Annotated in this window: 51 protein-coding genes (1 of these 51 only partly in view); 20 read left to right on the top strand and 31 right to left on the bottom strand. The window is 61.0% G+C overall.

Annotated elements, in window-relative coordinates:
* The 4 genes from HY30_RS14655 to groES all read right to left on the bottom strand — a co-directional run.
* Window positions 1-1,072: the 5' portion of a TonB-dependent receptor family protein gene (locus HY30_RS14655; protein ID WP_034742541.1), read on the bottom strand. It extends 935 nt beyond the left edge of the window; only the first 1,072 of its 2,007 coding nucleotides appear in the window; the start codon lies at window positions 1,070-1,072; the stop codon falls past the left edge of the window.
* A 68-nt stretch (window positions 1,073-1,140) separates the two neighbouring features.
* Window positions 1,141-1,587 carry a hypothetical protein gene (locus HY30_RS14650; RefSeq protein WP_034742235.1) on the bottom strand — a complete coding sequence of 149 codons (447 nt, stop codon included), beginning with the start codon at window positions 1,585-1,587 and terminating at the stop codon, window positions 1,141-1,143.
* Window positions 1,588-1,703: 116 nt separating this feature from the next.
* Entirely contained in the window at window positions 1,704-3,347 is a 1,644-nt protein-coding gene (groL, locus tag HY30_RS14645; protein WP_034742232.1) for a chaperonin GroEL, read from the bottom strand.
* A gap of 58 nt (window positions 3,348-3,405) precedes the next feature.
* On the bottom strand, window positions 3,406-3,699 hold the full coding sequence (groES, locus tag HY30_RS14640; protein ID WP_034742229.1) for a co-chaperone GroES: 294 nt from the start codon (window positions 3,697-3,699) through the stop codon (window positions 3,406-3,408).
* 212 nt (window positions 3,700-3,911) lie between these two features.
* On the opposite strand from groES, the gene HY30_RS19425 reads away from it, so the two are divergent.
* Window positions 3,912-5,093 carry a DUF3137 domain-containing protein gene (locus tag HY30_RS19425; RefSeq protein WP_051615528.1) on the top strand — a complete coding sequence of 394 codons (1,182 nt, stop codon included), beginning with the start codon at window positions 3,912-3,914 and terminating at the stop codon, window positions 5,091-5,093.
* A 484-nt stretch (window positions 5,094-5,577) separates the two neighbouring features.
* On the top strand, window positions 5,578-5,796 hold the full coding sequence (locus HY30_RS14630) for a hypothetical protein (protein WP_034742226.1): 219 nt from the start codon (window positions 5,578-5,580) through the stop codon (window positions 5,794-5,796).
* Window positions 5,797-5,880: 84 nt separating this feature from the next.
* Here HY30_RS14630 and HY30_RS14625 read toward each other — a convergent pair whose 3' ends face one another.
* From HY30_RS14625 to HY30_RS14600, 6 genes are read right to left on the bottom strand one after another with little or no spacing between them, the layout of a single operon-like run.
* Entirely contained in the window at window positions 5,881-6,831 is a 951-nt protein-coding gene (locus tag HY30_RS14625) for an RDD family protein (protein ID WP_241765740.1), read from the bottom strand.
* Entirely contained in the window at window positions 6,828-7,832 is a 1,005-nt protein-coding gene (locus HY30_RS14620; RefSeq protein WP_034742223.1) for a stage II sporulation protein M, read from the bottom strand. Before HY30_RS14620 ends, HY30_RS14625 begins: the two co-directional genes overlap by 4 nt.
* The gene (locus HY30_RS14615; RefSeq protein WP_034742220.1) at window positions 7,829-9,142 is read right to left on the bottom strand and encodes a DUF58 domain-containing protein; all 1,314 of its coding nucleotides are present in this window, start codon (window positions 9,140-9,142) and stop codon (window positions 7,829-7,831) included. Before HY30_RS14615 ends, HY30_RS14620 begins: the two co-directional genes overlap by 4 nt.
* The gene (locus HY30_RS14610) at window positions 9,139-10,095 is read right to left on the bottom strand and encodes an AAA family ATPase (protein WP_034742217.1); all 957 of its coding nucleotides are present in this window, start codon (window positions 10,093-10,095) and stop codon (window positions 9,139-9,141) included. The genes HY30_RS14615 and HY30_RS14610 overlap by 4 nt, the downstream gene beginning before the upstream one ends.
* Window positions 10,082-11,302, bottom strand: a complete 1,221-nt coding sequence (locus HY30_RS14605; protein WP_034742214.1) for a hypothetical protein — start codon at window positions 11,300-11,302, stop codon at window positions 10,082-10,084. Before HY30_RS14605 ends, HY30_RS14610 begins: the two co-directional genes overlap by 14 nt.
* Window positions 11,299-12,126 carry a hypothetical protein gene (locus HY30_RS14600; protein WP_155839352.1) on the bottom strand — a complete coding sequence of 276 codons (828 nt, stop codon included), beginning with the start codon at window positions 12,124-12,126 and terminating at the stop codon, window positions 11,299-11,301. Before HY30_RS14600 ends, HY30_RS14605 begins: the two co-directional genes overlap by 4 nt.
* Before the next feature lie 142 nt (window positions 12,127-12,268).
* Here HY30_RS14600 and HY30_RS14595 point away from each other — a divergent pair, with 142 nt between their 5' ends.
* A complete protein-coding gene (locus HY30_RS14595) occupies window positions 12,269-12,736 on the top strand; it encodes a GAF domain-containing protein (RefSeq protein ID WP_081812266.1) in 468 nt (155 codons plus the stop codon).
* Here the strand turns inward: HY30_RS14595 and HY30_RS14590 are convergent.
* The 6 genes from HY30_RS14590 to HY30_RS14565 all read right to left on the bottom strand — a co-directional run bounded on the left by HY30_RS14590 (window position 12,701) and on the right by HY30_RS14565 (window position 19,896).
* Window positions 12,701-14,485, bottom strand: a complete 1,785-nt coding sequence (locus HY30_RS14590; RefSeq protein ID WP_051615526.1) for a carboxylesterase/lipase family protein — start codon at window positions 14,483-14,485, stop codon at window positions 12,701-12,703. The two genes, HY30_RS14595 and HY30_RS14590, sit on opposite strands and share 36 nt — an antisense overlap.
* 71 nt (window positions 14,486-14,556) lie before the next feature.
* Window positions 14,557-15,666: a cystathionine gamma-lyase gene (locus HY30_RS14585; protein ID WP_034742209.1), complete on the bottom strand. Its 1,110-nt coding sequence runs from the start codon at window positions 15,664-15,666 to the stop codon at window positions 14,557-14,559.
* Window positions 15,659-16,642, bottom strand: a complete 984-nt coding sequence (locus HY30_RS14580) for a glutathione S-transferase family protein (protein ID WP_034742206.1) — start codon at window positions 16,640-16,642, stop codon at window positions 15,659-15,661. The genes HY30_RS14585 and HY30_RS14580 overlap by 8 nt, the downstream gene beginning before the upstream one ends.
* Window positions 16,639-17,061, bottom strand: coding sequence for a DUF1330 domain-containing protein (locus HY30_RS14575; RefSeq protein WP_034742203.1), 423 nt, complete (start codon window positions 17,059-17,061; stop codon window positions 16,639-16,641). The genes HY30_RS14580 and HY30_RS14575 overlap by 4 nt, the downstream gene beginning before the upstream one ends.
* Window positions 17,062-17,083: 22 nt before the next feature.
* Window positions 17,084-17,644: an NUDIX hydrolase gene (locus HY30_RS14570; RefSeq protein WP_051615525.1), complete on the bottom strand. Its 561-nt coding sequence runs from the start codon at window positions 17,642-17,644 to the stop codon at window positions 17,084-17,086.
* Window positions 17,641-19,896: a S9 family peptidase gene (locus tag HY30_RS14565; RefSeq protein ID WP_034742200.1), complete on the bottom strand. Its 2,256-nt coding sequence runs from the start codon at window positions 19,894-19,896 to the stop codon at window positions 17,641-17,643. Before HY30_RS14565 ends, HY30_RS14570 begins: the two co-directional genes overlap by 4 nt.
* A gap of 148 nt (window positions 19,897-20,044) precedes the next feature.
* Between HY30_RS14565 and HY30_RS14560 the strand changes: the two genes are divergently transcribed.
* Entirely contained in the window at window positions 20,045-20,680 is a 636-nt protein-coding gene (locus HY30_RS14560) for a tetratricopeptide repeat protein (RefSeq protein ID WP_051615524.1), read from the top strand.
* Here HY30_RS14560 and HY30_RS14555 read toward each other — a convergent pair.
* A complete protein-coding gene (locus tag HY30_RS14555; protein ID WP_034742197.1) occupies window positions 20,677-21,426 on the bottom strand; it encodes a hypothetical protein in 750 nt (249 codons plus the stop codon). The genes HY30_RS14560 and HY30_RS14555 overlap by 4 nt on opposite strands.
* Before the next feature lie 131 nt (window positions 21,427-21,557).
* On the opposite strand from HY30_RS14555, the gene HY30_RS14550 reads away from it, so the two are divergent.
* Together HY30_RS14550 and ettA are read left to right on the top strand one after the other, a co-directional pair.
* A complete protein-coding gene (locus tag HY30_RS14550) occupies window positions 21,558-22,490 on the top strand; it encodes an MBL fold metallo-hydrolase (protein ID WP_034742195.1) in 933 nt (310 codons plus the stop codon).
* A gap of 83 nt (window positions 22,491-22,573) precedes the next feature.
* Window positions 22,574-24,238, top strand: coding sequence for an energy-dependent translational throttle protein EttA (ettA, locus tag HY30_RS14545; RefSeq protein WP_034742192.1), 1,665 nt, complete (start codon window positions 22,574-22,576; stop codon window positions 24,236-24,238).
* 36 nt (window positions 24,239-24,274) lie between these two features.
* On the opposite strand, the gene HY30_RS14540 is transcribed toward ettA, so the two are convergent.
* From HY30_RS14540 to HY30_RS14520, 5 genes are all read right to left on the bottom strand, one after another.
* Entirely contained in the window at window positions 24,275-25,699 is a 1,425-nt protein-coding gene (locus tag HY30_RS14540) for a Dyp-type peroxidase (protein ID WP_034742188.1), read from the bottom strand.
* A gap of 189 nt (window positions 25,700-25,888) precedes the next feature.
* Window positions 25,889-27,256, bottom strand: coding sequence for a mechanosensitive ion channel domain-containing protein (locus HY30_RS14535; protein ID WP_081812285.1), 1,368 nt, complete (start codon window positions 27,254-27,256; stop codon window positions 25,889-25,891).
* Between the two features lie 81 nt (window positions 27,257-27,337).
* Window positions 27,338-28,549 carry a glycosyltransferase family 4 protein gene (locus tag HY30_RS14530; RefSeq protein WP_081812264.1) on the bottom strand — a complete coding sequence of 404 codons (1,212 nt, stop codon included), beginning with the start codon at window positions 28,547-28,549 and terminating at the stop codon, window positions 27,338-27,340.
* Window positions 28,550-28,736: 187 nt separating this feature from the next.
* Window positions 28,737-29,354 (bottom strand): MlaC/ttg2D family ABC transporter substrate-binding protein, encoded by a 618-nt coding sequence (locus HY30_RS14525; RefSeq protein ID WP_034742182.1) that lies wholly within the window; start codon window positions 29,352-29,354, stop codon window positions 28,737-28,739.
* 52 nt (window positions 29,355-29,406) lie between these two features.
* Window positions 29,407-30,153: an MlaA family lipoprotein gene (locus HY30_RS14520; protein ID WP_034742178.1), complete on the bottom strand. Its 747-nt coding sequence runs from the start codon at window positions 30,151-30,153 to the stop codon at window positions 29,407-29,409.
* Window positions 30,154-30,298: 145 nt separating this feature from the next.
* Between HY30_RS14520 and HY30_RS14515 the strand changes: the two genes are divergently transcribed.
* The 6 genes from HY30_RS14515 (at window position 30,299) to pyk (ending at window position 37,835) form a co-directional block, all read left to right on the top strand.
* Window positions 30,299-31,276, top strand: coding sequence for an ArsR/SmtB family transcription factor (locus HY30_RS14515; protein WP_034742175.1), 978 nt, complete (start codon window positions 30,299-30,301; stop codon window positions 31,274-31,276).
* Window positions 31,273-32,172 carry a methylenetetrahydrofolate reductase [NAD(P)H] gene (metF, locus tag HY30_RS14510; RefSeq protein ID WP_034742172.1) on the top strand — a complete coding sequence of 300 codons (900 nt, stop codon included), beginning with the start codon at window positions 31,273-31,275 and terminating at the stop codon, window positions 32,170-32,172. The genes HY30_RS14515 and metF overlap by 4 nt, the downstream gene beginning before the upstream one ends.
* A 9-nt stretch (window positions 32,173-32,181) precedes the next feature.
* Window positions 32,182-33,249, top strand: a complete 1,068-nt coding sequence (locus HY30_RS14505) for a homocysteine S-methyltransferase family protein (protein WP_034742169.1) — start codon at window positions 32,182-32,184, stop codon at window positions 33,247-33,249.
* Window positions 33,246-33,674, top strand: coding sequence for a gamma-glutamylcyclotransferase family protein (locus tag HY30_RS14500; protein WP_034742166.1), 429 nt, complete (start codon window positions 33,246-33,248; stop codon window positions 33,672-33,674). Before HY30_RS14505 ends, HY30_RS14500 begins: the two co-directional genes overlap by 4 nt.
* Complete coding sequence (gene metH / locus HY30_RS14495; RefSeq protein ID WP_051615523.1) at window positions 33,671-36,319, top strand: methionine synthase; 2,649 nt, start codon at window positions 33,671-33,673, stop codon at window positions 36,317-36,319. The genes HY30_RS14500 and metH overlap by 4 nt, the downstream gene beginning before the upstream one ends.
* A gap of 91 nt (window positions 36,320-36,410) precedes the next feature.
* The gene (gene pyk / locus HY30_RS14490; RefSeq protein ID WP_034742163.1) at window positions 36,411-37,835 is read left to right on the top strand and encodes a pyruvate kinase; all 1,425 of its coding nucleotides are present in this window, start codon (window positions 36,411-36,413) and stop codon (window positions 37,833-37,835) included.
* On the opposite strand, the gene HY30_RS14485 is transcribed toward pyk, so the two are convergent.
* Window positions 37,822-38,352: a retropepsin-like aspartic protease family protein gene (locus HY30_RS14485; RefSeq protein WP_051615522.1), complete on the bottom strand. Its 531-nt coding sequence runs from the start codon at window positions 38,350-38,352 to the stop codon at window positions 37,822-37,824. The genes pyk and HY30_RS14485 overlap by 14 nt on opposite strands.
* Window positions 38,353-38,354: 2 nt before the next feature.
* A complete protein-coding gene (locus tag HY30_RS19785) occupies window positions 38,355-38,549 on the bottom strand; it encodes a DUF1289 domain-containing protein (RefSeq protein WP_034742512.1) in 195 nt (64 codons plus the stop codon).
* Between the two features lie 138 nt (window positions 38,550-38,687).
* Here HY30_RS19785 and HY30_RS14475 point away from each other — a divergent pair, with 138 nt between their 5' ends.
* From HY30_RS14475 to HY30_RS14465, 3 genes are all read left to right on the top strand, one after another.
* Window positions 38,688-39,689 (top strand): nicotinate-nucleotide--dimethylbenzimidazole phosphoribosyltransferase, encoded by a 1,002-nt coding sequence (locus HY30_RS14475; RefSeq protein ID WP_034742160.1) that lies wholly within the window; start codon window positions 38,688-38,690, stop codon window positions 39,687-39,689.
* Between the two features lie 148 nt (window positions 39,690-39,837).
* The gene (locus tag HY30_RS14470; RefSeq protein ID WP_034742157.1) at window positions 39,838-41,034 is read left to right on the top strand and encodes an acyl-CoA dehydrogenase family protein; all 1,197 of its coding nucleotides are present in this window, start codon (window positions 39,838-39,840) and stop codon (window positions 41,032-41,034) included.
* A gap of 26 nt (window positions 41,035-41,060) precedes the next feature.
* Window positions 41,061-42,215 carry an acyl-CoA dehydrogenase family protein gene (locus HY30_RS14465; RefSeq protein ID WP_034742154.1) on the top strand — a complete coding sequence of 385 codons (1,155 nt, stop codon included), beginning with the start codon at window positions 41,061-41,063 and terminating at the stop codon, window positions 42,213-42,215.
* A gap of 25 nt (window positions 42,216-42,240) precedes the next feature.
* Here HY30_RS14465 and HY30_RS14460 read toward each other — a convergent pair whose 3' ends face one another.
* Together HY30_RS14460 and HY30_RS14455 are read right to left on the bottom strand one after the other, a co-directional pair.
* Window positions 42,241-43,134, bottom strand: a complete 894-nt coding sequence (locus HY30_RS14460) for a glycosyltransferase family 2 protein (protein ID WP_034742151.1) — start codon at window positions 43,132-43,134, stop codon at window positions 42,241-42,243.
* Window positions 43,135-43,167: 33 nt separating this feature from the next.
* Entirely contained in the window at window positions 43,168-44,289 is a 1,122-nt protein-coding gene (locus HY30_RS14455) for an NAD(P)/FAD-dependent oxidoreductase (protein ID WP_034742509.1), read from the bottom strand.
* 761 nt (window positions 44,290-45,050) lie between these two features.
* Here HY30_RS14455 and HY30_RS19420 point away from each other — a divergent pair.
* The 5 genes from HY30_RS19420 to HY30_RS14430 all read left to right on the top strand — a co-directional run bounded on the left by HY30_RS19420 (window position 45,051) and on the right by HY30_RS14430 (window position 52,846).
* A complete protein-coding gene (locus HY30_RS19420; RefSeq protein WP_051615520.1) occupies window positions 45,051-46,337 on the top strand; it encodes an outer membrane beta-barrel protein in 1,287 nt (428 codons plus the stop codon).
* Between the two features lie 53 nt (window positions 46,338-46,390).
* Window positions 46,391-48,787: a GumC family protein gene (locus tag HY30_RS14445; RefSeq protein ID WP_155839351.1), complete on the top strand. Its 2,397-nt coding sequence runs from the start codon at window positions 46,391-46,393 to the stop codon at window positions 48,785-48,787.
* Window positions 48,788-48,867: 80 nt separating this feature from the next.
* Window positions 48,868-50,016: a glycosyltransferase family protein gene (locus HY30_RS14440; protein WP_162176956.1), complete on the top strand. Its 1,149-nt coding sequence runs from the start codon at window positions 48,868-48,870 to the stop codon at window positions 50,014-50,016.
* A complete protein-coding gene (locus HY30_RS14435; protein WP_034742145.1) occupies window positions 50,013-51,299 on the top strand; it encodes an O-antigen ligase family protein in 1,287 nt (428 codons plus the stop codon). Before HY30_RS14440 ends, HY30_RS14435 begins: the two co-directional genes overlap by 4 nt.
* Window positions 51,300-51,760: 461 nt before the next feature.
* Entirely contained in the window at window positions 51,761-52,846 is a 1,086-nt protein-coding gene (locus HY30_RS14430) for a glycosyltransferase family 2 protein (RefSeq protein ID WP_051615517.1), read from the top strand.
* A gap of 6 nt (window positions 52,847-52,852) precedes the next feature.
* On the opposite strand, the gene HY30_RS14425 is transcribed toward HY30_RS14430, so the two are convergent.
* The 5 genes from HY30_RS14425 to HY30_RS14405 form a co-directional block, all read right to left on the bottom strand.
* The gene (locus HY30_RS14425) at window positions 52,853-53,617 is read right to left on the bottom strand and encodes a family 16 glycosylhydrolase (RefSeq protein WP_241765745.1); all 765 of its coding nucleotides are present in this window, start codon (window positions 53,615-53,617) and stop codon (window positions 52,853-52,855) included.
* Window positions 53,618-53,721: 104 nt separating this feature from the next.
* Entirely contained in the window at window positions 53,722-54,417 is a 696-nt protein-coding gene (locus HY30_RS14420; protein ID WP_081812261.1) for a sugar transferase, read from the bottom strand.
* Window positions 54,418-54,775: 358 nt separating this feature from the next.
* Entirely contained in the window at window positions 54,776-55,366 is a 591-nt protein-coding gene (locus HY30_RS14415) for a polysaccharide biosynthesis/export family protein (protein WP_034742142.1), read from the bottom strand.
* Window positions 55,367-55,424: 58 nt separating this feature from the next.
* A complete protein-coding gene (locus tag HY30_RS14410; RefSeq protein ID WP_034742139.1) occupies window positions 55,425-56,174 on the bottom strand; it encodes a metallophosphoesterase family protein in 750 nt (249 codons plus the stop codon).
* 237 nt (window positions 56,175-56,411) lie between these two features.
* Window positions 56,412-57,431 carry a glycosyltransferase family 2 protein gene (locus HY30_RS14405; protein WP_051615515.1) on the bottom strand — a complete coding sequence of 340 codons (1,020 nt, stop codon included), beginning with the start codon at window positions 57,429-57,431 and terminating at the stop codon, window positions 56,412-56,414.
* Window positions 57,432-57,671 lie beyond the last annotated feature (240 nt).

The raw sequence follows: 57,671 nt of genomic DNA, 5'->3' as shown, positions 1-57,671 counted from the left end.
CATCATTGTTGATATAGCGCTGGTAATCGACATCGCCGAAGCGGGCCTCGCCGCCAATCGTGGCTTCCCAGCGGTCGCCCGCCCAGTCCCAGCGCGCAAAGGCGCCCCTGTCCTGCGTGTCCTGCTCGATCACTTGGAAGATAGGGTGATGCAGCGACTTGTCGTTCAGGAACACGCCGAGCTTAAGCTCGCTATTGTCGAACGCAATGGTCGTCTGGTTCTGCAGGCGCACGGACTCGATATCGCGGCCCTGATCACCCGTGAAGTTGCCGGTCTTCGGTTCATTCAGCGCCACCGTTTCGGTCAGCGCGCCCGGCAATTCCTGGTTCAGCTGGTTCACACTGGCATAGAAGCGCGTCGTGATCCGGTCGGTCACCGCGTAGCCCACATTTCCGTTGAAGCGCACGGACTCGCGCTTGGCATGGTCGCGGTCACCATCGGATGTATCCGCGCTCACAGCCCCCCAGGCGTCCAGCCGGCCCCCCGCCATGCCGCCCGAGACAAGCAGGCGCGCCGTGTCATTGCTGCCCACATCGGCCCGCACATAGACGCCCGGTGCCGTCCGGCCCGTCGGCGTCACGCCATTGATCGCGCCGCCCAGCGTGCCCGATCCATAGCGCAGGGCGTTCGATCCCCGGAACACTTCCAGATGGTCGAAGAAGATCGGCTCCAGCTCCTGGAAGTCGCCATTGTCGTCGGCCAGGTTGATCGGCACGCCGTCCTGCAACAGCGTCAGGCCGCGCATGTGATATCCGCGGCTGAGGCCCGATCCCCGAATTGAAATCCGCACTTCCTGCCCGAAGCGCGGCTGCGTGTAGACGCCCGGCGAGAAGGCCAGCGTATCGCGCAGGGAGACCAGAAAGCGGTCGGCATAGTCCTCGTGCGGCACCACGTCCGCGCCGCCCGGCGTCTTCGCCACCAGCGCTTCGGCTTCCAGCGTGCTGGCATTGTCGGTCACGATGATCGTGTCCTGATAGAGCGTCGCATCATCCGCAGCAGCGAATGGCGCACAGCCGAGCACGGCGCCCAGCGCGAAAAGGCTCACGCGGGAGCCCGATTTGAGATGTTTCATTGAAAGGTATTTCTCTTCTGGCGCGGCCATGGGCGCGCGCTTGGTCTGACAGGGTTAGCGGTTCAGTGTCAGCTGAAGAGAGGCGGCCCGCGTGCCGGCAGGGGAGCGGTAATGACGCGTGCGGCAGGTGGTGCCCGCAGCGGCGGCAGTGTGCGGTCATTGTGGCGCAGAATCGCAGGCACATCGAACGCATGGCCCGCATCCGCCTGCACCATGATTGACGCGGTCGCAAACGGACACGGCGCCATATGGCCCGGATCGCCATGGTCGCCATCAGGGGCGCTGTCGGAAGGCTGATCCGGCTCTTCGTCGCCATGCAGGCCGGTCACCTTGCGGCTCACCGGGTCGACCACAACGGTCCGCCCGGAGCACAGCTCGATCGTGAATCCGCCGCCCGTCCCGGCCGGCGCAATCATCCAGCCGGTCGGCACAGCAGCGCGCACCAGCAGGGCCACCAGCATCAGCGTGGCGACCGCCCGGAACATGGCAATACGAGAGAGCAGGCCCTTGCGCATGCCGCTCACTTAGCCAGCCGCCAAGAGGCGGGCAATTGCGCTAGTGTCGCACATGGCAAAACGGCCCTCCGTTTCCGGAGGGCCGTCTGTTCGTTTCGGTAGGCTTGGGGCCTGGACTAGAAGCCCATACCGCCCATGCCGCCCATGTCAGGCATGCCGCCACCGCCGCCAGCCGATTCTTTCTTCGGCGCTTCGGAGATCGAGCATTCCGTCGTGATCAGCAGGGCTGCGACCGAAGCTGCGTTCTGCAGGGCAGAGCGGACAACTTTAACCGGGTCGATGACGCCCATGGCAACCAGGTCGCCATATTCTTCGGTCTGTGCGTTGAAGCCGTAGGAGCGCGACTTGTTCAGCAGGATCGCATTGACCACGACCGAACCTTCGACGCCTGCGTTTTCGACGATCTGACGAAGCGGAGCTTCCAGTGCCTTGCGGACGATGTCGATGCCGGCTTTCTCGTCATCATTCAGGCCAACGACCTGGATGTTCTTCGAGGCGCGCAGCAGGGCCACGCCACCGCCGGGAACAATGCCTTCTTCAACAGCTGCGCGCGTAGCGTTCAGCGCGTCGTCGACACGGTCTTTCTTCTCTTTCACTTCGACTTCGGTCGCACCGCCAACCTTGATCACGGCAACACCGCCAGCCAGTTTGGCCAGGCGCTCTTGCAGTTTCTCACGGTCATAGTCGGAAGACGTGTCTTCGATTTGCGCGCGGATCTGCGAAACGCGTGCTTCGATGTCTTTCTTCTTGCCGGCGCCATCAACGATGGTCGTGTCGTCTTTCGTGATCGACACGCGCTTGGCTTTGCCGAGCATTTCCATGCCGACGTTCTCAAGCTTGATGCCGAGGTCTTCGGAGATGACCTGGCCGCCTGTGAGGACAGCGATGTCCTGCAGCATGGCCTTACGGCGATCGCCGAAGCCCGGTGCTTTGACGGCAGCGATTTTCAGGCCGCCGCGCAGCTTGTTCACGACCAGCGTGGCAAGCGCTTCGCCGTCGACGTCTTCAGCGATGATCAGCAGCGGCTTCTGCGACTGAACAACAGCTTCGAGGATCGGCAGCATTGGCTGGAGCGAGGAAAGCTTCGACTCGTGAAGCAGGATGAGGACGTCTTCGAGTTCGACGTTCATCTTGTCAGCATTGGTCACGAAGTAAGGCGACAGGTAGCCGCGGTCGAACTGCATGCCTTCAACGACATCAAGTTCGGTTTCGAGCGACTTGGCTTCTTCAACCGTGATGACGCCTTCATTGCCGACTTTCGCCATGGCTTCAGCGATCATCGCGCCGACTTCAGTGTCACCGTTTGCGGAGATCGTGCCGACCTGGGCGATCTCTTCGTTGGTTTTCACTTTCTTGGAGCTATGTGCGAGGTCGCGAACGACTTCCGCAGCGGCTTTCTCGATACCGCGCTTCAGGTCCATTGGGTTCATGCCAGCGGCAACGCGCTTCATGCCTTCGCGAACGATGGCCTGTGCGAGAACCGTGGCAGTCGTCGTGCCGTCGCCGGCAACGTCGTTGGCCTTGGAAGCGACTTCGCGCAGCATTTGTGCGCCCATGTTTTCCAGCTTGTCTTCAAGCTCGATTTCTTTGGCGACGGTGACGCCGTCCTTCGTGGTGCGCGGTGCGCCGAAGGATTTTTCGATGACGACGTTACGGCCTTTAGGGCCGAGCGTGACTTTCACGGCGTTGGCCAGCGTGTCGACGCCTTTGAGCATCTTTTCGCGGGCGTCGGAGCCGAAAACTACATTTTTGGCAGCCATAGTGAGTTACCTCTTTGAATGGTTTGGAATTTCAGGAGATCGCGGCAGGGGTGGGAGCCTATTTGGACTCCAGCACGCCCATGATGTCGCTCTCTTTCATGATGAGCAGCTCTTCGCCTTCGACGGTGACTTCGGTACCGGACCATTTGCCGAACAGGACACGGTCTTTCGCTTTCACGTCGAGCGGGATGCGCTTGCCGTTATCATCAAGAAGGCCAGCGCCAACGGCGACAACGACGCCTTCCTGTGGTTTTTCCTTGGCGGTGTCGGGAATGATGATCCCGCCTTTGGATTTCTCTTCTTCCTTGACGCGGCGCACGACAACGCGGTCGTGGAGGGGACGAAGTTTCATATTGAGCCTCTCGCTTTTCTACGTAGGTTCGGGGTTGAATCTGGGGCGTTGGCTCTGGAACGGAGAGGAGTGCTAGCACTCACCCGGCCCGACTGCTAACGCTGCAGCGGAGTTAGGAGGGCTTAAGGCGCGCGTCAACGGGCCAGCCGTGAATATTTTGTTCGCCAAAGGGCCAGGGATGCTATGAAATCAGGCATCTGGAGGGGCAGGGCATGGTTAAACTGGCATATGACGCTTCGGGCCAGCCCGTTAAAGTGCCCGCACTGGAAGCGATTGCGCTCACACGGCCCGAATTCTTCTCCGGCCCGCGCATCTGGGGCGAAACTCTCGCGCCGGCCCTTCAGGCCCGCGAAGCAGACCGGCGCACCACTGTCAAAAAGGCCTGGCGCAAGACGATCATCGCCGCGGTGCTGCCCATGCTCCTGCTGCTGGTCCTGTCGGTGCCATTCCCGTTCCTGCTCGGCGGCTGGCCCATCGTCCTCTTCTTCGGTTCGGGCATTTCCGTCGTCCTCGTCTCAGGGCTCGACTGGCTCAAGGTCTACCACATGAAGGCCACCACGAAGGAACTCGTCCTCGGCGCGGCCTGCCAATGCTTCGACTTCACCTACGAAACACTCTCGCCGGACGTCTCCCGCGTCACCGACCTGAAAAGCTTCGTCGCCGTCGGCCGCGCCTACCAGAAGACATACGGCACGCCTGGCGCCAGGACGGGCAGGAAACGCAAGCGCGGCGGCCAGACGCGCATCACCACGCCCTTCGGCAGCGCCAGTTTCGGCAGCTCCAATGCCACCGGCCCGGATTGCCCGACCCCCGCTTACGACATCCTCGAAAGCGCCAGCCTCCTGCCGGGCCACGATTCCCGCGCCTTTGAAGACCTGATCAAGGGCACCCGCGCCGGTGCCAACTTCGCTTTGGTCGAATGCCGCCTCGAAACGAGCGGCGACAATGGCGGCACCGTCTTTCAGGGCCTCCTCTTCCACGTCGAATATCCCCAGCGCTTCCTCGGCCGCACACTCCTCGCCCGGTCGCGCTGGTGGAAGCGCGGGAAGGCCTCGAAAGACCTCAGCAAGGTCCGCCTCATCTCCGCCGAACTCGACAAGGCCTTCACCGTCTATTCCAATGACCAGGTCGAAGCCCGGCTCCTGCTGACGCCCGACCGTCTCGAACGCCTCCTCGCGCTGGAGCGCCACTTCTCCGGGGGAAAGCTGCGCGGCGTGTTCGAGGACGGCCACATGACAATCGCGCTCGAAGCCCCCAACCAGTTCGAGGCCGGCTCCATCTTCAAACCCCTTGTCGACCCGGCCCGCTTCACCACCGCCCTCATCGAACTCGGCTTGGTCTGCGACGTCATCGACGGCTTCCTCACCCGCGACTGGGCGGCGGACAAACTGTAGGAAAACCGCGCCTCTCTCCGCCCCCTGCAAAATCATGCCTACAATGCTTGCATGTTTCCGCTCGATGATCAGGACATGGAGATTGTGGCGCCCGAGAGCTGGCTGCGCCTCGGCTCGATTGTGGGCATGGCGCTCGCCTTCTTCGGTGAAGCCCTCGACGTCCTGCCACGCGGCCTTGCCGCGAAAGTGTTGGCGGTCCTCAAACCCGGCGAAGCCATGGCCCGGCGTCTCCTCTACCTGATTGCGCCTGAAGTGTCCGTGCCTCCTGCGAAAGCCGGACCCTCCGGCCACGCGGTTCACGCTCCGACTCACCCATCTCCCGTATCCCCTGCGCAGGCAGGGGCGGCGTCCCGGAAGGCTGCATTCCGCTTCACCGAACCCCAAAGGCCCCCGCATCCGCTTCCTCGACGGCCCGCCGCTTCCGCCCAGGCCGCAACGCCCCCCGCGGGCGCCGCAGTCTGGTGCAAGGCTTCTGGCCCGCATCATGGCCCTGCAGGATGTCATCAATTACCCCGACGCCCACGCCAAACGTCTTGCCCGCTGGCTCGCCCGGCGCCGCGCTGCCGGCGCCAAGCGCCCCGTGCCCTTCAATTTCGACAATGTTCCGGGCCTCAACCGCCAGCGCCTCGACCCTGACCTGCGCGCCGACGCCGAATTTCTCAACGCCGCCGCCCACTACAAGGCCACCGCCCCACCGGGTTAGGTCCTGCGCCACTTGAACCCATCTCCCGTTCGCGGGAGAGGAGGGGCCCATTGCGCAGCAATGGGAGGTGAGGGCCCTTAAACCCTACCGCCCCGTATCAAACTTGTCGGTCTTTCGCTCGCCCAGCAACATGCGCTGTTCGAGCCGCTTGCGCAGGGCCGCATAATAGGCCTCCAGGAAAGCAAGGTCGGTCTCGCCAGCCGTCCGTGCCCAGCCGATCTTGCCCCGGATCCGCTCGGCCACCTGCAGTTTGATGTCGGGCGTGGACTGCCGCAGCACATCCTCGAGGACATGCAGCTCGTGAATGCCATAGGCATCCGCCTGCGCCGGCGTGAAGGCAAAGCGCGCGCCCTGTTCCGGCGTCATGATCGCCGACGTGATGTCGCTCATCAGCTGCGCCTTGGGCGTCTTGATCACCCAGGTCCCGGCCAGCAGGTCGCCGACCCGCATCTTGTCCCTGTTGAACACCGGGAAGAACAGGAACACGCCCGACCAGGCCAGCCCGAACAGCGCCATCCAGCCGCTGATCTGGTCGCTGCCGAGCCCCATGGCCACGAATTGCAGCGGCAGGCCCAGCTCCACCTCGCGCATGAAATTGCGCGCCAGAACGGCGTCCGCCGTCAGCCGCCCGCCATCGCGCGTCGCCACCCTCAGGCCAAGCGCCCGCTTGCCCGGCGTCGCCGCCTTCCGGCCGATCTCGAAGAAGATGTAATAGAAGTTCCGCACGAAGAAGTAGAACACCATCCAGAAGGCAAAGGCGAAATTCGCCTGGTCCATGCCCATCGCGCCCAGGGTGTAAATCATGCCCAGCAGCACGCCGATCACGATGGCCCACTGGATCGCCACGTCGATGGCAAAGGCCCCGGCGCGCTCCGCCACGGTGGCCAGCTTCAGGCGGATCTCCGCGCCCTCCGGCGTTACCAGTGTGCGCGTCAGCTTGCCCACGCGCATCTGCTCGGCCAGGCGCGCCCGGCGGCGCTGGGCGGCCTCCATGCTGATGCCGGGGCGGCCCGGCGGAACGGCGGTATTCGTCATGTGTCACGCCCCGCACGCGGCAGGTAGAAATAGGCGCACCAGAGGAAGAGGGAGACCGCCGCAATCGTGTAGCGCGCCACGTCGGAATTGATCAGCTGCCGCCCGAAACCTTCCAGCAGCGCCGCGATCACCAGCATGATGACGCAGCCCATCGCCATGGTCGCCGCCTTCTGTCCCGCCGCCCGCGCCGAAGCGAGCCGCGTCATCCGCCCCGGAAACGCCACGGCCCCGCCGATCACGAAACCGGCCGCCCCCGCCAGCGTGATCGCGAACAGTTCCGTCACGCCATGGATCATCAGCCAGCCGGTGAACTCAAAGCCGAGCCCCTTCTGCCAGAACACGGCATAGAGCGATCCGATGGTCACGCCATTGTAAAGCAGCAGCCACGCCGTCGGCAGGCCGAACGCAAAACCGAGCGCAAAGGCGAACAGCGAAATCTGCGCATTATTGTTGAACAGGAATCCCGAGAACGCGGCCAGGTCGCTCTGCCCATGATCATTCGGATCAGTGTAAATCGTCGAGCGCAGATACTCGACCGTCGCATCCGGATTGCGCCCGTCGAACAGGCTTTCATTATGGAAGGTCCAGAACCAGTCCATGTCCTGCATGCAGAGGAAAAAGGCGAGTCCGATGCCGCCGAAGAAGAACAGGAAGGCCAGCAAGGTGGTCCCCACTGCGCCACTCACGGCCTCCGGCCAGCCGCGCCGCAGGAAGTCCATGATCCGCTCGCCCAGTGTCGTGCGCGCGCCGTAGACGAAGAAATAGGCCCGCGTGCACAGGCTCTCCAGATAGATGATCACGTTCTGGTCCAGCGAGATTGACTTCGCCACCGACAGCGAACTCACCGCCTGCCGGTAGAGCCGGGGCAGGGCGGTCATCTCGTCATCGGAAAGCGCATTGACGCCGCTATTCTCCGCCCGCGTCAGGATCAGGTCCAGCTTGCGCCAGTCGCTCTCGCGCTCCTCACGGAAGCGGTAGGATTTCAGCGTGTCGCCTCTCACAGCATGTCCCTCTGCTTGATCTGCAGGTAGCGCGAAATCAGCGCGCCGCCAAAGGCCTCCGGCGTGGTCTCGATGATCTGCACGCCCATCCGCTGCAGGCGCCGGAACACGACGTCCCGCTCGGCCAGCAGCCCGTCGGCAATCACGGCGCGCGTTACATCCAGTGTCTCTTCCGGCGGCGCATCCACCATGCCGGAAAGCGCCGCGTCCTCGAACGTCGCGAACAGCACGAGATGCCGGTCGGTCAGCCGTTTCACGTTCTCCAGCATCAGCTCTGCCGAGATCGTGTCGACGAAATCGGAAAAGATGATGACCAGGCTGCGCCGCTCCAGCCGGCTCGCCAGCGTGGAAAGGGCCAGCGTGTAATTGGTTTCCTGCGTCGAATAGTCGAGGCTCGCCGCCATGCCCTGCGCCTTGGGAAAACCGCGCGGCCCGCTCAGGAATCCGGTCGTCAGGCCGGGCCGGGAATCGAACCCATAGAACATGGTCCGGTCGCCCTGGCGCAGCGAGACATAGGAGAGCAAGAGCCCCGCATTGATCGCCCGGTCGATCTTCGGCACGCCGCCCAGCGGTTCGCTCATCAGCCGCCCGGTATCGAAGGCGAACACGATATTATGGTTGCGCTCGGTCCGGAATTCCTTGGCCAGCAGGTTGCGGTGCCGCGCCGAATGTTTCCAGTCGATGGCCCGCCGGTCCATGCCGCTGGAAAACTCGCGCAGCGCATCGAACTCGCTCCCGTCGCCCCGCTCGATCTGCGTCTTGATGCCGAAGGCCGCGTCGCGCGAGAACAGGCGGATCGCCTCGTCCTTCACCCAGCGAATGTTCGGCGTCACCGGAATGTCCCGGTCCAGCTCCAATATGTGCCGCTTCTGAATGAGGCCCAGCGGCCCCTGCCACCGGCTCCACAGGCGCACCAGTTTCGCCATGCCCCGCCGCTTCGGCGTCAGCTCAAATTCATAGGGCCGCTCATTGCCCTCCCAGCCGCGCAGGCCCTTGGCGGGGATATCTTCCAGAAGCGCATTCATCTCCAGCTGCACCTGCACCCGGCGCGGCAGCGGTCCTTCCCTGAAACGCAGCACCAGCGGCAGCGGATCGCTCCCGCCGACATAGAGCAGCGGCGGCACGTCAAGTTCGGCCTCATAGGCCCTGAGCGACGCGCCAATCATCGCGTCCAGCAGGATCAGCGCACCCACACCGACAATCCAGCCTGCGGAGAGGATCCACAGCGCAGGCGCCATCAGCGCCACGGCCAGCATCAGCGGCACGCCGAGCAGCATCAGGAAAATTGCGCGGGGGGTTGGCGAAATCACCTTGGCGCCGCCGTCTGATCGATAATGCCTGCCAGTGTCTCGTCGGTCGTCTTGCCTTCGATCTCGGCACCGGGCGAGAGAAGAATGCGGTGGCGCAGCGCCGGCAGGGCCAGCATCTTCACGTCATCCGGGATCACGAAGTCGCGCCCGTCAATTGCCGCCCGCGCCCGCGCCGCCGTGGCCAGCGCCGCCGCTGCTCGCGGGCTCGCGCCGGTCTCCAGCGCCGGGGTCTCCCGCGTCGCCCGGATCAGGTCGACGATATAGGTGATGATGTCATCCTTCAGCTTGATGCCCGCGACCGTATCCACCGCCGTGTCCAGATCCGCCGCACTGATTGCCGACTCGATGCCGAACGAAGCGGGCGTGTTCATCCCGGTCCGCATGCCGTGCTGGGCAACGATGGCGAACTCTTCCTCGCGGCTCGGATAGTCCAGCGTATGCTTGAACAGGAAACGGTCCAGCTGCGCCTCGGGCAGGGGATAGGTGCCCTGCTGCTCGATCGGGTTCTGCGTCGCGATCACGGTGAAGCGCGGGTTCAGCGGATAGGTGTCGCCGTCAATCGTCACCTTGCGTTCCTGCATCGCTTCCAGCAGCGCGGCCTGCGTCTTCGGCGGCGTCCGGTTGATCTCGTCGGCGAGCAGGAGGTCGGTGAAGATCGGCCCCTTGGTCAGGCTGAACTCGTTTGTCTGGAAGTTGAATAGGTTCGTGCCCAGAACATCCCCCGGCATCAGGTCGGGGGTGAACTGGATGCGCCCGAAGTCCAGCGAGATCGCCTTGGCAAAGCATTGCGCCAGCAGCGTCTTTGCCGTTCCCGGCGGCCCTTCCAGCAGCACATGCCCGGACGAGAACAGCGCCGTCAGCAATATGTCGACCGTCGTGTCCTGGCCGACCACGGCCTTGCGCACCTCGCCGCGTATCTTCGCCGCCAGGTCCTTGATGTCACTTACGTTCATGTGTGCCTCTCCTGAGAATGTCGCGTCGCCAGCGATAGAGTTCGCGGGCTTTTGTCATGAGCTCCTCGCGGTTCGCGGAGGGGCCTCTGAGGCCCGCCTCCATCTGCGAGAACCGCTTGCCGGATTGTTCCTCGGGGCCCAGCCGGTCGAACAGGTCCGACAGCTGTGCCTCGGTCATTGTCTTTGGCGCCGCGATCTCGCGCGCCACCCGCCGCCGCATCATGGCGAGATAGCCCGGCGCCATCCGCGTCTCCCGCCGCGACATCGTGAACAGGCCGGCCGAATTGTCCACCAGCGCCTGCTTGCCCAGCGCGATCACGCGGCCATCGCGCACCGTCGGCCCGAAGCGCACCAGCGCAGCCCAGCCGAGCAGGAAGGCCGCAGCCAGCGCCGCCAGTGTCGCGCCGACATAGGGAATGTCGAACATCATCTGCATCAGGTTTTCAGAGCGGACGAAGCCGTGCAGCGTCGCGTCAAAGATGATCGGCTCGGCCGCGTCATAGCGCACCCAGTCCATCAGCTGCACCGCGAAGCGCGCATTCTCCCGGTCCGCCAGGCCGAACGTGTTCAGCATGTCGGGGTCGGCGAGGATATAGATGTCCCGGTCAGGCATCTTGCCCAGCAGGATGCCGTCCTCGGTTCCGGCCAGCTCGATCAGCGTGTCCGACTTGATCACCTGCATCTTCACATCGGGCTTCAGCTTCATGTCGCCAAACGGTGTCTCGGTCAGGCGCGGCACGTCGATACGGCCGATCTCGCCGGTCACGTTCAGCTTGCCCAGCAGGTCGTTCACGGTGCTCGCATCGGTGAACCGGGTGTCGCGCTGGCGCTTGGCGTTGAACGGGTCGACCGTGCCGACCCATTTGGGCAGCACGATCAGTGTGGTGGGTTGCAGGTCTGTCTTTTCAATGTCGCCGGCGCCCCAGGCCGGCAGCGTCACCACCATCACGCCCCAGTCCCGGTCGGTCAGCCGGTGTTCCAGCCGCGAGATCTCGACCGGATAGCCCTGATCCTCCAGCAGCTGGACGATGCCATTATAGCCGATGGCAGAGGTCGAGAAGGGATGGTCGCCGGCATGGTTGCGGTCGCGCAGCTCCGGTGACCAGCCGGCCAGCACCATCACGGCGCCGAACGAGACAATCGCGATGGTCAGCATGATCGCCACGGTCCGCGCCGCGAAGGGAGAGCCTGTATTCGTCTCGCTCATGCCCAGCCCTCACCGAAGGCAAAATGCTCATAGGATTCGCGCGCCGTCTTCCAGCCCGCCGCGTCGACCTCGCGTCCGCCGAAGAAGCTGTGCTCCACGATCTGGATGATCGGGCCGAGCCCGCGCTTCGCCCGCTCCGGCAGATGTCGCAGGCTGCCGATCTCCCGCGCCGTCAGCGAGCGCGGCACGCCGCCTTCGAGGCGCTGCTGGATATCATTGATCGAGCGGAAGAGGAGCAGGTGCACGGCCTCGGCAAACTTGCCCGCCCTGGCCAGCGCATCGGCCTCTTCCAGCAGGGTCAGTGCCTCCTGCGCATCGGGGCGCAGGTCCGGCAGCACGTCATCGGGATTGTCCACCTTTCCCTTGCCGTCACGGCCAAAGCGCACGCGGAGTGCCTCGCCAAACAGGAAATAGAGCACGCCCGCCACCACCAGGCCCACGGCAATAAAGAAGACGACCTGCAGGAGCGGCCCGAGGCTCCCGAGAAATTCAAAGATCGCCTGCAACCAGCGCGGCGGTGGCTTGGGTGGCTTGAAGTCCTCGGGCGGCGCATCATATTCCGGCCGCTTCAGCTGCAGGTCCGTTTTCTTCAGGTAGGCCGCATGGGCCCGGTCCAGCGCCTCGAGATCGGTCTGCGGACCGTAATCATCGTCTTCATCATAGACATAGGTGTCGTCATCATAGGTGTCGGCGCCATCATCGTGCAGGCCGCCCGTCTCCGGGGCGGCGGTCATGTCCGGCAGCGTGTTCTGGGCCAGCCCTACAGGCGTTGCCAGCGCGGCGCAAAGCGCGAGCAAGGCTGCCATCCGGACCGGAATGCTCACGTATCGACCCTCCTGCCTCAGGCACCCTGTTGCCTGTGCGTGTGACAGACTATTCCAGAGGTTGCCCGCTGCTTCAACGACCTATTGCCCTATTGGCCTGGCCATCCGATATAGCCGCTCCACGGCAAGGATGAGGCGGAATATGGACAAGGCTGAACACTATCGCGATCTTAAGGCGGAAATCGACAGCGTCGTCGCCGGTGAAACCTCTGTAACGGCCCGCTATGCCACGGCGGCCTGCATCCTGGCGCAGGCCATGGCGCCGCGCTTCTTCTGGACCGGATTCTACGTTGTTGACCCGCTGAAGGACCGCGAACTCGTCGTCGGGCCCTATCAGGGCACGCTGGGCTGCCTGCGCATTCCCTTTGGCAGGGGCGTCTGCGGCCATGTCGCGGCCACCGGCGAGCCGATCATCGTGCCGGATGTGCACGCCTTCCCGGGCCACATTGCCTGCGATTCCGCCTCGAATTCCGAGATCGTCGTGCCGGTCTTCGATGGTGACGGAAAACTCGCGGCGGTTCTGGATGTGGATTCAACGTCGCTCGACGCGTTCGACGAGGTGGATCAGGCGGGCCTAGTTGCTATCTGCAACAGCCTCCTCGTCGCCTGACACGGCGGCCAGCGGGTCCACGTTCAGGGCCATGTCGCGCGGGGCGAGCACTTCGGTCACCATGTCGATCCGCTCGTTGAGCTTCTCTTCAAGGATATCGAGCTTGCGGGCGCGCAATTCGCGGTGCGGCTCCAGCGGATAGTGCAGCTCCATCCACGTGTCCGTTTCGGACGTGTAGGGCGGCCATACCGGCACGCCATCGCTGTTCGGATTGCCCGTCTTCGCGAAATTGGTCCAATAGGTCATCATCGTCTCGGCCAGTTTCTCGTCGCTGTGCGTGACCGGCAGCAGCGGGAAGGGCTTGCCGAACACGAACGGCACTTCGGCCGCATGATAGGCGCCGAGCGTCTGGTGTTTGGAGGGCGGCACGCGCGAGAAAATGTACATCCAGGTCGGCTGACCGGTATCGGCATTATGCTTGCCGAGGAAGCGCATGTGGACGCCGAACACGTCGTCGCCCAGCATGTCGACCGCGCCGCGGTCCCAGGTCTCAAGGCTTTCCATGCCATAGAGCGACTGCAGCGCCTTGGCCGGGTTGGCGCCGAACACATCGGCCAGCGCCTCTTCGCGTTCCTCCAGCGTGCCGACCATCGGTCCCGCCATCAGGGTCGGCGAGCGGATATCGTCGTAGAACAGCGTGCCTTCATCGGCATTGTATCCGGCCAGCATTGGCAGGTGGGGCACATTGCCGTCACGGATGGCCTTGCCGATCATTTCAGGCAGCACCTTGCCGTCAACGACCGGCAGGAAATAGTCGCCGAGGTCGCTGCGCACCTTGGCCCGCGAGATGATCGCGGCGGCCGGGATGGCGCGCAGGTCAGCCGCTGTCGCGGCGGGCGGTGCGAGGGTCGAGAGGAATTCGGTGCCGACGTCCTCGGCGCTGCGCACGCTGGCGAGCGGGGATTTCGACAGGTGGATGGCATTGCCGCTGCTCGATCCGCTTTCGAGGATCACCTTGTCGAACAGGCCGGCCGACATGGGCGAGGCCATGAGTTCGCTGACCGATCCTGCGCCGGCGCTCTCGCCGAACACGGTGACGTTATTCGGGTCGCCGCCAAAGCTCGCAATGTTCTGGCGCACCCATTTGAGCGCGGCCATCTGGTCCAGCAGGCCGTAATTGCCGGACGTTCCGTCGACTTCCGTCAGCGCCGGATGCGCGAGATAGCCAAGGGCGCCGAGGCGATAATTGATCGTGACCAGAACGACGCCTTTTTCGACAAGGCCGTTCGCCTGGTAGAAGCTGGACGAGCCGGAGCCGGCCTTGTGTGCGCCGCCATGGATCCACACCATAACGGGCGCGGGCTCTGCGCCGCCCATGTTGCCGGTGCGGACATTCAGGAAGAGACAGCTTTCGGATTCCTGCGGGGCGGGCTGGGCGGCGAGGTATTTCTCGGCCACGAACCGTTTCCACCAGGGCAGGCCATTGCCTTTCAGGATGTTGTCGACAAAGCCGGCGAGGCTGTCACGGCCCTGCAGGCATTCGGGGCCAAAAGTGCGGGAATCCCGGGGAATGGCGCCCCATTGCGGCGGTATGTCCGGCGCGCTCCAGCGCTGCGCGGTGGCATAGGGCAGGCCGTTGTAGACCTGGATGTCCGGGTTGTCGTGGTCCACGCCGCCGATGATCACGCCCTGCGCAATGCGCAGCGGTTCTGTCCGCTCCAACGGCGCGGCCGGCTGGTTCAATTTGAACCAGCCCCAGGCCACTCCGGCGACCAGAACAAAAAAAAGTACTATACTAAGACGTTTCATTGCGTGGTTCCCACCTGCAATTCGCAAGAACTATACCAGATTTAGAGCCGTGTCACGACAACCGGTCCGTCTCAGGACAGTGTATCGAGGGCCTGTGTCACGGCGGCCACAAGATCTGGGGTCGGCTCAATGCCGGCGGCAAACCGTATGAAGCCCTCCGGCACCTCGTCGCCCCACCGGGCCCGGCGCTCCGCACTCGAATGGACGCCGCCGAAACTGGTGGCGGGGGAGAGCAGGTGGCAGTCTGCGATGAAGCGCTCCGCATTCGCCTTATCGGCGAGTACAAAACTCACAATCGGCCCGAAACCGTTCATTTGCTTCAGTGCCACCTGGTGAAACGGGTCATTCCCCAATCCGGGGTAATGAACGGCCTGCACCGCCTTGTGGCCCTGAACGGCTTCCGCCACGGCCAGCGCATTGGCGTTCATCCGGGCGAGGCGCACCTCCACGGTCGCGAGCCCACGATGCAGCAGGAACGCGTCAAAAGGGCTGACAATCGCCCCCGCCAGCCGCCGCCATGTCTTCACGCCCTCGAACAGTTTCGCGTCGCGCGTCGCCACATGGCCGCACAGAACGTCCGAATGACCCGCCATGGCCTTGGTGTCCGACATGACGCTGAAATCGGCGCCAAGATCGAGCGGCTGCTGGATCAGCGGCGACGCGGTCGTATTGTCGACCATCACCAGCGCGCCCGCCTCTTTCGCGCGCCCGGCGGTTTTGGCAATGTCGCATACGGCGAGGCCCGGATTGGACGGCGACTCGATCAGGACCAGCTTGCAGTCCTTGAAATCCGCCTCGGCCATCTCCGCCGTCGGACAGGTGCGCATCGTCACGCCCATGGGTTCGAACTGGGCGCTGAGCAGGTTGCGGACATTGTAATAGCCATCGGACGGCACGAGCACCGTGTCGCCGGGCCGCAGAACCGAATAGAAAACCGAGGCAATCGCCGCCATGCCGGACGGGAAGCAGACCACGTCTGCCGCCTCCAGAATACCGATTTCGGCCTCCACCGTCTCCACGGTCGGGTTGCCATTGCGGCCATAGAAATGGCTGCCGTCCGGGTCGCCGGGCAGGTGGAACGTGGATGAGGCATGGATCGGCAGCGCCACCGCCTCGCCCTTTGCGAGGCGTTCGGTGCGGTAATGCAGCAGCCGGCTGATCGGCGATGGGGTGTCAGTCAAGCAGGGAGGCTCCTTTGCCAATGGCGGCAGAAAGGGCTGCCTTGGCAGCGCTGTCCAGTGCGGCCCATTCGCGCTTCAGCGCCTCAAGGCATTTTGCCTGATACTTGAACACGCCCTGTTCATAGCGCCCGCCTTCGACTGTCAGGCTGAACGTTTCCGCCCCGGCCGCCAGTGCCTCTACATTGGCCTGCAGGAAGGGCAGGTAGGTATCGCCGCAAATCGTCAGCAGGTCATTGACCGGGTCGCTGAGCCCCTCCGCCCAGCCGCCTTCAATGCCGCCCGCATCATCGGCATGGTCCAGCCAGCGATAGAGGTAAGGCGTCTGGGCGCGCAGCCAGGCCATCGGCGTCGGATCATAGGACATGACTTTCAGCTGCCCGTAGAAGCCGAGGTCCGCCAGCGACACCGCATCGCCGAACAGGAAGCGCGTCGGCCCCAGCGCCATGGCCTCCAGCGCCCGGTTCGCCCGCTTCCAGCTCGCCTCGATCAGCGGTGCGGTCTCCGGCGTGCAGCCGACAAGGGCCATGCGCGAAATCTGCCGCGCACGAATGCCCGCAGCGGTGTCCTCCACGTCCTTGCGACCGGCATTGGGCAGCGTGTCGAAGATCAGCCAGTTAGCGCACCATTCGGCATCTTCCTCATAGAACCAGCGATAATGGAACATGGCCTTCATGAACCATTCGTCCGCCATGTCCTCCAGCAGGAGGCAGGCAAAGCGCTGCGCGGGGTCCGGCGGCAGCAGGGGGCGCCCCTCGTCTTCGATTGACAGGAGGAAGGGCGTGGAATCATTCGTCCACGTCCCATCGGGGCGCTTGATGACCGGGATGACCGGCGCCTTCACGTTCGGCATGATCTGTCCGCGCTCCTCGCCCGTCATGCCGGTCCATGTATGCGGCAGGCGCTTCGCCCGCATCGCCGCGCGCACCTTCATCGAATAGGGCGAGCCGAGCGCGCCATAGACCTCGTACCCGCTCATACCTTGTCTCCACTCACCCAGCTCGGCCGCGTCACGATCAGTTCCTGGCAGAGCAGACCCGCCTCGCGGTGGCGCGACATGGATTTGTAATCCTTGTGGTTCAGCGTCGCGATGAAGGCCTGCCGCGTCGGGAAGTGGTTCACCAGCACGCCGTCCCAGTCGCCCTGTCCGATGAAGTAGCGTTCGGTCGAGGCCAGCAGCAGGGTCGAGCCGCCGACTTCTTTCGCGGCTTCCGTAAAGGCCTCGGAATAGCGCATATAGGCCGCTTCGCCGCTGATCGCCTCGCCATGCTCCGGGTCGTCCGGGGCGTACTCCGCCTTCACGCGGAACTTGAGCAGGTTCACCTGCGCGACGGGCCCGTCATACGGGTCGTCACGGAAGGCGCGGAACTGGTCGGCAGTGGGCTGGAAGGCTGGCATGGGGTTTCCTCTTCTGGCGCGTCTAAGGGCGTTTATCTGGATGCTTGCCGAAATAGCGCTCGGTGTAAAACAATGCCGCCGCGTGAAGGCCGTGCTGGGCGTCGAGGTTTTCGTAGGCAAGAAATTCCTCATACGGCATTTCCAGCACTTCGATCTCCTCGTTCGGGTCGAGCGATTGATCGTGGGTCTTCGTGCAGCCGGTGGCGAGGAAATAGTGGATCTGGTTGTTCTGGATGGCCGGGTTCGGGTAGCAGCTGCCAACCGGGATCATCTCGCGCGCCGTATAGCCCGTCTCCTCCTGCAGCTCGCGCCGCCCCGCTGCTTCCTTGTCGGTTTCGCCCGGATCCATCACGCCGCCCGGCACACCCAGCAGTACGACACCGCCCGCATGGCGATACTCGCGGATCAGCACCACATTGCCTTCATCCGTGACGGGTATCATAGTTACCCATTCGGTGAATTCCAGAACATGATAGGTCGGCACGACATGGCCATCCTCGCGCTCGCACTTGTCGGTGCGGAGGGAGAGGAACTTGTCCTTGAAGGTCTGGTGGCTCTCAAGGGTCTTCCAGGGTTTGATCATGTGGATTTGTCTTTCAAATGCCGCTCCAGAAACGCTATGCGGGTCTTCATCAGGTGTACCTGGAGTTTCTCGCCGCGAATGCCGTGGCGCTGGCCGGGATAGGTCATCAGCTCGAAAGGCTTGCCCTTCTCCTGCAGCGCGGCCATCAGCCGGGTCGTGTTGTCGAAGGTGACATTGTCGTCGGCCATGCCGTGCATCAGCAGCAGGGGCGTCGTCAGATTGTCGACATAGGGGAAGACGCTGGAGGCTTCGTAGCCGTCCGGATTGTCCTCCGGCGTGTCCATGTAGCGCTCGGTATAGAACGTGTCATAGAGCCGCCAGTCGGTGACGGGCGCGCCGGCGGCGGCAGCGGCGAACGTGCCCTCGGGGGCCTGCAGCACCGTCATCAGCGTCATGTAGCCACCGTATGACCAGCCCTGGATGGCGATGCGGCTCGCGTCCACGAAGGGCTGGGCTTTCAGCCAGTCGACGCCGGCCAGCTGGTCGCGCACTTCCGGCCCGCCCGTGCGGCGATAGATGACGTCCTCGAACTGCTTGCCCCGGTTGGCGCTGCCGCGATTGTCCAGCCGGAAGAGGATGTAGCCCTCGCGGGCATAGAACTGGTCCGACACGCGGGCCCATTCATTCACCACGGTCTGCACATGCGGCCCGCCATAGACCTCGACAATGACGGGATACTTTTTGGCGGGGTCGAAACCCGGCGGCTTCAGGATGGAGTAATGGAGGTCCTGCCCGTCCTCGGCCTTCAGCGTGCCGAATTCCGGCAAGGAGTGGTCTGGAAGGAAGGGCGCATAGGGATGGCTCTCGTCCAGCCTGTTTTCCTCGATCCACGCAATCAGCGACCCGTCGGCCCTGTAGAGCCCGACCTGCGGCGGCTGGCCGGGCGACGAGCTTGCACCAACAAAGGACTTGCCGTCTGGCGCCATCGTGATCGCCCATGTCTTGCCGGGTTCGGTAATGCGCGAGGGCGCGAGATCGGCATCGCGTGAAATTAACTGGGCATTGGCACCGCCGAGAGCCGGAATTCCGGCATGGTACAAGTGGCGTTCGAGGGGAGAGTCCTTGAAGCCCGTGAAGTGGATATCCATGCGCTTGGCGCTGGCCATCTTCAACTCGTCGACCGCCCAGTCGCCACCGATGTGACGGGGCGGCGCGCTGCCTGAAGCGGGAAGCAGGCAAATCTGACGATAACCATTCGTTTCGTCGCTGAGCGCGATGCCCCAATCGCCGAGGCTCTTGAAGTCTGTTGAGAGATTGATCCAATTCGGCTGCCGGTCGAGCGTTCGATGTGAGGCTTCGTAGAGGCGCACGCCTTTTGACGGATGCTGGAAGACCATGAATTGTACAAGATCGAGATCCGTCTGATCGCGGTTCACACGTTGTACGAAGAGCGTATCCTGCGCCCAGTTCACCCGCGCGAGATACTGGTCCGTCGCAGGTCCCCAATCATTTCTCCGCCAGTTGATTTCAACTGTCTCGCCCGTCGCCATGTCCCGAACGAACAGGTCCACCACGGCATTTGGCCGACCGGCGCGCGGGTAGCGCTGCTCGATGACGCTCACCTTGTCCGCCTCGATGTCGAACCGGGGGATGATATCGACCGGGGACTCATCCACGCGCGTATAGGCGACATAGCGGTCGTCCGGGCTCCACCAGTAGCCGGTGAAACGATGCATCTCTTCCTGTGCCACGAATTCGGCGACGCCATACGAAATCGCTTTGTCCGGCTCGGCGGCGGGGGAGAGGCGGGTCTCCTCGCCGCTCGGCAGGTCGATCGCGTAAAGCGCCCCGTCGCGCACGAAGCTGGCATAGCGGCCGCCCGGCGAGACCTTCGCGTCGGTCTCGAAAGCATCGCTATCCGTCAGCTGGCGAACCTCAGGCGCGCCGTCGCCAAGCGTCACCAGGAACAGGTCGCCGCCCATTGGCACGAGCAGCGTGTCCGCCGTGCCCCAACTGTAGTCGACAATGCCTTTTGCGCCCGCGATGCGCTTTCGCTCCCGCGTGGCTTTCTCCATTTCCGAGAGTTCTGCTTCGACAGGTTGAAGAAGCTGCGAATCGATCAGGCGGCTCTGCTGGCCCGTTTTTACGTCAAACTGCCAGAGGTCGTAGCGGTCCTGCTCGTCGGGGCGGCCTTTCAGGAAGGTCACGCGCTGGCCGTCCGGCGAGAATTGAACGCCCCTCGGAGCCGGTCCTGACAGGGAGGGGGAGCCATAGAGGCGTTCAATCGTCAGGACTTCAGGGGATTCAGGCAATGGTGCTCTCCGCGTGTTCTGTAGCGCACACTAGCGATCATCGGGCTTGTGTCATCCCGCCGACCGGAAATCGCGCACAGATTGATAATTTGTGGCGAAACTGTGTTTCGTGTCTGGTCAGGTTGAAGACGTGAATTAAAGTACACCTATGGATGAGGGGAACGCCATCTACGAACACGCTCAGGCACTGCTCGCGGGCAGTGAGGGAGGCGAGTCGCTGGTGAAGGCGGCCGAGGCGATGCGCAAGGCGGCGAATGCCGGCCACGCGGCGGCAGCCAACAATTTCGGAACAATGCTCCATCATGGCCGGGGGGTCCACAAGGACCTCGCTGCGGCCCGGGCCTATTACCATCAGGCGGCCGAAACCGGCCTGCCCACGGCGCGCTTCAACCTGGGTTTCATGCTGGTGCGCGGCCTTGGCGGCGAGAAGGATTTGCCCCGCGCGCGCACCCTGTTCCTGCTGGCGGCTGAGGATGGCGAGGTCGACGCGATCACCCATCTCGGCGCAATGATGATGACCGGAACGGGCGGCGATCAGGAATTCAATTCTGCCCGCGAATGGTGGACACGCGGGGCCCGCTTGGGCGACAGCCGCTGCGCCTTCAATCTCGGCATCGCCCATGCCGGCGGCCATTGGGGCGAGTCCGACTTCATCGCCGCATGGCACTGGTTCCGGGAAGCTGAGAGGCTCGGCAATGCCGGGGCAGTCGTAGAGCTTGAGCGGCTGGAAAGCGTCATGTCCGACGAGGAACACGCCGCCGCCAAGGCCTGCGCCGCCCGCTAGACCGGGCCGCGCTCATAGAGCCAGGCATAGCCGATCACGAAGGTCGACAAGGCGATGAACAGGTCGCCGCAAAGCGCAACACACGCGAACAGGAGGCCGCGCGACGCCCGACCCATCTTGCTCACGGCCGCAGGCAGCCCCCGGAACACAGTCAGCGCATAGATCACGCCTGTCAGTGCAAGCGCCGGCATGAGCGTCTGTTCGAACAGGGCTGCATCCAGCAAGGGGATGGCGAGCGTCGACAGGACACCGAGCAAAAGGCCCGGCAGCAGGGCCGCGAAGTAGAGGCGCAGCCGAAGGGGCGCCCGTGTGCCCTTGCCCCATATCCGCACCACAAGGGCCAGCAGGCCGTGCACGAAAAAATAGCTGAACGGGAACATGACCAGCCACAGGCCGAGATAGTCCTGCGTGAACTGGTCCATGTCGCCATAGCCAAGCACATCGGAATCGGTGAGCCCTGCCTTGGTCATCTGGTGCAGCGCGCTGTCTTCGCCGCCCCAGAGGAAGCGCAGGAAGACCATGGCGGCGATCAGGGTGAACACCAGCCGGATCGAGGGCGTGTACTTGCCCAGCCAGTCCGCATCGCGCGCCGCCGCGAACACTTTGCGCGGCGTGGCCAGGACCGCCCACATCGAGCCCAGCGCACGGACATTCAGGCCGAAAAGGTCGTCCAGCAGCGCGTCCCAGCCGGAAGCGCGGCTCATGTCGTCATCGGCACCTTTTGCCTGTTTCACCGGTTCACTCATGGCGGGACTCCCGATGCCATTGGGCGGCATTTGAGCGTGAAATCAAGCGCGGGGTAAACCGGTCTGAACGATAAACAAATTTCATTCCGTTCAGAATGCTGTTAGGTCTCCCCCAAAGGGGAGGACATAATATGCTGAAATGGATTCTGGGTATCGCCGGAGCGCTTGTCGTCGTGGCGGCTGCGGCTGGCTGGTGGCTGTTCGTTGGCTTCAGCCACGCGCCCAAGGCAGCGGCGGGGCTGATGGACATAGACCAATGGCGCAGCATGGTGCGCGAAGGCGGCGGTACGCTGCCGACAGAGGTGCGCATACTGGAAGTCGGCCGGGATTCTGCGCCCATGGTGGCGGCGCGCGCCGGAGCGTGGGGCGGCAAATGGGAGACGAGCTATAATTCCGTGCAGCTGGTCTATCCGGACAAGACAATCGTCATTGGCGGGGCGCTGGATCGCCTCACCTCCGAGGGCATGGTGGCCGCACCGGACGACTGGTCGTTCGATGACGCCGCCTATGAGCAGCTGACGGCGGCCATGCTGCGCGCCGACCAGGTGCTCATCACGCACGAGCATCTCGATCACGTCATGGCCATCGCGCGCCACCCCCAGCCGGACGCGCTGGCGCCGCGCCTTGTGCTCAATGCGCCCCAGATTGCCGCCCTGCCGCTGTTCGCGATTGGCGAGCTGGCGCCGGCCTTGCGCGATCTTGCCCCGCGCCTTGATGGATCGGTCCAGCTGGTTGCGCCGGGCGTTGTTGCGATCCCCGTACCCGGGCATACGGCGGGCAGTCAGTTGTTCTTCATCACGCTGGAGAATGGCCATGAATACCTGATGATCGGCGATATCGTCTGGACCATGACCTCGCTCGACGAGCTGGTCATGCGGCCGGTCTTCACCCAGTACGCCGTGATCGACCCGAACGAGGACCGCGCGGCCGTCAAGGACCAGATCCGCGCCCTGCACGACCTCTGGGAAGCCAATCCGGAGGTGACCCTCTTCCCGAGTCATGACCGCACATGGCTGGAAATGCTGGAGCAGGAAGGCCTGATCAGCTGGGGTTTTCAGGACTAGCATTGCCATTGACGGCTTGATTTTCCGCTGCGCGCGCGCGAGTAGAGCGCATTCTCCCTCCCGTTCGAACAGGAATACGCGCCATGGCCGGTCCCCAGATTGTTTTTCACATGCAAGGCCTCACGAAGGCCTATCCTGGCGGCAAGAAGGTGTTCGAGAACATCCACCTGAACTTCCTGCCTGACGCCAAGATCGGTGTCGTCGGCGTCAACGGTTCGGGTAAGTCGACCCTGCTGCGCATCATGGCCGGCGAGGACAAGGACTATCAGGGCGAGGCCTGGGCCGCTGACGGCATCAAGGTTGGCTACCTGCCACAGGAGCCGAAGCTCGACCCGACGCTGACAGTGTTCGAGAACGTGGCTTCCAAATGCCCTGAAAAGCAGATGCTGGAACAGTTCAACGCCATCTCCGAAAAGCTCGGCGAAGACTATTCCGACGAGCTGATGGAAGAGATGACCAAGCTGCAGGAGCAGATCGACGCGGCCGATGCATGGGACATCGATTCCAAGATCGACATGGCGCTGACGGCGCTCGGCTGCCCCGAGAACGATGCCGACGTGTCGGCCCTCTCCGGCGGTGAAGCGCGCCGCGTGGCGATCTGCCAGCTGCTGCTGTCCAAGCCCGACATGATCCTGATGGATGAACCGACCAACCACCTCGACGCCGAGACGGTTGCCTGGCTGCAGAACTATCTGATCAACTTCCCCGGCTGCGTCATCCTCGTGACCCACGACCGTTACTTCCTCGACGATATCACGAGCTGGATCCTCGAACTCGACCGCGGCCGCGGCGTGCCCTTTCAGGGCAACTATTCCGGCTGGGTCGAACAGAAGGCCAAGCGGATGGAACAGGAAGCGCGCGAAGACACCGGCCGCAAGCGCACGCTGGCCAAGGAACTCGAATGGGTCCGCTCCGGCCAGAAAGCGCGTCAGGCGAAATCCAAGGCCCGTATCAATGCCTATGAGGAAATGGCCTCCAAGGCCGAGCGCGAGCAGGTGATGACCGCGCAGATCCGCATCCCGCCCGGCCCGCGCCTTGGCGGCGTCGTGCTGGAAGCGGAAGGCCTGAACAAGGCCTTTGGCGAAAACGTTCTGATCGAAGACCTGGACTTCAAACTGCCACCGGGTGGCATTGTCGGCGTGATCGGCCCGAACGGCGCCGGTAAATCGACGCTGTTCAAGATGATCCTCGATCAGGAAAAGCCGGATTCGGGCAGCCTGCGCGTCGGCGAGACTGTGAAGATCGGCTATGTCGACCAGAGCCGCGACAAGCTCGATCCGAACAAGAACGTCTGGGAGGAAATCTCGGGCGGTACGGACATGATCGACCTTGGCGGCGTGCAGGTCATGTCGCGCGCCTATGTCGGCGCCTTCAACTTCAAGGGCACCGACCAGCAGAAGAAGGTCGGCCTGCTCTCAGGCGGTGAGCGCAACCGCGTCCACCTCGCGAAGATGCTCAAGGGCAGCCACAACCTGCTCCTCCTCGATGAACCGACCAACGACCTCGACGTGGAAACGCTGCAGGCCCTCGAAGAAGGCCTCGACAATTTCCCCGGCTGCGCCGTTATCATCTCGCACGATCGCTGGTTCCTTGACCGTATGGCCACGCACATCCTCGCCTTCGAGGGCAACAGCCATGTCGAATGGTTCGAGGGCGATTTCTCGTCCTACCTCGAAGACAAGAAGCGCCGCCTTGGCGAAGACGCGGTCAATCCGAAACGCCTGAAGTTCAAGAAGTTCGGACGCTAGGGGCCGCAAAAATAGGGATCGTTTCTTGAGAAGGGTCTAGACGATTGGCCTCGGACTCAGGGATTTTAGCATGGAGAGGGATGGCGCAAAAAAATACTCGCCGCCTTTCATGCTGACAAAGTTGCGGAAATCGAATTTCATTTTTTTGGTTTTTTCCCCACCGCCCCATTCTACGGGACAAGCCTGCCCGCCTGATGGACCTTGCCCTATCACGGGATCAATGCCTGTGTCGTCATGAACGAAATTCTGATTGTTGGCCCAAAAGCGCTGCGTGAATTCGAATTGGTTCTGTATGTTATTTTGATACGCCATGAAGAGAAGGCCAACGCCCTTTGTTGGCATCTCGTCGATGGTGAGAGATTTCGAATTCGGGTGTGTTAGGCGCTTCCCGTAAGTTATCCCACGACGTGCCATTATGTGGCTTCGTTCATCTTCCAGAGGCGCACCGAGGATACCAGAATCTCCCCGCGGGTTGGTTTTTCGGATGTGTGAATGGAAAGGACATTTAGAACCGAATTCGTCATCCTTATAATCGAAATTATTCATCACGGGGGCGTTGATCCCGTCTTCCTTCTGCAGAACGACCGGCGTTCCGTCCTCGAACCTGCCGACGATCATGGCCCCAGCCAGTTCTGCCTGCTTGGGACGAAGATTGAGTGCCTTTGCGAGATTCTTCTCCGCTTTCTTAAAAGCTCGCACATTTTGCTCCAGCTTGCGATAGACGAAATAGCTGCCGAAGCTGAATTCGGATTTTCCTCCCGGATCGTTTACAAGAGCGGTCTTGAGAGGGAACTCAGGATTCCACACAGAAATTCCATCTCGCGCGTCCCGCTCCCGCTCGACGTCCTCGCGAAGGATAAGAGGCTGACTACGTCCGTCTACATAGCCAAAATGCTCTATTCCTTCACCCTCGCTTAGCAGAGACTTCATGCCTAGTCCGATGTCGGTGCCCAGATGAACGACCCCCTTGGACTTAGTTTTCAATAGTAATTTAAGTGCAGCCTGAACATTCTCGCCATGCGTATCGGCGAGAAGTATCATAGCGTGAATGTTGGCGCTGAGGTGCTTGTCCCAGCTTGATTTGTCTGGATCATTCAGCGCCTCTTGACGGGCGGCCATGCCATCAACAAAGGCTTCGTCAGTCGGCGTCTGGTTTGTTGGAATGCCAAGTGCGCTGTATCCTGCATGTGTCAGAAATACGAGCAAGACGGGGTCACCGGGAGTCCCCTTTTGTCTGAATGCGACGGTCTCTTGCAGCTGTTTGGAGGCGCTCGTCACTGACGACGCGAGACCGCCGAGGAAAGCGCGACCATCATCTGCATTATCAAATTTGAAGAATGCGTTTGCAGTGTGAAGCCGTCCGTGACCCTTTAATATATTTGCCTGAAGGTCATCCAGCATGGCATTTTCTGCCGCATTGGCCGACGTCCATGCAAGCGAACGATTTAAATCGATAGCCATCTGTTGTCCCTCCACACAGATCACTTAGGGTCGCAAAAAAATACCCAAAAGGTAGAAAAAGTCAATTATATCTAAATAAAAGCGATTTCTCGAATTATGTTTGTGCAAGGAAATAATTATTGCTTGCGATTTAGCGAGCGCATTCGGGTTTTATACAAGGGCTGCTCAGCGAAGATGAGAACATAACGCCTATTCGACAGGACGGTCGGAATCGAGGAGGTCTGTCTCCTTGGTTTCGGCGCGTTCTTCGTCGACCTTTTTCTCGATGTGATCGTCGGGCGTGACGCTGAGGGCTTCCGAGCCGGCGGGCACGGCGGGGCGTTCCGGCTTGCGGCGCTCGGTCGGCGTGCCGCCCATGTCCTGCACGATCTTGCCGGCATCGACCGGGCCGTCGAAGCGGAGACGATAGATGGGTTCGGGCAGGGTGAAGCCGCCGGTTTCGAGGGCATCCTTTGTGGCGCTGATGGCAAGGCCGCGGGCCTTGTTGAAATCGGTCTCGTTCTGATTCACCCAGCCCTGGAAGCGCAGCACGATATTGGAATCGCCAACCGTCTGAATGAAGGCGCTCGCGTCCGGCTGTTTCAGCACGAAGGGCAGCGTGTCCAGCGTGCCGAGGCCAAGGTTCATGGCGGCGACCGGATCGTCTTCGGCATCGACGCCGAGATCGAACTCGAAGCGCCGTTCCGGGTTGCGGCTATAGTTCAGGATGACGGCCTTGAAGACCACGGCGTTCGGAATGCGCAAATGGTTGCCGTCGAGCGTCATCAGCACCGTAGCGCGGGATGTGAGGCGGACCACCTTGCCCTCCTGATCGCCGATCACGACGTGCTCATTGGCGCGGAAAGGCTGGCGCAGGCTGAGCATGATGGACGAGATATAGTTCTCGAGGCTGTCGCGCACCGCAAAGCCCACAGCGATACCGAGCACACCTATGCCGCCGAGCAGCGTACCCATCAGCGCGGTGGCGCCGACAAGGCTGAGCGCCAGTACCAGCGCGATACCGATGGCGATGACGCGCACGGCCTGTGACACGAGTTCGGCCAGGAAGACGTTGCGCAGGAGCCGGCGCCACAGCCACATCCAGCTGGCGAGCAGGTGGCCCAGCAGGCTGACGATGAGGAAGAGCGCGAGGCCGAGGCCGAGGAGCGGGAGGGCGCGGTAATAGCTCTTGAGACGGGCATGGAACGTATCAACGAGGGGCGAGACGTTCCCTTCAATGTCCAGCGTGCGGTCCATCTTGTCCTCGACCGTGACAACGCCCACGAGGCGCCCGGCAATGTCGATGGCGCGCGTGGCGGCCGCTGAATTGGAGACCCCGCCTGAGAGCGTGACGACGCCTTCGCTGACATCGACCTCCACCCGTTTGAGCGAGTCGATCTCCGAGAAGATGGCAATGATTCGGCTCTCGATGGCCTTGTCGTCCGGGGCATCACTGGCCGTCTGAACGACTTGCGCCGGGGGCTGCTCGGTGGGTGCCTGCGCGTGGGTTGGCAGTACAGGAACAATGGCCAGAAGGCACAGGCCGGCCAGCAAGTGGATCAGTCGTCTTGTCATCATGGGCATTGCGCCGGTTCCCTCAGCCTTGATCTACAAAGGCATGAGCGACGCAGGTGTTCCGCAGGTTTGCCCGCGTCGGCGTCAGGCCAGTTGGTCTTCGATATCCGAAATCGTCGGCGATGACACATCCAGCGGGGTGTTTTGCGGATCGCTGGACGGTTTTTCGGCCGCAACGCGCTCGTAGAACGGGTCGTAAAAGGCCCCGGAAACGGCGGGGGAGAACATCTTCTCGGCCGTCAGGCGGGCTGCCCGGCGCATGGGCAGCAGCTTTTCAGGGGCACCGATATAGGGCCGGATGGCAGCCAGCGCGTGATCGGCCAGCCTTTCGATCTCTTCGGCAAAGAAAGCCTCGTAGGCTGCGTCACCGTGTTTGACGCCCTCTGGCTGTACCCAGTGGCCGAGTTCATCGACATCAAGGGGCAGCATCAGGCCATTCAGGCCGTCCATCACGAATTCCGGGATCGCCTGCACGGGCGTGGCAATGGAGGGGGTGTGTTCCGCCATGGCTTCGATGATCGAGTACCCGAATGTATCCGAGAAGGTGGGCAGGAAGCTGAAGTGAGAGCGGCCGAGCAACTGCCTGACGGCGCTATTCGGCAGGCCGTCAAATCGCGTGACATTGGGCAGGTCGAGCAGGTCCAGGTAGGGCTTGAAGAAGGCTTCGGACGTCGGGTCTGTCCATACCGAGGCGCCAACCGTGAGGGATGACACGATCTGGATGCGTACGGGCAGGTTCTCTTCAAGCGCCTTCTGCGCAAGGCGAACAGCCACGCAGCCGCCTTTGCGCGCAAAGTGTGAGCCGACGAAGGTGATGACGAGTTCGTCCATACGGCCCTCGGCCAGCTCTGCGGCGAGCGGGTCGACATCCGGTCCCATGAGGACGTTCGGGTGGCGCACCAGCAGCTTGGCCTTCAGCGCTTCCGCAGTGCACGCGTCTTTCGTCTGGTCGATGAACTGGTTGCGTGCATAATGCGAGAGGGCGATTATGCGGCGGCAATGGCGGCTGGATATCTCGCGTGTCAGCCAGTCGGTATAACTATTGTCCCGCGCAATTCCGAAACGACGGGGCAGGTGGCTCTCAAACGAGATGACATATTTACGCTCGCCAATGGGCACGCGGTTGAAAGCGTGAACCAGGTCGGCATTGTGGAACGGGGCCATCCAGGCGATGCCGTCGAGCTTGTTCAGCAGTTTATCGAACGGCAGGAACAGACGGCTATCGATCTGGTGCCCGCTGCGACGGGGCACCACGAACGACGTGGGGTATCTGTCCCTGTAAACTGAAACTCTCATCGCGGCGTTGTACCCATCCGGAAATTCACCCCCGGGGTGTGCAGGAAACGGGCCAAGCTGGCTATATCAAAGTAAACGCCACCCTGACCATTCAATGCCCGAATGATAGCCCAAGTATATGACCAAATCGCGAATTTTTGCCGGAAATGCCACTTAATGCACTGAAACGTATAAAGTTTAACAGATTTTAGGTGCGTTTTGACGCTTTCAGGTCAGCTGTCATGCTTTCAATCTTTTTGATTAATACTTCAGCCGATCCATTCGAACGGTCCAGCAAGGCAATAAATTGTGCCCGCTGTTCTATACCAAGCCAGATCAGATTTCCGTCGAGATTGAGGGCAACGTCGACGACCTGATACTTGCCGTCGCGATAAAGAACGCGCCAGCGAACATCCATATCCTTGCCGTCCTGGCGCTTGATGACCGTATTCACGATGGAATCGGTGGCTGAACGGTCAACGGAATCCTTCACGATGACTTCCTTGCCGCGATAGTCATCGAGCTGGTTCTCGTAAACGGCGAGCGCGTAGTCGCGGAACGCCTTGCGATAGGCGGCAAGCTCTGCATCCGTGAAGCGGCGGCTATACTTGCCGATCACGAAATTGGACACCGCGTCGAGGTCGGTGAACTTGTCCATATACACGCTGAAGGCCTTGGTCCGCTGGTCAGCGGTCAGCGCAGGGTCGTTCAGCGTTGCCAGGACTTCGCTTGCATTGGTCTGGACATAGGCTTCGGTTTTTGCGTCTGCTGCTGCAGGCAATGCGCTCAGGGTCAATCCGACCAGGGCCAGACCTATTGTTGTCATGCGTTTCAAGCGGCTGCTCCTGCTTTTCGTAAGCGTCCTGTTAGGTCCCAAATTAGTCAAAATCAGGGAGATCTTCGTACGCATCTGCGTCATCGACCGGCTTACCATTACGGATGTCTGCCTGACGCTGAGATGAATAGATCCGACGAAGGGCAATGTAGGGCTCGGGCTGCTCGTTCAGGGTCTTGATCTGATCGTCGAACTCAACGCGTGCATTGAGGGCGCCCAGGACGCGGCGGCCCATGGCGATCTGGTCGTCGAGATCGGGTTGGCCTTCGAATTCGGTCCAGTTCAGCGGATCGAACGCCACATCGACGCCGCTTCCGAGAAGATCGCGGGGATTTGTCGGGCCAAGGATGGGCATCACCAGGTAAGGGCCGCTGTCGACGCCCCAAACAGCGAGCGTCTGGCCAAAGTCTTCCGTGTGGCCCTCAAGACCGAAATAGTGCGCCGCGTCCCAGAGGCCGACGAGCCCGATCGTGGTGTTGAGGGTGAAGCGGAAGAACGTGTCGCTTGCGCGTCCAGGCTGAGCTTGCAGCACGTCATTCACGAAGATGACGGGCGATTTCAGGTTGGCAAGGAAATCCCCGACGCGATCGCGTGCGAACGAGGGCGTGACCGTCTCGTATACGTTGGCAGCAGGGGCGAGGGCGTAGCGATCGACGCCATTATTGAAGGCGAACATCTGCCGGTTGAACCCCTCATACGGGTCGGCAATCATGCCTGGCTCTGGCGGTGGTGTCGAAGCGCAGGCGCCCAAACCCAGTGTCAGGGCGGCGCCAAGGAAACGTATTTGCATGAGGAAAGCCCTCTGGGAGGTTAGGTTGGATTATTAGAATGGTAATTCGAAACCGCTCCATCAACACACAGTTTGGTAAATTCATTCTGCATGAACACATGAAATGTTTATTGCAGAACATATAAACCCATGTTTATATACTGATATGAAGTCTGATCTCGTTCCCACTCTGGACCGGCTGCGCGCGGCGGGCGAACCGACGCGCTTGCGGATACTTGCGCTTCTGCGCGGCAGGGATTTGTCAGTCGGCGAGCTTGTGCAGGTCCTGGCGCAGTCCCAGCCCCGATTGTCTCATCATCTGAAGGCCCTGACGAGTGCGGGACTGGTTGAACGTATGCCAGAGGGCTCGTTTGTTTTCTATCGCGCGGCCAGTCGAGGGGAGGGGCGCGCCTTTCTCGATTCCCTATTCGAGCAGATTGCGGTCGATTCGCCGACATTGCAGCGCGATTCGCAGCAGCTTGAGGAAGTGACGGCCCTGCGCGCGGCCTCGGCGGAGTCTTACTTTTCCGAATTGGCCGGTACATGGGACACGATCCGGTCGCTTCACTATCCGAATGAGGCCATTGAAGCGGCGCTGCTGGAGCTTGCCGGACCCGGCCCGTTCGAGCGGGTCGTGGACTTCGGTACGGGGACAGGCCGGATGCTGGCGCTTTTTGCGCCGCTGGCGCGCGAGGCCGAAGGTATCGACCTCAGCCACCAGATGCTGACCGTGGCCCGGGCAAATCTTGAGCGGGCGGGCATCACGGGCGCCCGTGTGCGCCAGGGCGATGTTACATCCGCGCCGTTTGAGGATGCCTCAGCCGATCTCGTCATCATTCACCAGGTGCTGCACTTCATGGATGCGCCGGGGAGGGTGATTGCCGAGGCGAGCCGCGTGCTGAAACCCGGCGGGCGCCTGCTGGTGGTCGATTTTGCCGCCCATGATCTGGAGTTCCTGCGGTCCGAGCATGGTCACCACCGGTTGGGCATGCGGAACGACAATATGGAAGCCTGGGCCCAGGATGCGCAGCTGAAGCTGTCCGCGCCCGCTTCCTTCGCGCCGCCCGAGGCCACTGGCCCGGGACTGGTGGTCAATATCTGGGTCGCCGAAAAGGCGGCCCTGCCCGAGGAGGCCAAAGCATGAGCAGTCTTTCGATTGCCAACCGTCAGAAGCATGCGGCGCCGTCCGTATCGTTCGAGTTCTTCCCGCCCAAGAGCGAAGCCATGGCGGCGCGCCTGTGGGAGACCGTGCAGCGGCTGGAGCCTATGGCGCCGGAATTTGTGTCTGTGACCTATGGCGCCGGCGGGTCCACGCGTGAGCGCACGCATGACACGGTGAAACGAATTGCCAGTGACACGGCGCTGCGCCCGGCGGCGCACCTGACCTGCGTGTCGGCGACGAAGGCGGAAGTGCTGGACGTAGCCGATTCCTATGCAGCGGCGGGCGTGCACCATATCGTGGCCCTGCGCGGCGATCCGCCCGAAGGCATGGGCGCCGCTTTTGCGCCTCATCCCGATGGCTTTGCCAATTCGGTGGAGCTGATCGAAGCGCTCTCCGAGGCTGGCAAGTTCGAGATATCGGTGTCGTGCTACCCGGAGCCCCACCCGAACAGCCGGGGCTGGGACGAAGACCTCGCCTTCCTGAAGGCGAAGCAGGATGCAGGCGCCAAGCGGGCGATCACGCAATTCTTCTTCGAACCGGACACTTACCTGCGCTTTGTCGAAAAAGCGCGCGCGAAGGGCATCACCATGCCGCTCGTGCCAGGGATCATGCTGCAGCCGAACTTTGCCGGCCTCAAGCGCATGGCTGGCATGGTGCAGGCGACAATTCCTGCCTGGCTCGACCGGCTGTATGACGGGCTCGACAGCGATGATGAGACACGAGACCTTGTAACGGCGACTGTGGCCGCCGAACTGTGCCACAAGCTGGCCGATGAAGGCGTCAGCGACTTTCACTTCTACACGCTGAACCGGGCGGGACTGGCGCTGTCGACCTGCCGCCTGCTCGGCATGAAACCCAAGCCTGCACAGGCTGCATGAGGCCCTGACATGACACGCAAAGACCGCATCGCCGCACTGAAAGCCGCCGCCAAGGAGCGCATCCTGATCCTCGATGGGTCGTGGGGTGTGATGATCCAGCGGCGGGGGCTCGACGAGGCCGATTTCCTCGGTGAGCGCTTCATTGGCCATGAGGGGCAGATGAAGGGCAATAATGACATCCTGTGCCTCACCCGGCCGGATATCGTGACTGACCTGCACAACGCCTATTATGCGGCCGGCGCCGATATTTCCGAGACGAACACGTTCTCGGCGACGACGATTGCGCAGGACGATTACAAGCTCGATGCGGAGGCCGTGCGCGACATCAATCTGGAAGGTGCGAAACTGGCACGGGCGGCAGCCGATGAATGGACGGCGAAGACGCCGGACAAGCCACGCTTTGCTGCCGGCTCGATCGGACCGTTGAACAAGATGCTGTCCATGTCGTCGGACGTGAACGACCCGGGCCATCGCTCGGTGACGTTCGATGAGGTCTATGAGGCCTACCGGATGCAGGTTCAGGCGCTGAACGAAGGCGGGGTGGACCTCTACCTGATCGAGACGATTACCGACACGCTGAACTGCAAGGCCGCGATCAAGGCGATCATGGACCTTGAAGAAGAGGGCATGGAGAAACTGCCGATCTGGATTTCGGGAACAATTACTGACCGGTCGGGGCGTACGCTGTCTGGCCAGACGGTCGAGGCGTTCTGGAATTCGGTGCGGCATGCCAAGCCGTTTGCCATCGGGTTCAATTGCGCGCTCGGGGCGGACCTGATGCGGCCGCACATCGCGTCGCTGTCGCGGATTGCCGATACGCTGGTGGCGGCCTATCCGAATGCCGGCCTGCCGAACGAGATGGGCCAGTATGACGAGACGCCGGGCCAGACATCGGGCTCTGTGGGCGGCTGGGCGAAGGACGGGATCGTCAACATCCTCGGTGGCTGCTGTGGCACGACACCGGAGCATATCGCGGCGATTGCCAAGGCGACGGCTGGCCTGAAGCCGCGTGACCCTGCGCCGACCTCGCACGACATGCGCCTTGCGGGCCTGGAACCCTTCGTGCTGGCGTCATGACGGGCGGAACGGTCAAAAAAGGCGACCTGTTCGTGTTCTATGGCCTGCTGAAGCAGGGCGCTGCGGGCATGCCGTCAGACCTGCCGCTGGAAGCGTCGGGCAAGTTTCTCGGCGCCTGCCGGTTTCGCGGAAGGTTGCTGGATCTTGGCGGCTTTCCGGGCGTGGTGGACGGCGAGCAGCTTTGCCATGGCGTGCGCTACGCGCTGGACGATATTTCAATCATCGGTGCGATGGATGCATTCGAGGACGTCACGGACGACCCGGATACGTCGCTCTATACAAGACAGAAAATTCCGCTGCTGGATGACCAGGGCGCGCCGACCGGCGAGCAGGCCTGGATCTACTGGTACAATCAGCCCGCAGAGGGCTTCACTGACATTCCGGACGGCAACTGGCCGCTCGACAGGGGACGCACCCGCAAATGACTTCATCTGCCTCCACCCGCTTTATCAATATCGGCGAACGCACGAACGTGACCGGCTCTGCCGTGTTCCGGAAGATGATCACCGAGGGGCGCTACGCCGACGCAGTGGAAGTGGCGCGCAACCAGGTCGAGAATGGCGCGCAGATCATCGACGTGAACATGGACGAGGGCATGCTCGACGGCGCCGAGGCCATGCGGACGTTCCTGAACCTGATCGCCGCCGAACCGGACATTGCGCGCGTACCGGTGATGATCGACAGCTCGAAATGGGAAGTGATCGAGGCCGGCCTGAAATGCGTGCAGGGCAAGGCGGTCGTCAACTCGATCTCGATGAAAGAGGGCGAGGAGATTTTCCGCAAGCATGCCAGGGCGTGTCTCGCCTATGGAGCGGCCGTGGTTGTGATGGCCTTCGATGAAGACGGGCAGGCCGATACGGCGGCGCGCAAGATCGAGATTTGCCAGCGGGCCTACAAGATACTGACCGAAGAGGTCGGCTTCCCGGCTGAAGACATCATCTTTGATCCGAACATTTTCGCGGTGGCGACGGGGATCGAGGAGCACAACAATTACGCGGTGGACTTTATCGAGGCTGCCAAGGTGATCCGCGAGACGTGCCCCGGTTGTCATATCTCGGGCGGGCTTTCGAACGTGTCGTTCAGCTTTCGGGGCAATGAGCCGGTACGCCGGGCGATGCACTCGGTGTTCCTGTATTATGCGATCCCCGCGGGCATGGACATGGGCATCGTCAATGCCGGCCAGCTGGACATCTATGACGATATCGAGCCTGCGCTGCGCGACGCCGTCGAGGACGTGATCCTCAACCGGAACCCTGAAGCGACAGAACGCCTTGTCGACATTGCCGAGACATATCGCGGCCAGAAGGGCAAGGTTCAGGAGAAGGACACGCGTTGGCGTGAGGCACCTGTAGCCAAGCGTCTGGAGCATAGCCTTGTCCACGGCATCACGGAGTTCATCGAGGTGGACACCGAAGAGGCGCGCCAGTCTTTCGAGCGCCCACTGCATGTGATCGAAGGGCCATTGATGGACGGCATGAACGTGGTCGGTGACCTGTTCGGATCCGGCAAGATGTTCCTGCCGCAGGTGGTGAAATCGGCCCGCGTGATGAAGGCGGCTGTGGCCTATCTCGAGCCCTATCTCGAGGAAGAAAAGATCCGTCTCGGGACGGTCGATGTGTCCAATGGCAAGGTGCTGATGGCGACCGTGAAGGGCGATGTGCACGACATTGGCAAGAATATTGTAGGCGTTGTGCTGGCCTGTAACGGATACGAGATTATCGACCTGGGCGTGATGGTTGCGGCTGAGAAAATTCTCGACACGGCCATTGAGCAGAACGTTGATATCATCGGCCTGTCGGGCCTGATTACGCCAAGCCTGGACGAGATGGTCTATGTGGCTTCCGAGATGCAGCGGCGCGGCATGACGCAACCGCTGATGATCGGCGGGGCGACGACGAGCCCGGCCCACACGGCGGTGAAGGTCGAGCCGGCGATCCAGTGCGCCCCCGTCATCCATGTGTCCGATGCGAGCCGGGCCGTGGGTGTGGTGAGCACATTGCTGAGCGAGACGGACAAGCCCGGTTTCCTGGCGCAGACCAAGGCGCGCTACCAGCGCATGCGGGACGCCCGCAAGGATGGCCCGCCCAAGCCGCGCCTGCCGCTGGCCGAGGCGCGTGCAGCCGCCATGAAAATCGACTGGGATGCCTATGAGCGCCCGGTGCCGACCTATTCCGGCGTGAGGACGTTTGACGACATCGATCTGGCCACGCTGGCGCGCTACATCGACTGGACGCCTTACTTTTCGGCCTGGGATCTGGCGGGCAAGTATCCGGCGATCCTGACGGACAAGGTGGTCGGTGAGGCGGCGAGCGGCTTGTGGCGGGATACCGAGGCGATGATGCAGCGCCTTGTTGGCGAAGCGTGGTTCCAGCCGAAGGCGGTTGTCGGGTTCTGGAAAGCAAATGGCGACGTTGACGATATCCGTCTCGAAACAGGCGACGTGTTCCACACGCTGCGCCAGCAGATGGTGAAGGACAACACGCGGGCGAACTTCGCGCTCTCGGACTTTGTCGCCCCTGAAGGCGAGGACTGGATTGGCGGCTTCTGTGTCACGGCTGGTCCGCAGGTTGAAGCCATCGCGGCGGACTTTGCGGAAAAGGGTGACGATTATTCCTCGATCATGGTGAAGGCACTCGCTGACCGCTTTGCCGAGGCCATGGCCGAGTATATGCACGAGCGTGTCCGCAAGGAGCTGTGGGCCTATGCGCCGGATGAGGGCCTGAACCCGCAGGACCTGATCGAAGAGAAGTACCGCGGTATCCGCCCGGCGCCCGGTTATCCGAGCCAGCCGGAGCACACGGAAAAGGCGACGCTGTTCAAGCTGCTGGATACCGAAAACCAGATTGGCGTCTCGCTGACATCCAGCTTCGCCATGACGCCTGCATCGAGCGTGTCGGGCATGTATTTTGCCCATCCCGAAAGCGTCTACTTTGCTGTCGGCCGCATCGAGCGGGACCAGGTCGAGGACTATGCGCGCCGCAAGGGCTGGGACATGCGGACGGCGGAGCGCTGGCTTGCGCCCATTCTCAATTACGATCCGCTGGCCGTTCTGGCAGATGGTGTCGCCTGACATAAATGTTTGCGCTATCATCGCTACTGGTGGACCAGCCACGAGTCGCATATGACGTAATCAGCGCACCGTGCGGCAGGGGAGATGAAGAATGGGCCAGAACCGACTACGCGGTGAGAATGCCAAGATTGTTGCCACACTCGGGCCGGGCAGTCTCTCGCGCAAGGAAATCCGCGCGCTGGCGGAAGCCGGCGTCGATGTCTTCCGGCTGAATTTCAGTCATGGCGCACATGAGGCGCATCTCGAGGCGCTTGAAGCGGTACGGGCGGCAGAGGCAGCCACGGGCCAGCCGCTCGCTGTACTGGCCGACATGCAGGGCCCCAAGGTACGTGTCGGCAGCTTTCCCGGCGGGACGATGCGGCTGGGCTTCCGGACGGAATATGACCTGATCGCTGCGGAGAGCACCGACCGGGACGATACGATCCCGGTGCCGCATGTCGAGATCGTGGCGATGCTGGAAGAGGGCGACACCATTCTCGTCGATGACGGCAAGCTGATCCTGACGGTGACGCAGGCTGGTGACAAGCCGCGCGTACGGGCTGAAGTGCCAGGGAAGCTGGGCGACAAGAAGGGCTTTACAGTCCGTGGCAAGGCGCTGCCGGTGCAGGCGCTGACGGACAAGGATCGCCGCGATCTTGCCTTTGCGCTGGAAATCGGCGTGGATCTCGTCGCGCTCTCGTTCGTGCAGACGGTTGAGGACGTGATGGAGGCGAAAGCCATCATTGCGGGACGGGCGCCCCTGGTGGCGAAACTCGAAAAGCCGGCGGCGATCACGAATCTGCTGGCGATTGTCGAGGCTGCGGATGCCGTCATGGTGGCGCGGGGCGATTTGGGCGTGGAGTTTGCGCCGGAGGAAGTGCCCGTCATTCAGCGGCGCATTGTGCGGGCGGCGCGGGCGGCGGGGCGTCCGGTGATCGTGGCGACGCAGATGCTGGAATCCATGATCGAGAATGCGGCGCCGACACGGGCCGAGGCCAGCGACGTGGCGACGGCGATCTATCAGGGCGCCGACGCCGTGATGTTGTCAGCGGAGACAGCCGTGGGCCGCCACCCGGCCACGGCGGTTGCGATCATGTCCCGGATTATCCGCGCGACGGAGAATGCCGAGGACTATCGCCGGTCGATCGAGCAGTTCGATGGGGATTGCGAGGATGAGAGTGCGGTCGATGTTGTCGCCCGCACAGCACAGGCAATGGCGGAAGCCGAAGGCGCGTCGGCGCTGGCGCTGCGAACGGGCGCCTTTGACCGGCTGGCCCGATTCTCCCGCGTTCGAGGCGCGGCACCGATTCTCTATGGGTCGCTCGATGACCAGCGCTTGCGGCAGGCCTGCCTGCTGTGGGGTGTGCATCCGCAGAAGCTGAACGCCGGCGAGGCGCACTGGTATCGTGACCTTATGAATGCGGCGGGCCTTGAGGGCCGCGTGGCCTATGCCCGCTGGGCCGGTGAGGACGGGCGGTTTGCCTGGGAAATCGGTATTGGTGTCGGCAAGGATGGCAAGCCCGTCACTGGCGTATGACAAGCTGGCTCTTGCGGAACTCGTAGGAGTAGAGCTCGCCGAGGAAGGTCATGCCGAGCAGCGACTGATCGAGCCCCTCGCGCAGGACCATGGCTTCGACATTGTCGACCTCGACCCGACCGATGCTGATTTTTTCCAGCGTGACCGCTGCACCGTGGACAACGCCGCCCGCGGTGCGAATTTCCCATTTGAAGTCAAGCTCTTCCGGTTTCAGGCCGATGCGCTGGGCATCCCGGAAGGTGATGGCCACCGTGCTCGCGCCGGTGTCGACCATGAATTTGACGGCTGTGCCGTCGACATCGGCGCGGGTCCAATAGTGGCCGTCGCGCTCGCGGTCGATAATGGCGGCATTGTCAAAGGCTGCCCGCGGAGCCGAGACGACGGCGCTGGCGACGACCGGCATTTCAGAGGCGTCGTGCTTTTCCTGCAGCTTTGGCACGATGAAAATAACGACCCCGGCCGCAATCATGGCGGCTGCGGCGACCATCGAGACCATGTTGGCGACCCAGCCGCGCACGCTCAGCGCTTTCCCATCGCCTGGAGTTTCGAGATGCGCTCCGGCAGCGACTCCATCACCAGATCGCGCGAAATGCCGCCCATGGCCATCCATCCGCCAATCTCGGGCAGGGTGCGCCCGCAACCGAGACACCACCCTGTTGAGGCGTCGATTGCGCAGACTTTGATACATGGGGTCTTTATTGGTTGGTCGGTCATCAATATACAGCGTAATTCATGGAGCAGAATGGGCAAGTATGCCATGCTTCAAGGTAACAAATCCTTGTCGTGCAATAGCCGTTTTCTCTGATAGATTCGCACTGTCCCCATTTGCGCGGGACCGGGAGACTTACTGACGTGACTGACCCTGCCAATTCCTCGGCGCCGCTTGATGATGTTCGTGCGCTCGTTCTGAAGCGGATTCCGCTTGATACCGAGCCGGGCAGGAAAGTGCGCGAGGCGCTGCTGACCATGGGGCGCGAGGGCGATTTCGGTCGCCTGGGTGAAGCGGCTGAATGGCTGGCCAACTGGCAGCGTCGCTACCCGCCGCGCATCGAGCAACCTGTTCTGGCGATCTTTGCCGGTTCACACGGACTTGTGGACGAGGGCGTGTCGCTGTCGAGCGATGTCGATACCCGCGCGCATGTTGATGCGCTGCGCGAGGGCAAGGCCCCGCTATCGGCCATCGCGACCCAGGCTGGCGCCAATATCCGGGTGTTCGAGCTGGCGCTGGACCGCCCCACGCCGAGCATTGCCGAGACGGCAGCCATGTCTGAGCGCGAATGCGCCGCAACCATCGCCTTTGGCTTTGAGGCCATCGAGGACAAGCCGGACCTGCTGGCGCTTGCCGTGTCTGGTGCGGGTGTCGGGACTGCGGCGGCGGCTGTCGCCTGCGCGCTTTATGGCGGTTCGCCGGATTACTGGGTGCGGCCCAGCAACCATACACCGCCAGCCATTTCCAAACGCCGGAGTGAGCTTGTGAGTCGCGCCCTGACCCTGCACCGGGGGCACCTGTCAGACCCGCTGGAGGCTTTGCGGTGCCTTGGCGGCCGCGAGCTTGCGGCCTGCGTGGGCGCCATTATCGCGGCGCGGCACGAAGGCGTGCCCGTCGTGCTGGACGGCTTCGCGACGACGATTGCGGCAGGTGTGGTGCATGCCATCGACCCGACCGCCATTAGTCATTGTATGGCCTCTCATAGCACGCAACGCCCCGCGCATGAGGCGGCGCTTGAGCGCCTTGGCCTGCGCCCGCTAATGCAGCTGGAGTTCCAGACGGGCGGCGGACTCGGCTCAGCGTCGGCCATCGGCCTTCTCAAAACGGCCTGTGCGCCGTTCATTGCGGAACCCGCCGCCTCCTAATTTTGCATGGTTAGTTTGCGAAAATGCAGCGAAAAGCTGCGGCAAAGTTTACGTTTACGTGCGCGTAACCTTGCCACGGGCCACATTTGACTGACATAGAGGGTTCAAGTCACCCCACTCAAAAATTGTCCGGAGGAGTCGTCCACCCATGAACCTTGAATTTTCCCCCGAGGAAATCGCCTTTCGCGATGAAGTCCGCGCCTTCATCGCCGAAAATTATCCCAAGGAACTCGCAGGCGTCGGCACGCGCGAAGACCTGACCCGCGAGCAATTTCTCGCCTGGCACAAGATTCTCGGCAAGAAGGGCTGGTCTGCAGCCGCATGGCCGAAGAAATATGGCGGCACCGGCTGGACCTCGACGCAGCGCTACATCTGGTCTGAAGAGAATGCACGCGTTGACGCCATCATGCCGCTTCCGTTCGGCATGGCGATGGTGGCGCCGGTTATCTACACATTCGGAACGGAAGAGCAGAAGCAAAAGCACTTGCCGGGAATCCTCTCTGGTGATGTGTGGTGGTGTCAGGGCTATTCCGAGCCGGGTGCGGGGTCTGACCTTGCCAGCGTGAAAACCACGGCTGTCCGCGACGGCGACGAATGGGTCATCAACGGCCAGAAGACCTGGACAACTCTGGCCCAGTTCGCTGACTGGGGCTTCTTCCTCTGCCGTACCGACCCGACGGCTGCGAAGCCACAGGAAGGTATCAGCTTCATCCTCGTCGACATGAAAACGCCAGGCGTTGAAGTGCGCCCGATCAAGCTGCTCGATGGCGGCCACGAAGTAAACGAAGTCTGGCTGACGGACGTTCGCGTGCCTGTCGAAAATCTTGTCGGCAAGGAAAACGAAGGCTGGACATGCGCCAAGTTCCTGCTCGCTCACGAGCGTTCCGGCATTGCAGGCGTTGCCCGTTCGAAGCGCGGCGTCGAGAAGCTGCGCGCGATTGCAAGCACCGAGCTTGTTGATGGCGAACCGCTGATTCAGACGAATGAATTTGCCCGCAAGATCAGCCAGCTCGAGATCGACCTGACGGCGCTGGAATTCACCGAACTGCGCACACTTGCTGCAGAATCGGCCGGCAAGGGTCCTGGTCCTGAAAGCTCGATCCTCAAGATCAAGGGCACGGAGATCCAGCAGCGCCTGACCGAGCTCACACTTGAAGCGGTGGGCAATTATGCCGAGCCTTACACGGCTGGCATGGAGTCCGATGGTTCGAATGAGCTGGGCGTTGGCCCTGACCACTCGCACTTCGTGGCAGAGACGTATTTCAACATGCGCAAGACGTCGATCTATGGCGGATCGAACGAAATTCAGCGCGGCATCATCAGCAAAATGATCCTGGGCCTTTAAGGCACACGGGGCAGGGAGAAAACTTTATGGATTTCAATTTCACCGAAGAGCAAACCATGATCCGCGACAGCCTCTCGAGGCTGATCCGGGAGCAGTATGACTTCGACACGCGCCGCAAGGTCGTGGCGTCGAAGGACGGCTGGCGTCCGGAAATGTGGGCCCAGTTTGCCGAACTCGGCCTGCTGATGGCGCCTTTCAGCGAAGAAGACGGCGGCCTTGGTGGCGGCCCGATCGACGCCATGGTTGTCATGGAAGAATTCGGCAAAGGCCTCGTGGTCGAGCCCTACCTGCCGAGCGTTGTGTGCGGCGGCGGCTTCCTGAAGCGCGGCAACGATGCGCAAAAGGCCGAGTATCTCGGCGGCATCATGTCGGGCGAGGCGATCTTTGCGTTTGCTTATGCAGAGCCACGCGGCCGTTATAACTTGGCCGACCTCGAAACCACCGCAAAGAAAGATGGCTCGGGCTTCGTCCTGAACGGTCACAAAGCGGTCGTTATCGGCGCACCATGGGCCACGCATTTCGTCGTGACAGCCCGCACATCGGGCGATCGCCGCGATGCCAAGGGTGTGACCGTGTTCGTCGTTGCCAAGGATGCCAAAGGCGTTTCGACGCGTGATTATCCGACGGTCGATGGCCGCCGGGCGTCGGAAGTCTATTTCGAAAACGTGGCTGTCAGCGCAGATGCCGTGATCGGCGAAGTCGACAATGGCTTGCCGCTTGTGGAGCTGGTTGCGGACGAGGCAATTGCTGCCCTCTGCGCAGAAGCCTGCGGTGCGATGAAAGTCGCGCACGCCATGACGGTTGAGTACTCGCGTAACCGGAAACAGTTCGGTACGGCCATCGGCAAGTTCCAGGTGCTGCAGCACCGTATGGTCGACATGTTCATGGAGCACGAACAGTCGGTTTCGATGACCTATATGGCCACGCTGAAACTCGACGAAGATGAAGTGACCCGCAAGAAAGCGGCATCCGCGGCCAAGGTGCGGATCGGCCAGGGCGGACGTTTTGTCGGCCAGCAGGCGATCCAGATCCACGGCGGCATGGGCATGACGGACGAGATGGCTGTCGGCCATTACTTCAAGCGTCTGACCATGATCGATGCCGAGTTCGGCAACGTCGACCACCACCTGAAGCGCTACACCGAACTCTCGACTGTGGACGTTCCCATGGCGGCTGAATAGCCTTCAGACCCGATCCTTTCGGGCGTTATCCGTAGAGTTCCTGTTCCTTGACGGACAGGATGGATGTGATGACGCCCGCATGGAATACGGCTCTCAGGAGCCAGAAATTGCGCTTCGTGCTGGAAAAGACTGCCAGCAGGGCGCGTAGCAGACAGTAGGCAATCTTCAGGATTGTCGCGCACAATGATGCGGCCGCCTTGGCGAGGGACAATCTTCCTCTTTCGAGGCGGCCGTATGTGATTCCGGACCGGAACTTGCGCTTGGCAATCCAGCGAAAGTTGAGGCGGGCCGGGTCAACGGGCTCGTAGACTTTTGCGTCCTCGGAGATGGCAAAATGGCCGCCCGCGCGCCAGGCCCGGAAGAAGAATTCGGTATCCTCACCGCCGGTGCGGCCCTTCTCCAGCAGGAAGCGCTGGCCCGCGAAGGAGGGGGCATTGGTCCGGATGAGGGCATTGCAGGTATGGCCGGTCTGGACCGCGCCGTTTCGGCGCGTCGGCACGTTTGAGTGATAATCGGCCTGCTTGATCCAGTCGGGGGCGGTGTCGGGATATTCCGCCATGGCGGGGCCAAAGACCGCGTCATAAGGGCCTTGAGCGATTAGGGTGTAGAGGTCTGCAATCCAGGTCGGCGGAGCGACTTCGTCATCATCTATAAAGGCCAGGAACTCGCCCTTGGCGGCGTCCAGACAGGCATTGCGGGCCAGCGAGATGTTCCGGCTGGGAGCGTGCACATAGTGGAGGGGGAAGGGCAGATCCTGAGCGACGCGGGTCACCATGTCTTGCGCTGAAGGCGTTTCATCATTGTCGGCGACAATGATGCGCAGCGTGGCCCGTTCAGGCAGGACTTGCTTGCCCAATGATTGGAGCGCGTCGGCCAAGGATGGACGGCGGAAGGTGCAGACGCAAATTTCGATCAACAATGGCTTTGTGTCCTAGAGGTCTGCGCGGTGGCTTCAGGCAGGGGGTGTGTTCAGGCAGTCGGCAACGTATTCGGCAATCGCCAGCGAACTTGTCAGGCCGGGTGATTCTATCCCGAACAGGTGAACGAGGCCTTCATGGCCGTGAAGGGCAGGGCCGTCGATGCGGAAGTCGGCAGCGGGCTCATTCGGGCCCGTCAGCTTGGGGCGGCAGCCTGCATAATCAGGCACGATGGCACCCTCAGGCAGCCCGGGCCAGTAGCGGCGCACCGCTTCGTAGAAATCATCCGCGCGGGCGGCATCCACGCGGTAGTCGATGCGGTCGGGGTCATCATGGCCGAGCCATTCAACGTCCGGGCCAAAGCGCATCCGGCCCGCGAGATCGAGCGTGACGTGAACGCCCAGACCGCCATTGACGGGGACGGGATAGATGAGATGCGAAAAGGCGGGACGCGTCTGGCAGCTGAAATAATTGCCCTTGGCGAGGGTGAAGCCGGGCAGGAGCGCGGCGTCATAGCCCTCCATCCTGCTGGCAAGACGGTGGGCATAGAGGCCGGCGCTGTTCACAAGTCGGCGGGTGGTGATTTCGTGCGGGTCGCGTCCGCCAATGCGCAGCTCGAACTGGCCATCCGAGAGGATCTCGATGCCAAGAACCGGGGCGTCGAGGACAACTGCGCCGCCCAGGTCTTCCAGTTCATTCCGAAGCGCGGTCATATAGCCGTGGCTGTCGATGAGGCCGGTTTCTGCAGACATGAGCGCCCCAGCGCATGTCAGCTGGGGTTCGAGGGCAATCGCCTTGGAGGCGTCAAGCATCGACAGGCCTTCGACATCGTTGCTTTGGCCCTGCTGGAGCAGGCTCTCGAGTTTTACGATCTGGTCAGTGTCGGTGGCGACGATCATCTTGCCGGTTCGCTTATGGGCGACACCACGGGAGGCGAGATAGGCGTAGAGCTTGCGGCGGCCTGAGACGCACAGGCGATGGCGCAGGCTGCCGGTTGGATAATAAAGCCCGGCATGGATCACTTCGCTGTTGCGCGATGACGTGCCGGTGCCGATGTCGCGCGCCGCTTCCAGAACGTAGGTTTCCTGGCCGCGTCGGGCGAGTTCAACCGCGCAGGCCAGGCCGACGGCGCCGGCGCCTATAATGATACAGTCCACCTGCGTCACAGGCCGGGGGCCTTCGTGCCGGTACGGGATGTGCTGATGCGGGGCAGGTGAGGAGTGATCATGCGGGCTCAAAACGGGAAGTTGGGGACTCGGATGCGAGCCACATGCCAGTCTGGCGCAATCGCACCGCCGCGACCAGACATAGGGGCGGGGAGCAGGGCAGACCTGGGCCAAGCCCGTGATGGACTGGGTTCTTCCACGAATTTGCAGATACGGAAGGGTGACAGTTAACCATGAACAGTGTAGCTTTTACTTGCTTTCGGTGTGTTGCGGCTCCGAATGCAAATACTATTACAGGTGGGGTTTGTTTTTGATCCTGAAGGCTTCGGCGCAAGAAGGCGCAAAGTGTTCGGCCGGATCCATATTGAAGACCTCGCCTTGGCGGGACGCATAGAAAATGGGTTTGGGGGATGCCGGAGAGACGCAGATCGACAAGTGCCCAATTCTTGAAATTAACCGTTTTCAAGACTTTGCCACCTGCAAGAAACCCTGAAAATGCAGCAAAAGGTGGCGTCCAATCGGTTTTTGGCGCCAATTTAGCCTATCCTGTTCAGCACATTTTCATCCGGTTGGTGCATAGGGTGTTCCAAGTTTCACATCATGTGCGACGCGCGTCGGTCGACTTTGGGGTCTGTCGCGTTGCCGTACAGGTCATTCGCAGAGCGCTGTTAAACATGGTCCCGAGATTGCATCCGCCGCAGGCTTGATCTGGACCAATACCGATACATAAATTTTTCAAGGGAATACCAGCAATGTCTAACTTCAAGCGCTTGTGTCTGCTCAGTGTGGCGACCGGTGGAATTCTGGCCACCTCGGCAGCAGCCCAAGGGCAGAACTATTATAGCCGCGAAAAGTATGAGGCCGTCCTCGACCGCCGCCAGCCGGCCTATGATCCAGAGCCTATCCGGCTTGGCGCGTTTCTGGTGGATTCCAGCCTAAATGGCTCGGCGACTTATACAGACAACGTTCAGGCCACCGAGAACAACAAGATTTCAGATACGATCGTGCGTATCGGCGCAGACATTGCTGCCCGCACAAACTGGAATGTCCACGAGATTGGCGTGGACGTGTCAGCCTATCGCAGCGAGTATATCGATATCGGTGATGAGTCTGCGAACGACCTGCGGGCCCGTCTTCGGGGTCGGCTTGACGTGAATCGCAACGTATCGCTCGGCGCCGCTGTGTTTGCACAGGACATTGTCGAAGCCCGAACCGACCTTGCCAACGCCGTCGGCCTGGATGCGCCGGTCGAGTATACGCGTATGGGTGGCTCGCTGGAGGCTAACTACCAGAGTGACCGCTTCCGCTGGTACAACTCCGTTGAAGTGACAGAAGAGAACTTCAAGGACGGGCAGCAAGCCGGAACAGGCATCATTATTGACCAGGACTATCGCGACAATACCGTGACAGCAGGCCGGTCGCGCCTGTCCTATGCCTTGTCTCCCAATGTGGCCGTCTACACACAGGGCACTCTTCGTGAAACGTCCTATGATCAGGACCAGCTGCTGGATGGGGCGCTTCGCTCGCGCGACTCCTCCGGTTACACAGCTGCCGTGGGTGTCGACTTTGAACTCAAGACACTCGTTCGCGGTGACGTGAACGTCGGCTATCTCAGCGAGAACAAGGATGATCCATACTTCAAGGATGTCGACGGCGTTTCGGTTGATGGCCGTGTGCAATGGTTCCCGACACGCCTGACGACTGTTGGCTTCAAGGCGGGGCGCCGTGTGGTCGATATCGGCGTGTTTGAATCGCCTAGCGCCCTGCAAACAACATATGGCGCTCGAATCGACCATGAGCTGCGTCGCAATATCATCCTGTCAGCGTCTGCGGACTTCGCAAAATATGACTATCAGGAAATCGACCGCTCAGATGATATCGCGGATTATTCTCTGACAGCCGCCTACAAGATGAACCGCCGTGTTCACCTTGAGACCTTCGTGCGTCACCTGAATCGCGACACAAGCGGCAACAGCGTGTTCGGCAGTCCATCCTTTGACGTCAATCTTGTCGGCGTCGGTATCAAACTCTTCCCCTGATTTTTCCCGGATCCGGCTTCGGGATCACTCCAGATACGAATTGGTGTAGTAAATTGACTAAGACTTACAGTCTTGAAATTCCCTCGCAGAACATGCCGCTCGGTGGTGGCAGTTCGGATGACATGCCGATCGATTTCAAGGCATTGATTGGCACCGTCTACCGCCGGTTCTGGATCATCGTAACTGGTTTCCTGGTGACGCTCTTTGCTGTCGCGTACATCACCTTCACGCAGACGCCGATCTACAAGGCAAACTCGATCCTGCAGCTCGATACGAACAAGGAAAACGTCATCGATCTCGGCAGCGTGCTTGGGGGCCTCGCGGCCAGCACGGCGACCATCGATACGGAAGTCCGGGTGATGGGGTCAAAGTCGCTGCTGACCAAGGTCGCGACAAAGCTCAAACTGTCTGAAGATCCCGAGTTCAACTGGACACTGAGAGAACAGAAGCCAAGCCTTATCGATATGGCCAAGGGCCAGATCGGTGCATGGACGGGGCATCCGCCGAAGAAGACGGTTCCATACGCCAACCTTAGCGCCGCCGAGCGTGAAGCCGCTATCCTAGAGTCGGTGACGCGGACGCTGATGAACAAGGTTCATATCAGCCGGATCGGCACGACCTATCTGATCCAGGTCGAAGTCACGAGCCAGTCGCCGGAAACAGCTGCCCGCATCGCCGATGCTGTCGCGGATCAGTACCGTGTCCAGCAACTCGATTCCAAGCTTGAGGCCACCCGCCGCGCCACCGCATGGCTGTCCGAGCGTGTCGCTGGCCTGCGCGATGAGGTTGAAGCCAAAGAGAAACGTGTCGAGGAATTCCGCGCGGAAACTGGCCTCTTGTCGGCTCAGGGCGCCACGCTGACAGAGCAGCAGATCGCCTATAATACGACGCAGAAGAGCCAGCTCCAGGCGCAGTTGAACCGTGCGCGTTCGCGCTATGACAACATGAAGCGTCAGATCGACAGCGGTGTCGGCATCGATGCGATTGCCGAAGTGCTCGACTCTCCCGTCATCTCCGGACTGAAAGCCCAACGGGCCCAGATCCTTCGCCGCGTTGCGGAACTGGAAACCACGCTTGGCCCATCCCACCCGGAACTGATCGGTGCCCGCAACGAAGCAGCGGACATCGAGAAGCAGATCGAAGCTGAAGTGAACCGGATCGCGGCGAACCTCGAGAACGAGGTCAAGGCTGCACAAGACCAGATCAACAGCATCAACTCGAATATCGGCCAGTCGACGGCCCAGCTTCGCGGCAACAATATAAATCTTGTGAGGCTCCGCGAGCTCGAGCGCGATGCCGAAACGAGCCGTGTTCTCTACGAAGAGTTTATCAGCCGCTCGAAGGAGACACGCGAACAGGACGACCTGGTCCAGGCCGATGCGAATATCCTGTCGACCGCCACGGTGCCGGATTCTCCAAGTTCGCCGAAAAAATTGCTGAACCTGATCATTGGCGCCTTGCTGGGCGGCATTATTGGCGGTGGCCTCGCGCTGCTGGCTGAGATCTTCGACATGAAGATCAGTTCCGCAGACGATATCGAACGCAAACTCGGCGTGAACTCGATCGGATCCGTTCCGCTCATCCGTAGCACCAGCCTGCTACCGTTCTCGCAAATCAATCCGGCCGATTTCCTTGTCGACAATCCCTTGTCGGCCTTTGCCGAGAGCATTCGCTATTTGCGGGCTGCGATTGCCTTTTCTGATCTCGATAGCGAAACCAAGACGGTGGCGATCACGTCGTCGCTGCCTGATGAAGGCAAGACCAGCCTGACCTTGAGCCTTGGCCGGATGTCGGCCATGTCGGGCTCGCGGACACTGGTGATCGATGGCGACTTCCGTCGTCGCCAATTGACCGACGCTGCCGGCATGTCGCCTGAAATCGGTTTCATCGAGCATCTTTTCGGTGCTGGCCAGCTGTCTGACGCCATCTGCAAGGATAGCCGCAGCATGCTGGATATCCTCCCGCTGTCCAAGGCAGGCCATGTGCCGCATGACGTGTTCGGCACGCGGGCATTTGATGACCTGCTCGCGCGGCTACGTTCGATGTATGACCTGATCCTGATTGATACGGGGCCGCTCCTTCTCATGGCGGAAGCGCGTGTCGTCGCTGGCAAGACCGACAAGACCATTCTTGTGATCCGCTGGCGCCGTTCGCTACGGTCGGCCGTGCGCCAGTCGCTGACGCTGCTCAAGACCTTCAATGCTGACCTGCTGGGCATCACGCTCAACATGGTCGACCTGACGCGCCGCCGTCACCACAAGGATCCGGGCGCTGCCTACAAGGCTTACAGCAAGTATTATTCGATGGAGACCAAGCGCTCGATCTTTGGCTGGAACAAGACGCCCAAGGCCAATGGCATGACGTCTGCGCCGAACCCGATGGCCACGCCTGTCAAACCTGAAAAGTCGCCGGTCAAGACGGGATCTTCCACCGAAGTTTCCACGCACTGATCATGAGACATGTGGGTGATCAGGGCGGCGGATCGTCGCCCCGGATCCACACCGGGGAAGGGGCTGCGCAAGGGATGGCAATGACCAAGGTTGCCTTTTTTGGTCACGATGCCGGCGACGCCGCTATAAGGCGCCGCGTCCAGGCGATGCAGGATGATGGCGTGTCGGTGACGGGCTTCATGATGCGGCGAAAGGACGATGTCGCGGCCGACTGGGACAATGTGGACTTGGGCAAGACGCGTGACGGAGCCTTTGTTCAACGTGTGCTGCGCATTTTCTCAGGCGCGCGTGTCGCGACGAGGTCCAAAGAAAAGCTCGCCGCCGTGGATGTGATCTATGCGCGCAATCTGGACATGCTGGCATGTGCCTTCCTGGCCAAGCGCCATACGAAACTCGACACGCCGGTCATCTATGAAAGTCTCGATGTTCACCGGTTGCTGACGCGCGAGGACTTTATCGGCAAGGCATTGCGGTGGGTCGAAAAGAGCCTGTTGCGGCGAACAATCGGTCTGGTCGTCAGCTCGCCAGCATTTCTCGCGAACCATTTCGAGAAACACTATCCGGGGCTCTACACGCCTTTTCTGATCGAAAACAGGTTGGCGGCCGGAAGTGATTTTGGTCCGCGGCCAGCGGTCGAGCATGGCGACGCTCCGAAGGATGATGGACGGTTTGTTCTCGGGTGGGTCGGCAATCTCAGGTGCGAGCGGTCCTTCGGCCTGCTTTGCGATCTGGCAGACCAGTTTCCGGATACGCTCGAGATCCGTCTCCACGGGCAGCCTGCGCGTAACGAGATCCCCGTGTTCGAACCGAAGATCGACGCGCGGCCCAATATGACGTTCGCCGGCCGGTACCGGTCTCCCGAAGACCTCTCCACCATCTATGATGGCCTGGACATGGTCTGGGCGGGAGACTTCATGGAGGCCGGATATAATTCTGTCTGGCTATTGCCGAACCGGATCTACGAAGGCGGTTATTTCGCGACGCCGGCCATCGCGCCCAAGGAGACTGAAACGGCCGCGTGGATCGAGCAGAAAGCCTGTGGGTTCACCATTTCGGAACCCCTTTCTGAGACCTTGCCGAACTTGATTGCGGCTGTGATGCATGATCGTTCGGGTCTCGAGAGCTACCGCAAGCGGTTGCTTGAACTGCCCAACGAGGTGTTTATCCAGCCAAAGGGATTTTTCTCGGAGGTTTTAGCGCGGGCCCTTGCTGGAGCGCGCTCAAGATGAACATGGTCAACCCCATCAAGGTCAGTGAAGAGGAAGTGGTGGGGTTCGGCAACCTCTACAGTTCGGGCCGTTCGGCACCGCTCTGGGAACAGGCGATTATAACACTCTGGTTCTTCGTGACCTACCTGCCGCTGGATGGGGTCGCACCGATCCGCTACTTGCTTGTGGCTTATTTTGTCGGTCTCACCGTGATGTTTTACCGGGAGATACTGCCGGTTGTGTTCAAGTGCTGGCCGCTTTTCCTGCTGCCTATATTTGGGCTTTTCTCGTTTATGTGGTCCCCCTATCCCTCGGAAGCGCTGAGGTCAGGCGTGCTGATGCTGCTGACGCCGCTGACAATCATCGTTATCGGTGTGCGGCTCAATACGCGTCAGGTGCTGCGCTGCCTCATGTTCGCGGGTATGATAACCACAATTTACATCACGCCGACGCTTAGCGATTTTGCTGATGGCGGAGCATATGGCTCGAAGAACCTGCTCGCCATGCAGATGCTTTTTGCCATGCTGATGAGCCTGGTTACGGCGCTCAATGACAAGGAACCGATCTGGATCCGCTTGCTGGGCCTGGCCTTCGTGCCGATCTGTTTCGTGTATCAATACCTGGCGCATTCCGCGACATCGCTGGTCTTCGCCGTTGTCGGCATCGCCGGTATGATCGGGGTGCGCTATTTCTGGATCAGCTTTGGCAAGATACGCCATCTGCGGCTTTCGCTGGCGATGTTTGCTGCATTCGTTGCGCTTTCCAGCACGATGGTTGTGCTCAGCATGCCTGAAAACACACTGATGAATGATTTCCTCGGCCTTCTCGGCAAGGATTCAACCTTCTCCGGCCGGGCCCTGATCTGGCGTGAGGCTGAACTTGTGAGCCAGGAGCATCCGGTTATGGGCCTCGGGCTTGAAGGGTTCTGGCAGTATGACGTGGGTGCGGCGCAGACAATCAACGAGAATGATTTCAAGGCTTTCGGTACAAAACTGACCTTCCATAATGCATATTGGGAGGTTCGGGTTCACCTAGGCTATGTCGGCCTTGTGCTGTTTATGCTGATCCTCGGCTGGTGCATGAAGCGGACTATCATGAACTGGCTGAAGGCGCCGGGAATGGACAGTTCGGCGCTGTTGATCACCATGGTCATCATATTCACCTCCACCTTCACGGAATCCTCTCTCTGGAGCACGTTCAATACCCTGGTGAACCTGTTTTATTTCGGGGCAATGACGACGATGGGGGCAGGTTCTCGCAAGTTCGAGGGCAGGGTGCCGGTTGTGATACGACACTCGACCTGAGCACGCCTGATCGAACCTCTCGATAATTTCACGGGAACCAAGGCGCCTGTACCGCGTTTCAGACGCATTGCTGCCCGATTTCCGGAGCAAACCTTATGAATAGGGGCTGAACGCAAGGCGTACTTTTTTAAGCTGTCGTTAAAGTTGGTTGGTCAAACATGCGATGATGACTCCAAACCCAGCCTTTCCGTCTCGTCGATCTGCGGTCGACTATTCTGTTGATGCCCAGATGCATCCAGAGGCTGGCTATATCCACAACGGCGCCCCCGATAAGTGGCCTGTATGGGCGAGATTGCTCATCATCGTCAGCCTCAGTGCCTTGATGTGGGCGGGTATCATCGCAGGCATGGTTTCACTTTTTGGCTGATGGCACGTTACGACATACGTGTCGCGTAAAGGCCCATTCTGGCGTTGATCCTGCATTGTTGACAGAAGCTTCAACTGCAACGCAGATCCAGTGAATGACGCCGTCTGAAACACCTCTTGAATCGCCAGTCACGCAGACCGCTCAGCCGCGGCTTTCCATTATCATTACCAACTATAATTACGCGAAGTTTGTGGCGTCTGCCATCGATAGCGTTTTATCGCAGGATGAGGCTGTTGAACTCATTGTGGTGGACGATTGCTCGACTGACAATTCACGTGAGGTCATTGGGCAGTATGACGACAGGGTGATCACGGTTTTTCAGGAGGTGAACAGGGGTCATGGAGCGGGCTTCAATGCAGGCTTCAGCCGAGCGACATCCGACCTTGTCATGTTCCTTGATGCTGATGACTGCCTGTTGCCGGGGGCGATCAAGACAATTCTCTCGAACTATGAACCCGATGTTGCCATTTATCATTATCGCATGCGCTACATGGATGAAGCAGGTGCCCTCAGCGGTATTCACCCTTCACCCGCCATGCCTTTGGCAGAAGGCGACATTTCCGGGCAGCTGAGGTCAGCCGGACGTTATCGTGGTACGATCACTTCGGGCCTTGTCTTCTCACGGCAGCATTTGGCGCATGTCATGCCGATGGACCCGGAAGCCTTCCGGCAGGGCGGGGATGGCTATCTGTCGGCGGTGGTGCCGCTCTATGGTCCTTCGCGTAGCTTCGAAACGCCGATTTCCGGGTATCGGCTTCATGGGAGCCAGCATTCGCGGTTCAGCAGTGCTTATGCCAAACGGTCCCGCTGGTGCATTGCCCACGACGCAGAACGTTACCAGGCGATCCGCGAACATTCGAACCGCCTAGGACTGCCCTTTGCTGCTGATCTTGGTGCGGATGACCCGGACAATATTCACGAGCGCCTCGTCTCGATGCTGTTTGCGCCGGATGAGCACCCTGTGCAGGGAGACTCCATCCGCGATCTCGCGCGCCGGTCCGCACGCTATGAGACAGCCCATTTGTCCGGCATTAGACGGCTGTTTGCCTTGGTCTTCTGGGGGCTATTCGGGATTGTACCGGATGCCGGGAAGCGCCGCCTGATGAGCTGGAAGATTGATGCCAAGAGTCGGCCGGCCTGGATGCGGCATCTTGCGAAAACCTTGCGTCGCGGCGGCTGAGCCGCCTCAGTTAGCGAATGTATCCGAGCACTGCGGGCTCGTATCGCCTGTTTTGCGGAAACTGACGCAATAATAGCTCGCTTGTGTGGGATCTGCGAAGGTCGGCTCGCCATGCCAGCTATATTGCTGAGGTGTCCCTGTCCATACGTTCATGATGATCCGGCCGGGCGTCTGCGGAATCGCGCGATCACGCGAAGTGACCGTTTTGACGAGCTGCCCGTTGACATACCATTTGATGGCATCCTTCTGCCAGTCGAACGCATAGAGATGGATTTCCTCGGCGGCGTCAAAGGGCAGGTCGATGTATATCGAGCCGCGGCTCTTTCCTTTTGCGAAGACATTGGCATGCAGCCGTCTAGTGTTATTGCCGAGAAATTCGATGTCGATTTCGTCGTGCGGGTCGCCGAAATAGCTGTCCGTGTGGGTGAAGAATGAGGAGACGGCGCCTGAGCCGGGGGCGGCCTGCATCACCACCTCATAGCGGCCGAAGCCATAGAAGCCGAGCTTTTGAACTTCAGCACCGGAGAATGGTTGCGGCGCGGCGGGCTTGCGATTGAGCTCCAGCGAAATACTTGGGGGATGGTAGTGAACATTTGCCGGGACCCAGCCGACCCGAAAGAAGGTCGATTTCAGGGTGAAATCCGAAACGTACCAGTCTTCCTCAGAAAAACCGTCTCTAAATGACAAGTTGAAGGACTGTCCGGGGCCTCTATCGGAGCTGAGTACGGCGGAGGAGGAGGCGTGCCTCATCACTCCAGCTATAAGCATCACGGCGAACAAGCATGCGAGGCCTATAAGGATGGCGGCTCTCACCCGGGTCAATCGCTGCCAGCTCCCTTTGGGGCAGAGCCTCTAGGACAAATCTGTCTGGCGACCTAGCGGGCGCCCTTGGAGATCAGGACTGCAGGAACAGTCATGAGCATGATCTTGATATCACCCCAGAATGAACGGCTGCGCACGTATTCGACGTCCGTGGCCACGCGCTGTGGATACGTCGTGTCGCTGCGGCCGCTGACCTGCCAGAGGCCCGTGATGCCTGGGCGAACAGAGCAGTAAGCGCGGAAGCTTTCGCCGTAACGCACGATTTCGCTTTCGACGATCGGGCGTGGGCCGACGAGAGACATGTCGCCGCGCAGAACGTTGTAAAGCTGTGGCAATTCGTCGATGGATGTTTTGCGGATGAAGTTGCCAAGCGCCGTGATGCGCGGGTCGTTCGTCAGTTTTTGCGTTTCATCCCATTCGGCGCGGGCAGCCGGGTCCGTTGCCAGCAGATATTCAAGTTGCTCGCGCGCATCCGGCACCATCGAGCGCAGCTTGAAGCAATTGAAGGTCTCGCCGTTCAGGCCGTAGCGCTTCTGAGAGTAGAAGGCCCTGCTGCCATCCTGCATGCGGATAAGGAGTGCAATGCCGAGGATAAGCGGTGCGACGAAGAGAAGAGCGATACCGGCGACAACAATGTCGACGAGCCGCTTGAATTGTGCGTGATCGCCACTCGAAGGCTGGCGGATTGTCGCTGCTGCGTAAGCGGCGGCTTCTGCCTGCCTTGACGGGTTACTTAATCTCAAGCCCATTCTGGTCCCCTAATAATCTACTTGCGGTTTTGCTAATCGGCCGCGTCCACTCGACCTATTTGCAAATTTCCTGCCGCATCTGAGTCCCACGCTTATTGCGTTCGACCCCAGATTTGCAATCGTTATACCGCGAATTACGCAAATAATTAACTGCTCGTATACTTTTTCTGTCGTTTTCGCGTGTTTGGGGAAGTATTGGATAAATATTCATTCATACTCGGCTTTCCGCCGAGTTTTGTGTATCGATACGAGACACACTGCTCAAAACACTGGCACAATATGTAAGCGCCCGCGTGTCCCTGAATCGGACACACGGGCGCAGAATTATTAGACCGGGTCTGTCTGATTCGCGACGGGCCTAGAAGATGCGCTCGCTTATGCGAAGCGTGTCACCAGGTTTCACGACCGTGTTGGTGTTCAACTCGTATTTCACTTCCTGGTCGGCGCCGACGCTCTTGATGTAGACGATCTTCTTGTTGGCGCGATAGGTGAAACCTCCAGCCGCGGCTACAGCATTCAAAACTGTGAGACCGGAATTGAAGGGATATTCGCCAGGACGGCCCACTTCACCGAGAATGTAAAATGGCCGGTAATTTGTGACCTCGACGCTGACGCGTGGCTCCAGAAGGAAGCCGTCGGCGAGTTTCTCGGCGATGGTCGTCTCAAGTTCCTGTGAGCTGCTGCCCGTGGCGACCACCTGACCGATCAAAGGCAGGGATATGGCACCCGTCCCGTCGACCACGAATTGACCGGAAAGTTCGGGCTGCCCGAAGACGTTGATGCGGAGTTTGTCGCCTGTGCCCAAAGTATAGGCAGTATTCGTTTGTGCCTGCGTCGGCGCGGAGTCATCAACTACCTGACGGGTGGCTGTGCCGCCGGACTGACATGCTGTCACAAACATGAAGATGGCGATCATCGTCGTAAGAATGGCCGAACGAAGCAGCGACATTTTGAAATCTCCATACAGAGGCGCTTACAGGCGCCGGTCGTGTTTCACGCTGACACACTCAGGTGGTCAGAAAGCTAATGTCTTTGCCGAAGAACCTTGCCGCAGACAGTTTGCCGCTGAGAAAGGCCCCGGTATCAAGGCCGATACGGCGATTGTCGCGGTATATGCCTTCGGCTGGCGTATGCCCATGGACTATGAGATGCGAAAATTGCCTCGTGTCGTCAAGGAACTCGTCTCGGATCCAGAGCATGTCACGAATGGTCTGGTCCTGCATCGCTTTTTCAGGACGCAGGCCGGCGTGGACGAACATGTAATCGCCTGCCGTATAGTAGGGTTTCAGGGACCGGTAAAAGTCGAGGTGCGCCTCGGGCAGCTTTTCACGAAAGCCCGTCCAGAGGGTCGTCCAGGCATCGCGGGCCGCCGCCATGGCGTCATGCGAGCCGAGGCTGCCGCGTGTATTCGGCGGCTGGAAGCCATAGGAATAAAGTGTTTCGCCGCCACCGAAACGCACCCACTGGCTGCCAAAGGACGCATCCTCGAGAAACTTGAGGAAGGCCTCCTCGTGGTTGCCCATAAGGAAAACCGTGTTGAACCTATCCAGCCGGTCTCCGAGGAAGAATTCGATCACATCCCGTGATTGCAAGCCGCGATCAATATAGTCGCCCAGGAACACCAGCGTGACCCGCGTGCCCTCCGGCAAACTGGCCGAATCGGATTCGATTTCTTCAATCAGCCTTTCAAGCAAGTCGCGGCGGCCATGGATGTCTCCGATGGCGTAAAGACATTCACCATCCGGCGCCGATGTCACGCGTGTTACCGCACTCCTGGCAGGCTGAGCGACAAGGGGTGTTTCAACATTGACTACACGTGCGCTGCCCGCGCGAATCCGGGCGCGCAGGGACGTCGCCGAGCGCGTTAGGCGCCCGAACTGTTCCAGGAAAGACCTCTGCAAGAGTTGTGGCAATCTGGACATGGTGACTTTCTGGTCAATCTCTCTCTCTTTATAGTGGTTTCTTGATAAACGCCAATTTCCTGCCTCACCCAATTATCGAGCCCCCATAAGGGATTGCTTGATGAATCCGGCCGCCCAGCTCATGTGCATCGTACCTGAGGCCAGGCCAGCCAGAAGGCCGCAGGGGGAACGTTTGATGATGCAAACGAAAGCGGACGCAGCAACAAGTATCGTCAGGTAACCCGTTGGCAGGATCAGGGCCGGGGGGAAAAAAGGAGCGGCGAGAAGCCCGAAAAGGCTGCCGAGGAGAGCCAGAACCGGCAGCATCTGGCGGATTTTCGGCCGTTGCCGGTGCTTGAGTATGGTTCTCGCCCGACCTTTTCCGTAGTTGAAGTACTGCTTGGCCAGCGTTCCGACGGTGGCGCGCGGGATGTAAATCTTGCGGATGGTTGCATCGAGGTAGATGCGACCGCCGGCTTGGGCGACGCGCTCATCATACTCGGCATCTTCATTGTGCGAGAACGACCCGTCATAACCCCCAAGGGACCGGAAAACGGTAAGGTCAAAGCCGGCATGATGGCCGTGATCGACATAGCCTGACTGGCGCCCACCGCGATGGGCCGATCCGCCCGATCCGAGTGGCGTATCGACGATCCAGGCATTCGCCTTTTCGAAACAGGTTTCTCCCCGAGCGTCCATAGGAATGACCACCGATGCGGCGTTGGTGCGCAGCAGGGCGCTGGCCACGGAGAGGATGAAGTCCCGAGGAAATATCGAATGCGCGTCGCAACGCACGAGGAAGCGCGTGTCAGCGCTGGCACATTCAGCCACGGCGCGATTGACGGCGGCCGACTGAAACCGCTCCGGATTGTAGAGAATGCTCAGATTGGGGAATTCTTCGGTGAGGCCCTCGACAATGTCTGCCGTGCCGTCGGTGCTGCCACCGTCGACCACAACGAGCGGGACGCTGCGCAGCCAGATGTCACCCGTCATCAGCGAACGGATACAGGTTTCGATGTGACGTGCCTCATTGAGTGCCGGGATCACGGCCAGGACTTGTGACGCATCTATCCTGCTGTCTGTTTTCTCGAGGGGGATGACGCGTGATTCCACTGTGAATCCTGTGTGTTGGCTTGTTGCGACAGGACATGAGCAAGTCCCGTTCCAAATTACGCGCAATACACGAATTTCCCGCAGATGAGGTCGGAAATACTGCGCTTGACTATCAAAAAATGCGTCAGGGATGACCACGGGGAGTGCCAGGCCCGTTAATTCCGACGTGGTCATCAGGCGCAGACCGTCTTTTTTGAAGAATGCGCCCCTAGGTCAAGCTTGCCCCGGACGGGGAAGCTC

Origin of the sequence: Hyphomonas chukchiensis, assembly GCF_000682695.1 — a bacterium.
Taxonomy (GTDB): Bacteria; Pseudomonadota; Alphaproteobacteria; order Caulobacterales; family Hyphomonadaceae; genus Hyphomonas; species Hyphomonas chukchiensis.
The sequence above is the reverse complement of the archived record's forward strand: the minus strand, read 5'-3'. Positions and strand labels throughout refer to the sequence as shown.

Coding starts and splice junctions, on each gene's coding strand:
- HY30_RS14650 (WP_034742235.1), bottom strand. CDS start 1,587: ATGCGCAAGGGCCTGCTCTCTCGTATTGCCATGTTCCGGGCGGTCGCC.
- groL (WP_034742232.1), bottom strand. CDS start 3,347: ATGGCTGCCAAAAATGTAGTTTTCGGCTCCGACGCCCGCGAAAAGATG.
- groES (WP_034742229.1), bottom strand. CDS start 3,699: ATGAAACTTCGTCCCCTCCACGACCGCGTTGTCGTGCGCCGCGTCAAG.
- HY30_RS19425 (WP_051615528.1), top strand. CDS start 3,912: ATGGTTAAACTGGCATATGACGCTTCGGGCCAGCCCGTTAAAGTGCCC.
- HY30_RS14630 (WP_034742226.1), top strand. CDS start 5,578: ATGGCCCTGCAGGATGTCATCAATTACCCCGACGCCCACGCCAAACGT.
- HY30_RS14625 (WP_241765740.1), bottom strand. CDS start 6,831: ATGACGAATACCGCCGTTCCGCCGGGCCGCCCCGGCATCAGCATGGAG.
- HY30_RS14610 (WP_034742217.1), bottom strand. CDS start 10,095: ATGAACGTAAGTGACATCAAGGACCTGGCGGCGAAGATACGCGGCGAG.
- HY30_RS14605 (WP_034742214.1), bottom strand. CDS start 11,302: ATGAGCGAGACGAATACAGGCTCTCCCTTCGCGGCGCGGACCGTGGCG.
- HY30_RS14595 (WP_081812266.1), top strand. CDS start 12,269: ATGGACAAGGCTGAACACTATCGCGATCTTAAGGCGGAAATCGACAGC.
- HY30_RS14590 (WP_051615526.1), bottom strand. CDS start 14,485: ATGAAACGTCTTAGTATAGTACTTTTTTTTGTTCTGGTCGCCGGAGTG.
- HY30_RS14580 (WP_034742206.1), bottom strand. CDS start 16,642: ATGAGCGGGTACGAGGTCTATGGCGCGCTCGGCTCGCCCTATTCGATG.
- HY30_RS14575 (WP_034742203.1), bottom strand. CDS start 17,061: ATGCCAGCCTTCCAGCCCACTGCCGACCAGTTCCGCGCCTTCCGTGAC.
- HY30_RS14570 (WP_051615525.1), bottom strand. CDS start 17,644: ATGATCAAACCCTGGAAGACCCTTGAGAGCCACCAGACCTTCAAGGAC.
- HY30_RS14560 (WP_051615524.1), top strand. CDS start 20,045: ATGGATGAGGGGAACGCCATCTACGAACACGCTCAGGCACTGCTCGCG.
- HY30_RS14555 (WP_034742197.1), bottom strand. CDS start 21,426: ATGAGTGAACCGGTGAAACAGGCAAAAGGTGCCGATGACGACATGAGC.
- HY30_RS14550 (WP_034742195.1), top strand. CDS start 21,558: ATGCTGAAATGGATTCTGGGTATCGCCGGAGCGCTTGTCGTCGTGGCG.
- ettA (WP_034742192.1), top strand. CDS start 22,574: ATGGCCGGTCCCCAGATTGTTTTTCACATGCAAGGCCTCACGAAGGCC.
- HY30_RS14540 (WP_034742188.1), bottom strand. CDS start 25,699: ATGGCTATCGATTTAAATCGTTCGCTTGCATGGACGTCGGCCAATGCG.
- HY30_RS14535 (WP_081812285.1), bottom strand. CDS start 27,256: ATGATGACAAGACGACTGATCCACTTGCTGGCCGGCCTGTGCCTTCTG.
- HY30_RS14530 (WP_081812264.1), bottom strand. CDS start 28,549: ATGAGAGTTTCAGTTTACAGGGACAGATACCCCACGTCGTTCGTGGTG.
- HY30_RS14525 (WP_034742182.1), bottom strand. CDS start 29,354: ATGACAACAATAGGTCTGGCCCTGGTCGGATTGACCCTGAGCGCATTG.
- HY30_RS14520 (WP_034742178.1), bottom strand. CDS start 30,153: ATGCAAATACGTTTCCTTGGCGCCGCCCTGACACTGGGTTTGGGCGCC.
- HY30_RS14515 (WP_034742175.1), top strand. CDS start 30,299: ATGAAGTCTGATCTCGTTCCCACTCTGGACCGGCTGCGCGCGGCGGGC.
- metF (WP_034742172.1), top strand. CDS start 31,273: ATGAGCAGTCTTTCGATTGCCAACCGTCAGAAGCATGCGGCGCCGTCC.
- HY30_RS14505 (WP_034742169.1), top strand. CDS start 32,182: ATGACACGCAAAGACCGCATCGCCGCACTGAAAGCCGCCGCCAAGGAG.
- HY30_RS14500 (WP_034742166.1), top strand. CDS start 33,246: ATGACGGGCGGAACGGTCAAAAAAGGCGACCTGTTCGTGTTCTATGGC.
- metH (WP_051615523.1), top strand. CDS start 33,671: ATGACTTCATCTGCCTCCACCCGCTTTATCAATATCGGCGAACGCACG.
- pyk (WP_034742163.1), top strand. CDS start 36,411: ATGGGCCAGAACCGACTACGCGGTGAGAATGCCAAGATTGTTGCCACA.
- HY30_RS19785 (WP_034742512.1), bottom strand. CDS start 38,549: ATGACCGACCAACCAATAAAGACCCCATGTATCAAAGTCTGCGCAATC.
- HY30_RS14470 (WP_034742157.1), top strand. CDS start 39,838: ATGAACCTTGAATTTTCCCCCGAGGAAATCGCCTTTCGCGATGAAGTC.
- HY30_RS14465 (WP_034742154.1), top strand. CDS start 41,061: ATGGATTTCAATTTCACCGAAGAGCAAACCATGATCCGCGACAGCCTC.
- HY30_RS19420 (WP_051615520.1), top strand. CDS start 45,051: ATGTCTAACTTCAAGCGCTTGTGTCTGCTCAGTGTGGCGACCGGTGGA.
- HY30_RS14440 (WP_162176956.1), top strand. CDS start 48,868: ATGACCAAGGTTGCCTTTTTTGGTCACGATGCCGGCGACGCCGCTATA.
- HY30_RS14435 (WP_034742145.1), top strand. CDS start 50,013: ATGAACATGGTCAACCCCATCAAGGTCAGTGAAGAGGAAGTGGTGGGG.
- HY30_RS14430 (WP_051615517.1), top strand. CDS start 51,761: ATGACGCCGTCTGAAACACCTCTTGAATCGCCAGTCACGCAGACCGCT.
- HY30_RS14420 (WP_081812261.1), bottom strand. CDS start 54,417: ATGGGCTTGAGATTAAGTAACCCGTCAAGGCAGGCAGAAGCCGCCGCT.
- HY30_RS14415 (WP_034742142.1), bottom strand. CDS start 55,366: ATGTCGCTGCTTCGTTCGGCCATTCTTACGACGATGATCGCCATCTTC.